This window comes from Kitasatospora sp. NPDC058218, assembly GCF_042882445.1.
In the GTDB taxonomy this organism is placed as follows: Bacteria; Actinomycetota; Actinomycetes; order Streptomycetales; family Streptomycetaceae; genus Kitasatospora.
Genome location: NZ_JBHVWC010000079.1, coordinates 1 through 48,177, shown reverse-complemented (window position 1 = coordinate 48,177; position 48,177 = coordinate 1). Strand labels below are relative to the sequence as shown.

10 protein-coding genes are annotated in these 48,177 nt (G+C 73.7%); 9 read left to right on the top strand and 1 reads right to left on the bottom strand.

The features are described from left to right. Window positions 1-307 precede the first annotated feature (307 nt). Window positions 308-4,405, bottom strand: coding sequence for a type VII secretion protein EccCa (eccCa, locus tag ACFVYI_RS36710; protein WP_387893679.1), 4,098 nt, complete (start codon window positions 4,403-4,405; stop codon window positions 308-310). Window positions 4,406-4,676: 271 nt separating this feature from the next. Here eccCa and eccD point away from each other — a divergent pair, with 271 nt between their 5' ends. The 9 genes from eccD (at window position 4,677) to ACFVYI_RS36665 (ending at window position 47,897) form a co-directional block, all read left to right on the top strand. Then, entirely contained in the window at window positions 4,677-6,050 is a 1,374-nt protein-coding gene (eccD, locus tag ACFVYI_RS36705; protein ID WP_387893677.1) for a type VII secretion integral membrane protein EccD, read from the top strand. Window positions 6,051-6,115: 65 nt separating this feature from the next. Further along, a complete protein-coding gene (gene eccB, locus ACFVYI_RS36700) occupies window positions 6,116-7,570 on the top strand; it encodes a type VII secretion protein EccB (protein WP_387893675.1) in 1,455 nt (484 codons plus the stop codon). A gap of 132 nt (window positions 7,571-7,702) precedes the next feature. After that, on the top strand, window positions 7,703-8,047 hold the full coding sequence (locus ACFVYI_RS36695; RefSeq protein ID WP_387893673.1) for a hypothetical protein: 345 nt from the start codon (window positions 7,703-7,705) through the stop codon (window positions 8,045-8,047). Window positions 8,048-8,138: 91 nt separating this feature from the next. Then, the gene (locus ACFVYI_RS36690) at window positions 8,139-8,432 is read left to right on the top strand and encodes a hypothetical protein (RefSeq protein ID WP_387893671.1); all 294 of its coding nucleotides are present in this window, start codon (window positions 8,139-8,141) and stop codon (window positions 8,430-8,432) included. A gap of 6 nt (window positions 8,433-8,438) precedes the next feature. Beyond that, window positions 8,439-8,813 carry a hypothetical protein gene (locus ACFVYI_RS36685; protein ID WP_387893669.1) on the top strand — a complete coding sequence of 125 codons (375 nt, stop codon included), beginning with the start codon at window positions 8,439-8,441 and terminating at the stop codon, window positions 8,811-8,813. A 240-nt stretch (window positions 8,814-9,053) separates the two neighbouring features. Next, entirely contained in the window at window positions 9,054-11,009 is a 1,956-nt protein-coding gene (locus ACFVYI_RS36680; protein WP_387893667.1) for a hypothetical protein, read from the top strand. Window positions 11,010-11,083: 74 nt separating this feature from the next. Beyond that, on the top strand, window positions 11,084-11,524 hold the full coding sequence (locus ACFVYI_RS36675; RefSeq protein WP_387893665.1) for a YbaB/EbfC family nucleoid-associated protein: 441 nt from the start codon (window positions 11,084-11,086) through the stop codon (window positions 11,522-11,524). Then, window positions 11,517-11,831: a hypothetical protein gene (locus ACFVYI_RS36670; protein WP_387893663.1), complete on the top strand. Its 315-nt coding sequence runs from the start codon at window positions 11,517-11,519 to the stop codon at window positions 11,829-11,831. Before ACFVYI_RS36675 ends, ACFVYI_RS36670 begins: the two co-directional genes overlap by 8 nt. Window positions 11,832-11,945: 114 nt before the next feature. Beyond that, window positions 11,946-47,897 carry an EndoU domain-containing protein gene (locus tag ACFVYI_RS36665; RefSeq protein ID WP_387893661.1) on the top strand — a complete coding sequence of 11,984 codons (35,952 nt, stop codon included), beginning with the start codon at window positions 11,946-11,948 and terminating at the stop codon, window positions 47,895-47,897. Window positions 47,898-48,177: the final 280 nt, after the last annotated feature.

The following is a 48,177-nucleotide window of genomic DNA, read 5'->3' as shown; positions in this document are numbered from 1 at the left end:
GGCGGGGCCCGGGGTGCCGGGGCCGGCGGGCAGCGCGGCGACCGCGCCGCGCCGGCGGCCGAACCGGCGGCGCGGCGCGGCCGGGTCGCTGGAGGGCAGGCCGAGGCGGGAGAGACTCATCGTCGGGGTATACGGGCGGGGCCCGGCCGCCGGTTCAGCGGCCGGGCCGGTTCGGCCGCCGGCCCGGTCGCCGCGCTCCTGCCGTCCTCCCCGCCGTCGTCCCTGTTCCCGCCCTGCCGCCCGGCCTTGCCCTGCAGCCCGGCCCCGCCGCTCCGGCTGTTCGCCGTACCCGCCCGGGTCCTGCCGCTCACGCCGCCGATCCGTCGTCCTCGCCGGCCGGGTCCGGCATCAGGCCGGTCTGCACCTGGACGGTCCGGCGCCGGGTGATGTGCAGGGCGCGCCCGGGCGGCAGCTGGCGCGGCTTGACGCTGCCGAACAGGGTGCCCTCGCTCGGCGGGCAGGAGAGCAGGGTGACCGGGGTGTTGACCTCCTGGAGCCGGCGCAGCAGCTGGTCGGAGTAGGCGCGCCCGATGCCGTTGGCGGAGCGGGCCACGATCAGGTGCAGGCCGAGTTCGGCGCCCTGGGCGAGGTGGTCGAGGACCGGACCGAACGGGCTGCTGCCGACCTGGCTCGGGATCAGGTCGTAGTCGTCCACGATGATGAACAGCTCCGGCCCCGTCCACCAGTCGCGCAGCCGCAGCCGGGCCGGGGTGATCTCCTCGCCGGGCAGCCGGGCCTCCATGGCGCGGGCCGCTCCGGTGACGACCTGCCGGAGCACGTCCACGGCGACGGCGTAGCCGAGCCGGTACTCCTCCGGGACGCTGTCGTAGAGCCCGCGCCGGAAGTCGACGAGCATGATCCGGGCCTCGGCGGGGGTGTACGCGGAGGTGATGGCGGAGACCATCAGGCGCAGCAGGTTGGTCTTGCCGCTCTCGCTGTCGCCGACCACCAGCAGGTGGGGGGACTCCTCGAAGTCGTGCCAGAGCGGGGAGATCGCGGTGTCCTCCAGGCCGATGGCGACCCGCAGCCGGCCCTCGGGCGCGGGCAGCGTGGCGGCGTCGAGCTGGAGCGGCAGCATCCGGACCTCGGGCGCGCGGGGGCCGGTCCAGTGCTCGTTGACGGCGTCGACCAGGTCCTCGACGCCGTCCGTGAGGCTCTCGCTGTCGCCGACGCCGTCGATCCGGGGCAGCGCGGTGAGGAAGTGCAGCCGGTCCTGGGTGAGGCCGCGGCCGGGGACGCGGGGGACGGTCTCGGCGGCCCGCATGTTGATCATGGAGTCGATCGGGTCGCCGAGCCGCAGCTCGAAGCGGGTGCCGAGCTGGTCGCGCAGCCCGCTGGAGATCTCGCCCCAGCGGGCGGCGGTGACCACCAGGTGCACGCCGTAGTTGAGGCCGCGTCCGGCGATCAGGGTGAGGGCGGGCAGGAAGTCCATGAACTCCTGGCGCAGCGTGTTCCAGCCGTCGACCACCAGGAACACGTCGCCGTGGCGGTCGTCGGCCAGCGCCGGGTCCCCGGCGGCCCGGCGGCGCCGGAAGGTGGCCATCGAGTCGACGCCCAGCTGGGCGAAGACCTGCTCGCGACGGGCGATGATGGCGTTGACCTCGGCCAGCGTGCGGCCGACCCGCTCCGGCTCGTGCCGCCCGGTGACACCGCCGACGTGCGGCAGCCCGCGCAGCGCGGAGAGGGTGCCGCCGCCGAAGTCCAGGCAGTAGAACTGCACCTCGTGCGGCGTGTGGGTGAGGGCCAGACCGGTGATCAGGGCGCGCAGCATGGTGCTCTTGCCGCTCTGCGGACCGCCCGCGATGCCGACGTGGCCGCCGGCGGCCGAGAGGTCGGCCGTGAGCAGGTCGCGCATCTGCTGGAAGGGGCGGTCCACCACGCCGACCGGAACGATCAGGGTGCCGACGGCCGGGCGGCCGTCGGGCGCCAGGCCGTGGTGCGGCGAGGGCGCGAGCGGCGGCAGCAACTCGTCCAGGGTGGGCGGCGTCTCCAGCGGCGGCAGCCAGACCGTGTGGGCGGGCGGGCCGACGTCGAGCATCCGCTCGGCCGCGAGGTCCAGCAGGGTGGCGGTGTTCTCCTCCTCCGCGGCCAGGCGGGCCGCCTCGGCCGCCACGGCCTCCGGGTCGGGCCGACGCGGCGCGGTGTACTCGGTGCCGTAGGGGACGATCTGGCCGGCCGCCGCGGCCTGCTGGGCCGCCCCGCGCCGGCGCCGGTACGGCCCGGAGACGTACGCCGCCTTGAACCGGGTGAGGGTGGCGATGTCGCTGCGCAGGATGCCGTTGCCGGGCTGGGAGGGCAGCTGGTAGGCGTCCGGTACGCCGAGCACGCCGCGGCTCTCCATCGCGGAGAAGGTGCGCAGGCCGATCCGGTACGACAGGTGGGACTCCAGGGCGTGCATCCGGCCCTCGTCGAGGCGCTGCGAGGCGAGCAGCAGGTGGACGCCGAGCGAGCGGCCGAGCCGGCCGATCATGATGAAGAGGTCCATGAAGTCGCGGTGGGCGGAGAGCAGTTCGCTGAACTCGTCGACCACGATGAAGAGCGTCGGCAGCGGGTCGAGCTGGACGCCGCCGGCCCGGGCGGTCTCGTAGTCCAGCAGCGAGCTGTAGTTGCCGGCCGAGCGGAGCAGCTCCTGGCGGCGGTTCAGCTCGCCGTGCAGGGCGTCGCGCATCCGGTCGACCAGGGCGGCCTCGTCCGCCAGGTTGGTGATCACCGCCGAGGTGTGCGGGAGTTCGTCCAGGCCGAGGAAGGTGGCACCGCCCTTGAAGTCCACCAGGACGAAGTTGAGCGTCTCGGAGGAGTGGGTGAGGGCGAGCGCCAGCACCAGGGTGCGCAGCAGCTCGGACTTGCCGGAGCCGGTGGCGCCGATCAGCATCCCGTGCGGGCCCATGCCGCCCTGGGCGGACTCCTTGAGGTCCAGCTCGACGGGGTTGCCGTCCGCGCCGACGCCGATCGGCACCCGCAGCCGTTGCCCGCGCGGGCGGTCCGCCCAGCTGCGGGCGACGTCGTGCTGGTACAGGTCGTTGACGCCCAGCAGCGAGGTGAGGTCGAAGTCGGTGCTGAGCGGCTCGGAGGCGTCGCGCGAGTCGCCCAGCCGGTACGGGGACAGCACGGTGGCGAAGCGGCGGGCGGCCGGGAGGAGCAGCGTGTCCGGGCGGCCGAGCGGGGTGGCCTCGTCGCGCCGGTTGCGGTCGGCGGCGACCAGGTCGAGTTGGTCGCCGGTGATCCGCAGCCGCAGCCGGAACTGCGCGTGCTGCCACTCGACGGCCCCGGAGAGGTCCAGCAGGACGGCGTTGCGGTAGCCCGCCAGCAGGGCCCGGCTGCTGCTGGGCAGCTTCACCCCGTCCAGGACGATCAGCGTGAACGGCTCGTCCCGGCCCGGCTGCGCGTCCGGCTCGTAGGGCGGGCGGTCGGTGAACTCCGGTCCCAGCAGCTGCTCCAGCTCCAGCATCGAGTCGGCGACCAGGCGCACCGGCCCGGCGCCGTCCGTCTCGGTGGGGTGCAGGGCGTGCGGCAGCCACTTCAGCCAGGCCCAGTGCTCGCGCAGCTCGGCGGGGACGGCGACGGCGACGCGCAGCTCGTCCGGGGCGTGGAAGAAGGCGAGCTGGGCGATCATCGCGCGGGCCAGGGCGCGGGCCGGCTCGGGATCGGCCGGCGCACCGGCCGCGTCCGGATCGGTGGCCGGGTCGGACGCGGGGGCGCCGATGGTGGCGCCGATCAGGCCGCCGGGGCCCGCCGTCTCCGGTTCGCCGGAGGAGGCCGCACCGGCCGGGGCACCCTCCTCCCCGGGGTGCTCGCAGCGCAGCAGGATGTGGGCGTAACCGCGCACGTGGACGGCGATCGGCTGGTCGGCGATCGAGCCGTACGCGTGGATGAACCGGCGCAGCGCGTGGGCGCACAGCGGTTCCAGGTCCTCCACCGGCTGGGTGGCCAGCGGCGCCAGCTTGACCGCCAGGCGCTGGGCGCCGGTGGCGATCCGCACGTCGCCGAAGTCCGGGTGGGCCGCGCGCCGCTCCCACAGCCGCGAGGTGCGCACCAGCGAGCCGAGCGCGGCCGGGTCGGGGTGGCGCCAGGCCAGCGCCTGCCGCTGGTCGACGACGTGGCGGCGGACCTGGCGGCGCATCTGGGAGAGGTAGCGCAGGTAGTCCCGGCGCTCGCCGCGCAGCTGGCGCTTGCGGTCGCTGGCGCCGCGGATCAGCTGGGTCACCAGCATGCCGACGGCGGACAGGCCCATCATGCCCATCGCCACGTACTGGAGCGGCCCGCCGCTGGACTGCGGGTTGAGGAAGATCATCACCATCGAGAGCGAGCTGAGCGCCATCGGCGCCATGGCGATCACGTTGGACATGCCGCTCTGCTGCTCCGGCAGGACCGGCGGCTCCTGCAGCTGGAGCTCGCCGTCCGGCATCGCCGGTCCGGGGCGCCGGGGCGGACGGTCGACCAGGACCACGCTCAACGGGGGTTCTCCTCTCGCGGCGCCGGTGACGCCGCTGGTGGCGGTGGGCCCGGCGGGCTCGGACCGCGCCGCACTCAGGCGTACGGCCCGCGGGGCCCCGGCGGTTCACCGGAGGTGCGCGCGGAACCGGATGGCACGGCCGGTGAACCGTCCGACCGCCGCCGGCCGTAGTTGTCCAACGGGAGACCCGGGCAGGCCGGGGCTCCACGGGAGGGCGCGACAGGTGAGCGGTACCACGGTGGCGGCAGGGCTGGTCCGGCTGAGGTTCCGCGCCCCCGAGGCCGCGTTCGAACTCGCCCTCCCCGGCGACGTCGTCCTCGCCGACCTGCTGCCCGCCGTCCTCGGCTACGCCGGCTCCGCCGTCGAGGAGGGCGGCATCGAGCACTCCGGCTGGGTGCTCCAGCGCGCCGGCGGCCCGCCGCTGGACGAGGAGCGCACCCTGGAGGCGCTCGGGCTGCACGACGGCGAGGAGCTCTTCCTCCGCCCCGGCCAGGAAGCCCTGCCCGAGGTGCACTTCGACGACCTGGTGGACGGCGTCCGGGCCGGCACCACCGCCCGCGGCGACTCCTGGCGGCCCGCCGCCACCCACCACCTGGCGCTCGCCCTCGCCCTGGTCGCGCTGGCCGGCGGCCTGCTGCTGCTCGCCCTGCCCGGACCGGACGGCCCCCGCTGCGCCGCCGCCGCCGTCACCGCCGTGCTGCTGCTCGCCGGCGGCGGCGCGGCGACCAGGCTGGTCGGCGACCCGCCGGCGGGTGCCGCGCTCGGTGCCGCCGGTGTCGCCTACGCCGCCGCGGCCGCCGCCCTGATCCCCGGGGTCACCGGCCCGGCCCGGCTCCTCGCGGGCGGCTCGGCGGCGGTCGGCGCCACCGTGCTGGCGCTCGCCCTGGTCGGGGCGGGGCCGTTCTTCGCCGGACTGGTGGTGGCGGCCGTGCTCGCCCTGGGCGCGGGCGCACTGGCCGCCTACGGCATCCCGACGACCCACTCCGCCGCCGTGATCGCCGCCGCCGCCGTGCTGTTCGGCGCGTTCGTGCCCGGGCTGGCGTTCAAGCTGTCCGGCCTGCGGCTGCCCGCGCTGCCCCGCAACGCCGACGAGCTCCAGGAGGAGATCGAGCCCTTCGAGGCCGAGGGCGTGCTCGCCCGCAGCCTCGTCGCCGACAGCTACCTGGCCGGCTTCTTCATCGCCGCCGGCACGGTGTGCGCGGCCGCCCTCGCCCTGCTCGCCACGGCCCGTGACGGCGGGTGGGGCGCGACGGCGATGTCCGCCGACCTGTCGGTGCTGCTCCTGCTGCACGCCCGGGACATCGGGGGCATCCGCCAGCGGCTCGCCCTGCTGCTGCCGGGCGCGCTGGGCGTCGCCCTGCTGGCCGTGCGGTACGGGCAGGGCGCCGACCAGTCCGGCCGGTTCGTGCTGTTCACCGTGCTGCTGATCGCCGCGGCCGCGCTCGCCATGACCGCCTGGACGGTGCCCGGCCGGCGGCTGCTGCCCTACTGGGGCCGGGCCGGGGACCTGCTGCACTCGCTCGCCGCGCTCGCGCTGCTGCCGCTCGCGCTCCAGGTGCTCGGCTTCTACCAGATGATGCGCGGCCTGGCGGGCTGATCCGGACGCGGCTGCCCGGCCGCCGACCCGCCGCCCCCGAACCCCGCACCGAGGAGGACCACCGCATGCAGTCCCGACGCGACCAGGTGCAGGCCCACCTGTTCGTGATGAGCCGGGTCGCCGCGGGCGTGCTCCGCGCCGAGCCGGACGCCCCCGACACCCCCGTCGGCCGCACCAACCGCGGCGCCGCGATCGGTCTGGCCGTCGCCCTGCTGATCGGCGCCGGCGCCGGCGTCTACGGCATGGTCAAGCCCGGCGGCGCGACCGGCTGGCAGAAGCCCGGCACCCTGGTGGTGGTCAAGGAGACCGGCGCCCGGTACGTCTTCGCCGGCGGCCTGCTCCACCCCGTGCTCAACGAGGCCAGCGCCAAGCTGCTCGCCGGCGACCAGCTGAAGGTCGACCAGGTCTCCGCCCGCTCGCTGGAGAAGGCCGAACGCGGCACCCCGATCGGCATCGTCGGCGCCCCCGACGGGCTGCCCGGCCCGGCCGCCGTCGCCGGCGCCGACTGGCTCGTCTGCACCGTCCAGACGGCCGGCCCGACGGCGCCCCGCCCCGCCCCGCAGCTGTCCGTCGCCATCGGCACCCGCCAGTCCGGGCGGAGCGCCGGCGACCGGGGCGTCCTGGTCGGCGCGCCCGACGGCAGCGTCCAACTGCTCTGGCACGGACGCCGGTTCACCCTCGACACCGCGGGCGGCGCCGTCCGCGCCCTCGGCTACACCGCCGCCGTGCCCGTCCCGGTCACCGCCGCGTTCCTCGCCGCCTTCCCGGCCGGACCGGACCTGCGCGCCCCGGACCTGCCCGGCCGGGGCAACGCCGGCCCCGCGCTGGGCGGGCGCGCCACCCGGATCGGCCAGCTGTTCACCGGGGCCGGCGAGGAGCGGTACGTGCTCGCCGAGCAGGGCCTCGTCCCCGTCACCGCCACCCAGCTCGCCCTGCTCCAGGGCGACCTGCGCACCCAGCGGGACGCCTACGGCAGCGGCCAGGTCACGCTCTCCCCGGTCGGTGCGGAGGACCTCGCCGCCCACTCCGCGCCACCCGCCGCCACCGCCGCGCTCAACCCGGCCGAGCTGCCCGCCCGGCCCCCGGCGCTGCTGTCACCGACCGGCGGCCAGGCCGTCTGCGGGGCCCTGAACCCGGCGGGCGACGGCGGGGACCTCACGCTGGCCGTCCCGGACGCCACCGCCGTGCTCGGCCTGCCGCCGGCCCTCCAGCCCGGCGTCATCCCCAGCTGCACGCCCGCCGACCGGATCGCGGTGCGCCCCGGCGGCGGCGCCCTGGTGCGGGCGCTGTCCGGCGGGGGCTTCGGCAACACCCTCTACCTGGTCACCGACACGGGCGTGAAGTACCCGCTGGCCTCCGCCGCGGTGGCCGAACGCCTCGGCTACGTCGGAGCCACCCCGACGGCGGTGCCCGGGCGCGTGCTCTCGCTGCTGCCGACCGGGCCGAGCCTCGACCCGGGGCCGCTCGCCGGCGGCATCGTGCAGCCCCCGGCCGCCGCCGAGGGCCGCTGCGCACGGTGAGCCGGGGCGCCGCCGCCGGCCGGTGAACCGTGCGGCGGCGCCGTCCCGTTCACCCTGGCGGGCCGGTCCTGCCGGCCCGTGGCACAGGTTGCCGGCCGGGTGCGGCCGGCACTCATGGAGGAGGTACTCGCGGTGGCTCAGCAGACGACGATCGACCAGAAGGTCCTGGCGGACATCAGGACCATGGTCGAGTCGCGGTACAACGAGATGTCGACGACCGCGACCTACATCGAGGACATCAACACGGCCGTCCGGGACAGCTTCTCCGGCGCGGCCAGCACCACGTTCCAGAACCAGATCAACGCCTGGCTGGAGCAGTACGCGCGGGTCAAGCGGGACTACGACGCCTTCCACATGAAGCTCGGCGACGGCGGTCAGATGTTCAACGCGGCCGACGAGCACACGGCGGGCATCGCCAACTTCAACGGCGGCGGCGGCGCCGGGCAGCACGTCGAGGACGTCCTGAACCCCCGCTAGCCGACGCCGTGCACGGCTGCCGCGGACCGCGGTGGCTGATGCCCGCTCCCCGTACCAGAACTCCGTTTGAAGGGATCGCACCATGGGCCACATGTCGCTCCACTACGCCGGCATCGACAGCGCCATCACCGACCTCGAAGCGCACGCGAAGACGATGCACGACGCGATGAGCAACCTGAAGGCGTACCTCGACAGCAAGATCAACGTCGAGCTGGTCGGTGACTTCTCGATGGCGGCCGGGAACCTCTCGGCCACCCTCCACGACGCCGACGAGAAGATGGGCCTGAAGATCGTCGCGGCCCACCAGGCCCTCACCGAGATCCGCAACGTCATCCAGGACGCGGACATGCGGGCCGGCAGCCACTTCGACCACGTCGGAGGCTGATCGACCGTGGCGGACGTCGAGATCACCGACGGCTTTCTGGACCAGTTCGTCAAGGACAAGATCGCCAAGTTCATCGAGGGCACCAACACCAACGAGGCGGTGCGCAAGATCAGGGCGTACGCCTCGGGCGACACGCCGATCCTGGTCGGCAGCAGTGCCGGCGCCTTCACCGCTCCCAAGACGCTGTCCACGGCGATCAAGGACTACACCGGTTCCATCGCCGCGATGCTGGGGACCGTCGTCGACCAGCTGGACACGCTGTCCATCGACCTCATGCTCGCCGACCGGTACCTGAACAACGCGAAGGACGAGGCCTTGGACTACGCGCAGTTCATGACGCTGGCCGAACGGACCCTGAATCCGGGGGCGGGGACCAAGTAACCCGTCGGTGAGTTCTCGTCAGTACTGCGGAGTCGGCCCGGTACCGGGCCGACCCCGCTTCACGTTCGGTCGCGCCACGCCGCGGAAAGGTCTGTCATGGGGCACGTTTGGGAAGACGCACTCAATTTTCTGGGCGCGACGAACGACAAACCGGTCACTCGGGACACGGTCTACAGCGACGAGAAGCCGTGGATCGACACGAACAGCACCCACGCGCAAGGCACCGCCGGTTGGCAGGGGGTGAAGGACGAGAAAGGCGCCTTCGACGGCACCCAAGTTTCGACCGACGCCTGGGTGGCCTGGTACTTCACGTACACCGACACGGACAAGAATGTGCAGCACGGCAGCTACGTCGTCGGGGCCAGGATCATCTACCCCAACCTCGACGGCCCGGGTGCCAAGCTCGCGGGGTTCACGGCCAGCAGGGCGCCGCTGGAACACTTCTACACCGGCGCGACCAAGGCCAACGACCTGTTCGACCTCGAAGCCTTCACCCATGCCGCGGACGCCGTCAGGGACGTGACCTACTTCCTGGACGGGTGGATCAAGGCGATCGAGGAGGACTGGGCGAAGTCCGTCGCCGATGAGGACAGCGACTGGCAGGGCAGCGCGGCGGGGGCCTTTCGCGCCGTACTGATCGCGTTCCGGAACGAGATCGACGCCGACAACCGCATGATCCGGCAGTCCACCGTGGAGAAGTACCTGCGCGACTGCCAGGACCCCACAGCCAAGGAGCCGGTCGTGACCAAGGCGATCCAGCGGCTCTGGAAGGGCTGGTCGGAGTGGTGGAACTCGGCCACCGCCTGGCCGACGAACGCCGTGTCCGCAGCCCTCGTGGACGCACTCAAGGGCGCGACACTGAAGGTGCTGACGACGGACAAGGATCCCAGCACGCCCGATTGGTACACGAAGCACGACGACAAGACCAAAGACGGCTCGATCAAGAACGATCGCGAAGTGTCGGGCATGGACTTCATCCTGTCGGGTGCGGCGTACGGCGACCCCACGAAGGCCGAATTCTGGAAGCAGGTGGAGGCGAGGGGGCGGGAGATCTGGCTGGCCAACGTCAAAAGCATCCTGGACACGGCGGCCAACGAGGCGCTCACGTCGATCGGCAACGCCTACCAGACCGCCGCGGGTGCCGCGAGGCCGCTGAAGCCCTTCCCGCTCATCATGCCCAAGCCGAAGAAGGACGAGACCGACCCCACCAAGGACGACAAGACCAACGACATCGGGAACCCGAAGATCGACGACCCCACCCTCAAGGGCGGTGGCGGCGGTGGCGGTGGTGGCTCCGAGCTGAACCTGGGTGGCGGTCCGGACCTCAAGAACCAGGGCGGCCCGGACCTCAAGCTGGAGGGGAACGGCAGCGGGAGCAGCGGGGGCGGGTCGGGCCTGCCGAACCTCGGGCTCGGTACGGGCAGCAACGGCACCGGTAACGGCACCAACAACTCGGGTCTCGACCTCATCGGCAACCCCAACCTCGGCAGCTCCAACGACCTCCTGCTGGGCGGCGGCGGGTCGAACAGGCCCGTCACCGTGCCGCCCGGTTCGGTGATCACCAAGGACGGGCGGATCGTCGACGAGAACGGCAACCCCGTGCTCGACTCCAACGGCAATCCGATGGTGGCCGGTCCGAACTACACCATCGGGCCGGACGGCACCCTGCTCGACGGCGACGGCAACACCGTCTCGCAGTACCGGCAGTTGCTCGCCGACCGGTACTCCGGCGGCGGTGGCGGCGGGGACGACCTGCTGACGCCCGGCAACTTCGGCCCCGGCGGCTTCTCCTACAACACGGGTGGCCTCGGCGGCCTGTCCGGCTCGGGGGGTCCGCTCACCTCCGGTGGCAGCCCGCTGATCACCGGAATGGGCGGCGGTCTGAGCTCCCGGGCGCTCGCCTCCGGCGGCGACCCGAACGCCATGAAGGCCTCGGTCGACCAGGCCAACGCCGAGCGGATGGCCGCGGAGAAGGCAGCCAAGGCCGCCGCCCAGGAGCAGGCCCTGCTGACCGGCCGGCAGACCCCCACCAGCTCCGGCGGCATGCCGCCGATGATGCCGCCCGGTGGCGGTATGGGCGGCGCCGGCCAGGGCGGTCCCAACGACAAGGACCGCCGGCGCACCACCTGGCTGGCGGAGGACGAGGAGACCTGGGGCACCGAGACCGGTGCCGTGCACGGCGTCATCGGACGCTGACGCAGCCGGGATGCCCCGTCCGCCCGAAGGCGGACGGGGTCTCCAGCTTTTGACGACACGAGAGGACGTAGCACATGAGCAACCCCTTCGCGGAACAGATCGCCCAGGCGATGGCGGAGATGCAGAGCGAGCTGGCCAGGGCCGAGGAGATGCAGAAGGAGATGAACGAGCTCACCGCCTCGGTCACCTCCAAGGACCGCATGGTCACCGTCAAGGTCGGTTCGCAGGGGCAGGTCGTCTCGATGACCTTCCACACCAACGACTACCGCGAGATGGCCCCCGCCGAGCTGGCCAAGGTCCTGACCGACTCGCTCAACGAGGCCCGCGCGGCCGTGGGCGAGCAGGTCGCCGAGCGGATCGGCCGGTTCGACGGCATGGGGGAGACGCTGCGGCTCTCCATGACCGGCGGCACCGAGCTGGACGAGATCCTCGAACCGCTCTGGGCCATGCGCCCGGGCCACCAGCCCGAGGACCAGAAGAAGAAGTCGGACCGTCAGGAGGAGTTCCATGGCTAGCCAGGGCACCACCGCGAAGACCGCCGAACTCAAGCGGAGCTTCACCGAGTTCTTCGAACTCAAGGACCTCACCGCGAAGATCCTCAAGGACGCGAAGTTCATCAATGACGCGAACCTCAAGGTCGGCGGCAACGACGAGATCGGCAAGCAGTACCACGAGCAGGTCGACGAGGGCACCAAGAACCTCTACGACCTGATCCTCAAGATCAGCAGCACGATGGGCTCGGTCGGCGAGAACGGGGAGGTGCTGGCGGACGCGTTGGACAAGGCCGACGAGCACTCCCACGAGATCGCCAACAAGTTCTGACCCCGGATCTCCGAGCCCCTCCCCGGACCGGTGGGCGATTCGGCCGTAGGACCCCCGACAAGCAGTGACGGCGCGCGGGCGCCCCCTGGAACGACCCGGAACGGCAGGCAGCACGTGCCCCACTCCTCGATCGAGGTCAACGCCTCGACTGCGCGCTTCTTCACCATCATCACCGGCATGCCCTGGCCGGAGGTGAAGGAGGGCGACCTGCGCGACATCCGGGACGCCTACGAGCGGTTGCACGAGGAGCTGCCCGAACTGCGCGACCTGATCGCCAAGGTGGCGAAGCACTGCAAGGACCAGTTCCAGGGCCAGGCCGCCACGTCGTTCGCCTACCAGATGAACTCGTTCATCGGCCAGGCCGACAAGGGCGGGGAGGACTACGTGTCGGCGGCGGCCAAGACCGCCAAGGCGCTGGCCGACTGCGCCGGCGACGTGGCCAACTCGGTCGAGTACACCAAGTGGATGGCGATCGCCCAGCTGGTGCAGCTGATGGTCGAGATCACACTGGCGATCTTCTGGGCGCCGTTCAGCTTCGGCGCCAGCCTGTCCGGGCTGGTGCTCAGGAAGCTGCTCACCAAGGTCGCGCTCACGGCGCTGATGAAGTACCTGCTCAAGACCATCGCGATGCACACGTTCTCGGGCATCGTGGGCGGCCTGCTGATGGACGGCATCATCCAGAACCTCCAGATCGGGCAGGGCAACCGCGACCACATCGACAAGGAGTACACCAAGCAGGCGGTCCTCTTCGGCCTCATCGGCGGTGTGCTCGGCGGCCCGCTGGAGCTCTTCGGGCTGGGGCTCGGCAAGCTGCTGGGGCGGCTGCTCGGCAAGAGCGGCGGCCGGCTGCTGGCGGACAAGCTGAGCAACTTCCTGGTCCACGGCAACATCGACGGGCTCAAGGGCCTGCTGGAAGCCGCGGTCAAGGCGGCCGAGAAGGAAGGGGTCGGGGCGCTCGGCAAGGTCAGCAAGGACGCGATCGCGGCTTCGGAGAAGGCCCTCGCGGCGAAGGCCATCTCCAAGGAGGCGAAGGCCGCTGCCAAGGCCTTCTCCCGGGACCTCGGCAGCCTGATGGAGGCGGCCACCGAGCAGCTGCAGCACGGGTTCGGCAAGACGGGGAAGGGCACCCTCGGCGAGATCTTCGTCAAGGAGATGGAGCAGATCTTCACCAAGCACTTCGGCAAGGAGGTCGGCAGTGCCGCGGCCGCCAAGGCGCTCGGCCGGGAGTTCGGTGAGGCCTTCGCGTCCAACTGGGTGGCCAAGGGTGCCGGCAACGCCGCAGAGCGGGCCGGACTCAAGGACGCGCTCGGATCGGCACTCTCCCACGGGGGAGTGAAGTTCGAGGGGCGCGAGTTCAGGATGCTGGCCGAGACCCTGCCCGACCTCGCCGAGCACATGTCGGCGGGGAACAAGATGTTCCACCTCGGTGTGGCCGTGGGCGGGTACGTCAAGTCGGGTGTGCAGAACGTCCTCACCGAGGGCTTCTACAACCTCATCTTCGGGGAGAACCACGAGTTCACCGTCACCGGGGGCAGCTTCGTCGGCGGCATGATGACCGGGATGATGGGCCACGTGATGCACCTGGGGGCCAGCCCCCTGATGCACAGGTACACCCAGTGGGTCCATGACACCCAGCACGCGGCGGTGACGGATGGTGCGTCCAAGAACTTCCCGCTCCACCACCCGATCAACTTCGCCGCCCTGGCCTGCCTCGCGTCCGGCAAGGTCGTCCCGTACCCGGTGCCCCGGATGGGCCACAGCGGGTCCTTCGACGCCGCCGTCCTGGCGCGTGACACCTCGCTGGAGAACGTGGCGAAGGGCATCTCGCACGCCTCGGGGGTGAAGATCGACTCGCCGAAGGCCGACCCCGAGGTCGCCAAGCTGATGCAGCAGCTCCTGCAGCACATGGACTTCCACTCGGACGCACCGATCGGTCTGCACGCCCTGGAGTTCCTCGGAACCCACGACGCCCCCGCCACGCCCCCGCCGGCGCGGCCGTCGAAGACGTCCAGCAGCGGGGACGCGCAGGTGGCGCCGAACGCCAAGCCGGCCACCTCGACCACCACCGGGACGGCCACCACGCCGCCCGTCCGGGTGCAGTCCCACGACGACCCGGCTACCGGCCCGAAGTCCGAGGCGCCGAAGTCCGAGGCGCCGAAGTCCGAGGCGCCGAAGTCCGAGGCGCCGAAGCAGGACGCCCCGAAGGCCGGCACGCCCGGCAGGCCGACGCCGCGGGCCACCCAGTCCGCCACCGACCTGCCGCCGGACCAGCACAACCGGACGGAGGCGTCGAACGAGCACACCCCGCCGCGGACGCAGGCGACGGCGACCGCCACGGCGACGACCACCACCGCGCACCAGGACGTCAGCCGCCCGGCGCCCGTTCCCACGACCTCGTCCGACCACACCCCCCCGGTCGCCCCGCCGCCGCACGCGCCCACCCCGCGCCCCCCGGGCGAGCCCGACGCCGACAGGCGCCACCCGGCGCAGGAGCCGCTGCCCACCGAGGGGCCGCGGCGCACCGGGCCCGCGCGGCAGACCGAGAGCATCGCGTCGGTCCTGCTGGGCCAGGAGCCCACCCGGGACCGCCGCACCCCGGGCGACGAGCCTCCGGTGCCGACGCCGCCCCCGCTGCTGACCGACGACCTCCGCCCGGCCCCGAAGTCCGCGAAGGCGCAGACGGACGCCGGGCAGGACTCGACCACCGAGCTGCCGCCGATGGCCCCGCGCGCGCCCAAACAGGCCCCCGAGTCCACCGAGTCCACCGACCTCGCCGACCAGCCGGCCGCGACGCCGCCGCTCACGCCGGTCGACCACCCCCTCGTCCCCGGGGACACCACCGACCCGTTGACCCCCACGGTGGTGCCGCACGGCGGCGAGGACCAGAACGTCGTGCCCGTGCCGCCCGTCTCGCACCTGGCGGCGGGCTTCACCACGGCCCACGTCCACCGTCCCGCCGGGCCCGAGGACGCCCCAGCACCGAGGCCGTTCGAGGCCCGGCGCGGCACCCTGCCCGACGGCACCCGGGCGACCGAGCTCGTCCTGCGGACGCACCTGGACACCGCGGGGCTTCCCGCACGGTCCGACCGTGCCGTGGACGCCCTGCGCACGAGGGCCGCGGCCGCCGTGGCGGACGCCTACAACACCGGCCACCGGCTGCCGGACGGCAGCGTGCTCCGGGTCCGGGTGGAGTTCGTCTCCACGCCCGACGCCGCCCACCACACCGTGAAGGTGCACGCCGGAACCGTCCGCCAGGACGGGGCCAACTGGGGCCTGCGGGTGAGCCGCGACGTGCTCGCCCACGAGCTCGGCCGGTCCCTCGGCCTGCGGGACGAGCACCGGGAGACGCACGGGGATAACGCCCCCGGCGGGCGCCGCGCCGTGCGGGGCCCGGTCGTGCGCGGCCTGCGCGAGGTGGGCACCGCCGTCGACGGCGCGTTCGCCCCGGTGGCCGGGGCGGAGGGCGCCGCGCCCGCACCGCGCCCCGCCATCGAGCCGCACGTCCGCGACGCCTCGCTGTACGGGCAGGACGACGGGATCGGCCATCTGCTGACGTCCGAGCTGCGGGAGGCCCACCCGGGTGGGGAGTACCACCGGAACCCCAACGGCACCCTGCGCCTGCAGACGGGCGACGGCATGACGGACGTGACGCTCTTCCCGGCGCACTGGACGGCGGAAGAGGCCGTGTACGCGGCCGAACAGGCGCACCTCGACGCGGTGGCCCGCGGCCTGCAGCCGACCGACCGCCGCTGGGCGGGCGTGTACGCGGGAGTGCGGATCCTGGGGAACCAGCAGGACGGCCTGATCACCTCCTTCCGCCCCTCGACCGACCAGCACGGGCTGACCGCCCCGGACTACGCGCCGAACCGGCCCGCGCCCGCCGACGCGGCCGAGCTGGGCCGGATCGCCGACTACGGCGACCGGCGGACCATGACCGGCGTCCACCACGAGGTCGACTTCGCGACGGCGCTCGCTCTCGGCGTCCACGCCGGCCCGGTCGATCCGCAGACCCTCCACGGCAACGGCACCGGCCGCGCGGAGGTCTGGTTCCTGGACCCGGCCCTGCCGGCGGACTCGCCGCTGGCCGCGTTCCCGAGCCGCTGGCACCGTCCGGCCGACGCGCCGGCGCCGATGCGCTACCCCGCAGGCTGGACGATCGGGCACACCACGACCGCGGCGTGGGAGGTGGCCGCCAACCCGATTCGGCAGGTGACGCTGGCCGACGGCCGGACGGTGCACTGGGTCGGCGAGGCCTACGGCATCCGGATCGAGGGGCTCAGCCGGGACGGCCAGATCCTCACCCACCGGCCGACCGAGACGCAGCCGGACCCGTTCGCCCCGCCGGCCGTGATCCCGGATCCGGTGCCCGGCAGCCTGCGCGAGCCCGGCACGGTCCGTCAGGACGAGCCGCTGCCCCGGTCCACGGACGCCATGGCGGCTCAGCTGCCCCGCCTGCGGGAGTCCTTCACCGAGGAGGCCTGGGACAAGCCGCACCGGGGGCTTCCGCCGGAGTGGACCACCGAGGAGGCCCGGTTCGCGGCCGACGTGGTCGCGCGCTCCGCGGAGGGCGGCGGAGCGGACCTCCTGGCCACCGGGGCGCAGGCCCCGCCGGTCCGCATCAGGACGGTCGCCGGCGTCGACGTCGCCGTGCGGGTCGAGAACGGCCGGATCACGGACTTCTGGGGCGTCCGCACCGGTGACGGAGCTCCGCAGCCCACGGTGGAGACCGGCCCGCGCCGCGTGCTCGCCAGCGCCGAGGTCCGTCCGCCCGAGGACGCCTTCCTGCGCACGCTGTCGGAGCGTCGCTGGCAGTCCTTCGAGGCCGAGCGCGTCGAGCTCCCCGGCGGGGACACCCGGACGGCGCTGACCCTGCGCATGCACCTGGACACCTCGCGGCTGGAGACCGCCCCGGGAGCGGGCCTGGACGCGGCCACCCGGACGGCGTTGACCGAGCTGCGGGACAGGGCGGGGCGCGGCGTCGGAGAGCAGTTCAACCGGGGCCAGCGGCTGCCCAACGGCGATCTGCTGCAGGTCCGGGTGGAGTTCGTGGACACCCCGGAGGAGGCCCACCACTCGGTCGTCGTCCACCGCACGCTCGCCCGGGAGAACGCCGGGGAGTGGAGCCTGGCCTCGACTGAGCGGACCCTCGCCCACGAACTCGGGCACACGCTGGGTCTTGACGACGAGTACCGGGAGGCCGTCTGGGGCTGGCGGCCCGTGTACGAGGACGGCGCGCTCATGACCGCCGACCACCTGGACCGGTTCGGCCTGTTCCAGGTGGACATGGACCACCTGGGCACCGCGAACGCCCGGCGTACCCCGCTGGGTCTGCCGCCGCGCTACCTGCGGGAGCTCGGCGCCGTCGTCGACGCGGCGCTGCAGGTGCCGATCCGTCCCGACGCCCCCGGCGCCGTGCCGCCCCGGGCCGGCTTCGACGAGCAGGCCCGCCGCACGGCGCTGTACGGCGGCGAGGACGGTACCGGCGGCCACCTGTACCCGGGACAGGGCTCGGACCGGCCCCGCCCGGTGCGGGCGGCCGAGCCGGTGAACCGCAACGGCACCTTCCGGGTCGAGGCCCCGGCCGTCGAGCCGCCGCGGGTGGTCACCGACGCGTCGGCCGGCGACATCGTGATGGCGCCCCGCCCGGCAGCCGCCGGGTCGCAGGGCCGGCGGACGATGTTCCCCGAGCACTGGACGGCGGACCACGCCGTGTACGCGGCCGAGCAGGCCTACCACACGGCCCGCCGCACCGGCCGGATCACCGAGAGCGGCGGCTCGCACCACTGGGTCGGCGAGTACGGCGGTGTGCGGATCGAGGGAGAGGTGACCAGGGGCCACTTCGGCGCCTTCCGGCCCTCCGAGGACCAGAGCGGCCTGGTCACGCCGACGCACGAGCCGGCGCGACCCGCGAACCGGCTGTTCGGTCTGGGGACGGACACGCACACCCGCTTCGGCGACCGGCAGACCCTCACCGGCGTCCACCACGCACCGACCCCGGCGGCCGCCAGGGTCCACGGCATCGAGGTGCAGCGCGTCGGGGAGGCCAACGAGAACGGCACCTACCAGGCCAGGGTCTGGTTCCTCGACCCCACCGTGTCTCCCGGCGCCCCACTGGCGAACTTCGAGTCGCGCTGGCACCGCCGCCCCGACGGCGAGGCCCACACGATGTACCCCGATGCCTGGGACCGGAACCGCGTCCTGGCCGCCGTCGACGCCGCGTACGCCGCGCACGCGGCACGGATCGGCCCCCGGCCCCGGCCCGGTTCGGCCGAGCACTGGGTGGGCGAGGCGGACGGCGTCCGGATCGAGGGGATCACCCGCAACGGGCTCCACCTGGTCCACCGGCCGACCGTCGAGCAGCCCGTCGCCCACTGGCGCGAGGAGAACGTGCTCGCGACGTCCGCGTCGGCCCGGGTGGAGACGGCGCCCGGCGGCCACGGGGTGACCGTCCGGCACGCCCGGCTCGACAACGGGCAGGAGGGCGTCGAGCTCACGGCCAAGGTGCACCTGACCTTCGAGGAGGGCACCGGGGACGCGCGCAGGCAGACCGTCGAGAGGGACCTCCAGAGGGCGGCCGACGCCTACGTCCGGGACCAGCACGGCGACGGCGGTGCGCCGGTGAGGCTGACGATCGAGTTCACCCGGAGCGCCGAGGACGCCCACAGCAGCACCCTGATCCGCAGCGAGGCCGACACGGACGTGCTCGACCTGCGGAGGTTCCTGCCCGAGCTGGTCGACGTACCGGACCGCCCGTTCCGGGAACTGGCCCGCACGCTCGCCGACGGCGCCCCGAGGACGGGCTGGACGGACCGGCCGGGTGCCGCGCAGCCGCGCCCGCGCCCGGTGGCCCCGCCGCTCACCGAGCCCGGCACGCCCGGCACGGGTGAACGCCCGGCGACCGTCAGCAAGATGACGGGCACGGAGACGATGCTCAGGTACGGCTTCGTGGACCCGCTTCCGGAGGGCGCGGGCCGTGGTCTGCCTCCGGCGTGGACGCAGATCGAGGCCATGTCCGCTGCGGCGGACGTGATGTCGAACGGGGTCGGGCGGCCGGATCCGGAGAAGCCGGGTCGGAAGCTCTACGAGGGTTCGTTCAACGGGGTCAGGATGGAGGTCCGGACCGAGGGCGGCCGGGTCGTGGACTACCACGGCGTGCCGGGACAGAAGCTCGCGCCCCAGCACACCCACCCGGTCCCGGAGCCGGTCGGCGCGCCCTCGGCTCCCCGCTTCACCGACGACACGGCGGGCGAGTCGTCCTCGTCTTCCTCGTCCTCGTCGCCCGGTGTTTCGTCGCTCATGAGCCATGAGTTCGCCACCGGGCTGGAGGCGGGGCACACCTCGGCCGAGGTCACCCTGGGCGGCGAAGGCGCCGCGCAGCGGCGGGTCCAGCTGCGGCGAGGGGTCCTGGCCGACGGCGAGGACGCCACCGTCCTCGTGCTGCGCACGCACCTGGACGGGTCCGGCCTGGCCACGCGGGACGCCCAGGGACGGCCGATCGACCCGGCCGTCCGGATCCGCGCCCTGGAGGACCGGATCAGGGCGGGCGCAGCGCAGTTCAACACCGGCCACCGGCTGCCCGACGGCAGCCTGCTGCGGGTGCGGGTGGAGTTCGTGGCGGGCGGGGACGACCCGCACCACACGGTGCGCCTGCACGACCGTAGCGCCCGTCTGGACGACCGGAACTGGCATCTGGGGAGCTCCCGGGAGGAACTGGTCCGCCAGCTGGGCCGAGCCGTCGACCTGCCCGTCGAGGAGCACCCGGAGGGCGGGTCGAGCCGTACCGCCCCGGTCCTGACACCGGACCGCCTTGGCAGGCTGGGCGAGTTCGCGGACGGTGCGCTGGGCGGGCCCCTGCGCAGCGACTCCGAAGCCCTGCCGGCCAGGGCGGTGTTCGACGGGGCCGTCCGTACGGCCGCGCAGGGGCACCTGCCGTCGGTCCTCCCCCCGGAGGCGGTCGGCCCGCACCAGCTGGTCCGGCGCCACGCCAACGGCACCGTGCAGGTCCGGGCGGAGGGCGGTGGGGAGCGCACCCTGTTCCCGGCGCGCTGGAGCGAGGCGGGGGCGGCGTACGCGGCCGAGCAGGCGTACCTCGACGCGCGCCGCAACGGCGGAGTCCGGCCGGCCGGGGCGGGCCACCGCTGGGAGGGCGAGTACGCGGGCGTCCGGATCGAGGGCGAGCTGGACGCCACGGGTACCTTCACCTCGTTCCGCCCGTCCGCCCGCCAGGCCGACCTGACGGCGCCCGGGTACACCCCGGACCGGGCCGTCCCCATCGACGGCCGGCGAGCTGCGGGGACCCGCGGCCTTCGGGGCTCCGACCCCGTGCTGGTGGACGAGTACGGCGACCGGCGAGCACCTCTGTGGGAGCTGCACCCCGACGTGGATCCGGGATCGATCCTGGCCCGGTTCCCGTCCCGCTGGCAGCCCTTGGCGGACCCGCGCGGGCACCTGCTCTACCCCGAGCACTGGACCGTGGAAGACGCCGCCCGCGCGGCCTCCTCGGTGGCGGCCGCCGCGGCCGCCGACGCCCCCGAGACCCTCGCCGTCAACCTGGGCGGCGGCCGGACACGCTGGATCGGTGCCCACGACGAGGTACCGATCACCGGTGTCTCGCAGAACGGCCGAGTCGTGGCGCACGCGCCGGCCGAGGGCCAGAACGACACCGACCCGCAATGGCGGCGGAGCCGCGAACTCTTCGTGTCGCGCGCGGTCGCAATACCCTCCGACGTCGCGATGACCGGACGCTGGGTCCTTCACGACAGCGGCCACGAAGTGCATCGGCTCACCCTCAGGATCCACCTGGCTCCGGCGGAAGGGATGACGCCCGAGCAGATCCAGCACGTGCGGGAGCGACTCGCCCACCGCGCCGACCGCCACTTCGACGGGTTCCGCGGCGGCGATGGCGGCTTGCAGCGCCTGTCGTTGTCCCTGGAGTTCACCGACGACCCACGCGCAGCCGACTGGCGGACCCGCATCCGGCCCGTGGCCGAGCCGAATCTCGCCGAGCACCTGCCGCCGGTGCTCCACCCCCGAAACGCCGGCGACCTGGTCGCGACCGTGTCCGACGTCACCCGTGCGGCGCGGATGGACCTGGAAGCCGACCACGCGGCGATGCTGCGCCTCCCCGACCCCGCGGTGGAGGCGACGCCCGGCGTCGTCCACGTGCCGGCGGCCGCGGCCACCCCCGCGCGGTTCAACCTTGAGCGGGGCGCCGCCGACGGCCTCGGCCTGCCCGCGGCCTGGAACGCGCAGGACCGCCGGCACGCCGCCCACCAGGTCTTCCTGGACACTCCGGCCGAGGAGCGGAACTCACGGGTCCCGCGGATGGTCGAAGGCGAGTACGCCGGCGCCCGGATCAGGCTGTTGGTCGAGCGCGGGACCATCAGGGACTTCTGGGCCGCGCCGGGCCAGCGCTTCGGCGACCAGGCGGCGTCCGAGCCGGGGCCCGTGCCGGTTCGGGTCCTGGACACGGCAGAGGTGCGTCCGCCCGCCGACCGGTTCCTGAGGTCGCTTCAGGCCCAGTTCGTGCAGTCCTTCGAGGCGCGCCGGGTGGAGGACACACCCGGCGGCGACACCCGGACGATCCTGACCGTCCGGGTGCATCTGAACCCCCTCGATCTGGAAGGCGGCCGCGTCGAGGTCGAGCGCAGCCTCGACCGCCTGCGCCTCAACGCGGAGGCGGGCGTCCGGGAGGTTTTCAACCAGGGTCGGCGGCTGCCCAACGGCGATGTGCTGGAGGTCGCGGTCCGGTTCGTCGATGATCCGCAGGACGCCCACCACACCGTCAACGTCCTCCTCGACCAGCCGCAGGAGAGCGCGGTGAACTGGGGCGTGCACTCCGCGCCGAGGACGGTCGGCCACGAGATCGGCCACCTGCTCGGCCTCGCCGACGAGTACCGCCGGGCCGAGGACGGTCCCCGCCCGGTCTACCCGGAGCTCGGGCTCATGACCGCGCCCGCGCTCGACCAGCACGGCCGGGTCTGGTACGACGCGGACCACCCCCGGCTGGAGGACGGGACCGACCGCCCCGCCGTCGGGCTCAGGCCGCACAACCTGGACCAGCTGGGCGCGGTGCTCGACCGGGTCTTCGAGACCGCACCCCGGTGGCAGGAACCCGGCGGGGACCCGCTGCGCGCGTCCTTCGACGAGGCCGCGCTGCGGTCCTCCCTCTACGACGGTCCGGACGGCAGGGGCGGACCCCTGACGCCGCCGCCGGCCTCCGAGCGGCGCCGGCTGCACCGGCTGCCCGGGTCCGAGAACCCCAACGGCACCTTCCTCGCCGACGCCGGCGACCCGCCGGGCGGGCGGCGGACGGCGGACGACCTGGCGGTGGGCAGGCCCGGCCGGATCCGGACGATGTTCCCCGAGCACTGGACGTCCGAGGACGCGGTGTACGCGGCGAAGCAGGCGTACCTGGACGCCCGCCGCAACGGCGGGGTCACCACGGACGAGTTCGGGTCGCAGCACTGGACCGGCGTGTACGACGGGGTGCGGATCGAGGGCGACATCCGGGGGAACGCGTTCACCTCCTTCCGGCCCTCCGACGACCAGCACGGGCTCGTGGCACCGTCCACCGCACCGCACCGGAACACATCGGGCTTCGGCCACCGGGTCGAGGACCTGACCCGCTTCGGGGACCGGCAGACCCTCACCGGTGTCCACCACCACCGGGGCATGACGCCGGCCGACCATGGCCTGCGCATCGACGAGCCCGTGCAGCGCAACCCCAACGGCACCTACCGGGCGGCCGTCTGGTTCCTGGACCCCACGATCGCGCCGCACGCACCGCTGAGCGAGTTCCCGACCCGCGAGTTCCGCCGCGCCGACGAGCCGAGCCGGACGTTCTACCCCAGGGACTGGGGGGCCGAGGAGCTCCTCCGCTACGTGGACCGGGCCTTCGAGTCGAGGCTTCACACCCGCCGGCTGCCGGACGGGAGCCTGCACTGGATCGGGACGGCCCGCGGTGTCCGGATCGAAGGCATCTTCCGGGACGGGCAGCACCTCGTCCACCGGCCTACCACCTGGCAGCCGTTCCGGAACCTCGGCGAGGCCACGGTGGTGGCGAGCTTCCAGGCCCACCCGGTGATGGACGGCGACCGCAACCGCTCCGTCACCTTCCACCGCGACCTGCTCGGTGACGGTTCGCTGCGCACCGAACTGCGCGTCCAGGTGGACAGGGCCGGGACGAACCCCAGCCGGGAGGCCGCGCTCCAGGCGATCGCGGACCACTACGTCGGGTCGTCGTTCCCCGGTCGACCGCCGGTCAGGGTGACGCTCGAATTCGTCGACGGGCCCTTCGACCTGACGGTGGCGGCGCGGCCGCTGCCGAACGGCGAGATGATGTTCGCGATCGATCTCCGGGCACGCCTCGGAAACCTCGGTGACCTGGTCGCCGAACTGACCCGCGAGCATCCGATCACCTGGGCCGACCGCCTCACCGGCGCCCCGCACGAGCCGGAGTCACCGCTCCGCGCCCCGCTGACCCCGGGCACCGGCGAGCGCCCGCCGACCGTGAGCCGGATGGACACGCTGGCAGGACCGGCCGTGGCCTTCCCGGCAGGCCCCGCCGCCGGCCGGGGCCTGCCCCCCGAGTGGACGGTGCGGGAGGGCCAGCACGCGGCGGCGCAGGTGGTGGAGCGGGCCCAGATCCCGCCCGGTGTCACGGCCTCGGTCGTCGGGCGCTTCGCCGGCGCCGAGCTCCGGGTCGAGCTGGAGAACGGTGAGATCACCGACTACTACGGGACGCCGAACCAGGTCTTCGAACCCCAGCACCACCTGCCGCGCCCGGTCGGCGGGTCGACCCTGCGGATGCTGGACCCGACCGTGCCGGCCGCGCACACCGCGGCCCACCAGGCGGCGGTGCCCGACCCGAGGTCGCAGTTGCAGCCCGGCCACGCGTCGGCCGAGGTCACGCCCGCCGCCGGCCCGCAGCGGCCGTTCGAGGTGCGGCGCGGCGTCCTGAGCGAGAGCGGGGAGGAGGCCACCGTCCTCGTCCTGCGCACGCACCTGGTCCTGCCGTCCGGGCCACAGCAGGACCCTGCCGTCCTGACCCGGATCGCGGAGCACCTCAAGAGCACGGCCAGGGAGGCCGCGGAGGCCTTCAACACCGGCCACCGGCTGCCCGACGGGACACTGCTCCGTGTCCGAACGGAGTTCACCGACGACCCGGAAGCCGCTCATCGCACGATTCACCTGACGCCCGGGACGGCGCGCCGGTCCATGGCGACCTGGGGGCTGACGACCTCCCCGGAGACGATGGTCCAACACCTCGGGCGGCAGCTCGGCCTGCCGGTCGAGCGCCTCCTCGTCGGTGGATCGGACCGGGTCGTCCCGGCCCCGTCGGTCGAACGGCTGAGGGAACTGGGCGGCATGGTCGACCAGGCGCTCGGCCACCCCGCCGGGGTCGACCACGGTGGCGACGTGCTGCCGGCCAGGGCGGAGTTCAGCGAGGAGGTCCGGACGACCGCAGTGCGCGCCGCGTCCCGGAACGCCGAGCAGGGCGAGGTGTTCCACCGCAACGCCAACGGCACCCTGCGGGTCAGGGCGGCCGGGGACGACGCCGCCCCGGGGCGGGAGCACACGCTCTTCCCCGAGCACTGGACCGGGGAACGTGCCGTGTACGCGGCCGAGCAGGCCTACCTCGACGCCCGCCGCAACGGCGCGGTGGACGCGACGCCGACCGGCTTCCGCTGGACCGGCGAGTACGCCGGTGTTCGGATCGAGGGCGAACTGGGCGAGGGCGGCGCGTTCGTCTCCTTCCGCCCCTCCGACGACCAGCGGGGCCTGACCCCGCCGCCCTACGAGGTGCTCCGCCCCACGCCCCGGACCGACGGCGCGCCGTCGGTCCGGCGGGGCTGGTGGAGCGCCGCGGAGATCCACACCGGCGCCACGCAGGAGGAACTGCGCGCCAGGGGTATGGACCTGTCCGCACTGCCGGTGACGGAGGCGGACCCCGCGTCCGAGCACGGCTTCCGCCGGGTGCGGGTCTGGACGCTCGACGAGGCCGTGGAGCCGGGGGCCCCGATGGCCTCCTTCACGTCCCGCTGGCACGCCTCGGCCGACGAGCGGGGGCACCTGCTCTACCCGACCTGGATGCGACCCGCGGACATGGCGGAGTTCGCCCAGGAGGCGTTCGCCAACCGCACCAGTGAGCTGTCCACGGACGGCGGCCGCACCGTCCGGTGGCTGGGGACGGCCGGCCTGACCCCGATCGCGGGCATCTCGCGGGACGGCGTGATCGTGGCCCACGGCCCGGCGGAGCTGCGGCCGCACGCCCCCTACACGCGCTGGGAGGCGCACGCCGTCGCGGACCGGTCCGAGGCGGTGGACGTGCCGGTCGGCGGCCTGACGCTGACCGGCCGGCGTCACCTGCTCGACAGCGGCCAGGAGGCCGTCCGGTTCACCGTCAAGGTCCACCTGCAGTCGGAGCCCGGGACGGGGCCCGCGCGGTCGGCCGACGCCAGGCAGCACCTGCAGCGGCTGGCCGAGGACCACGCCCTCACCCTGGGCGACGGCCGACTGGTCACCGTGCGCCTGGAGTTCACCGACGACCCGGCCACCGCCCACCTGACCCGCACCGTTCACGCCGACACCGACCCGGTGCTCGCCGACCACCTGCCCGCGGAACTCACCTCCGGCGGGCCCGGTCTGGACCGTGCGGTGCGCCTGCTCGCCGAGCGGGCACCGCTGCGGGCCACCCCGGAGGACCTCCCGCTGCTCCACGTGCGCGAGCCCGGGCTGCCGGCGACGGACGAGCCGGCGCCCGCCCTGATCGACCGGCTCGGGACCAGGCTGGCCCGTGCGCGCGGCCTGTTCACCGAGCAGGCCTGGGACTCCCGTCGCGGCCTGCCCGAGGAGTGGACGGCGGACGAGGTCCGACTGGCCGCCGCCGAGACCTTCCGGGTCCAGGGCCACCGGCTCAACAACGATCAGCACGCGTTGGCGGCCGACCGGGTCGGCGAACCGGGCCCCGACGGCCGGGCGCCGCTGGTGCTGCGCGGTGAGTTCGCCGGGGTCCGGATCAACGTGCGCCACGAGAACGGGCTCATCACGGACGTCTGGGGCGAGCCGGGTCAGCGGTTCGGGCACCGGCTGTTCGACACGGTGCCGGAGCCGGTGCGGCTGCTGGCCACCGCCGACGTCCTGGAGCCGAAGGGCACGCGCTTCGAGGCCCGAAGGGTCGAACTGCCGGACGGCGACACCCAGACCATCGTGTCGGTGAAGCTGTACCTCAGGGCGCCGGCGGGGGCGGACCGGAACGCTCCGCCGTTCACCGACTGGCTGCCGGAGCTGCGGCGCCGCGCGGAGGAAGGGGTGAGCCGGGTCTACGACCGGGGGCAGCGGCTGCCCAACGGGGACCTGCTGAAGGTGGAGCTCCGGTTCGTCGACCGGCCGTCGGACGGCGCCTATCCGATCACGGCATGGCCGCGCCTGGACCGCCCGAACGCGGGCAACTGGCGGTTGGACGGCCAGTGGTACACCCATGCCCATGAGGTCGGCCATCTGATCGGCCTGGCCGACGAGTACCGCGAGGCGGCGAAGGGACCCAGGCCGGCGTACGCCGACGGCGGGCTGATGGGAAGCCGGAACCTCGACGCCTTCGGCCGCTACTCCTTCGACCGGGAGTACCGGACGCAGGAGGGCGAGATCCTCGGCGGCACCAACCAGTTGATGCCGCGCAACCTGACCGAGCTGGGCGAGGTGCTCGACCGGGCATTCGGGACCACCCCCCGGAAGCCGAAGGGGTTCGAGCCGCCGGAGCGGGCGATCTTCCCCGAGGCCGTGCGCCGGGCCGCGCTCTTCGACGGCCCGGACGGGCGGGGCGGCCATCTGACCCCGCCGGCGGCCTCCGACCGGCGCCGCCTGCCGTTGGCGCCGGGTGACCGCGGCATGCTCCTCGCACACCCCGACGAGGCGCCGGTCGGCCCCAACCGCAACGGCACGTTCCTCGCCGACGCCGGTGAGGCGCCGGGTACCCGGTCCGTGGACGACCTGGCCCTGCTGCGGCCCAGGCCGGTCCGGATGATGTTCCCCGAGCACTGGACGGCCGACATCGCGGTGTACGCGGCGCAGCAGGCGTACCTGCACGCGCGCCGGACCGGCAACATCACCGTTCCCGAGCCCGGCTCCGTCGCGCGGCACTGGGTCGGCGAGTACGGCGGTGTGCGGATCGAGGGGGAGACCGAGGGGCGCCACTTCGTCTCGTTCCGTCCCTCGCTCGACCAGAGCGGGCTCGACACGCCCGCCCACATACCGTGGAACTCGACGCACGGTCTGTTCGGGACCCGCGTCTCGGACGTCGTCCGCTACGGGGACCGGCAGACCCTCGGCGGTGCGCACCACGAGCCCGACCCGACGGTCGCCGCCCGCCACGGCCTCTGGATCGATCCGCCTGTGCGGACGAACAGCAACGGCACCTATCACTCGAGGGTCTGGTTCCTGGACGCGGCGGTCCGCCCGTCCAGCCCGCTGTCCCAGGCGCTGACCCGCTGGCACAGCCGCGAGGGCGGCGAGCCGAACACCTTCTATCCGAAGGACTGGACGTCCACCGATCTCCTCCGCGCGGTGGAACGGGCGGGCCTCTCGCCGGAGCACAGCTTCACGCGGGCGGACGGGAGCACCTACTGGGTCGGCTCCGCCTACGGGGTCCGGATCGAGGGCATCACCAGGAACGGGCAGCACGTCGCCCACCGCCCGGCCACCGAGCAGCACGTGTACGAGGGCTGGGAGGGCGCTGCCGAGGTCGCGCGCTCGACGGGGCGCCGGGAGCGGATCGCCGGGGACCCCGACCTCGATGTGCTCGTCCGGTGGGTCCGCTTCGACAACGCCCAGCACGGGGTCGAGTTCGTCGTCCCCGTCCATCTGGAGTTCGACGGGCTCGACGCGGGTGCGCAGGCCGCGCACAGGCAGCGGGTACAGGACGCCGCCGACGCGTACGCCCTGCGCCACCGGGGACCGGACGACCTCCTGACCAGGATCACCGTCGAATTCGTCGACTCGCCGGAGGGTGCGCACTCCAGCACCCGGATCACGTCGGCGAACCGGGCGGACGCCATCGAGCTGCCGGCGTTGCTGCCGGACTTCACCGCCTTGACCGGTACCGATCTCGCCGGCTGGGCGGGCACCTACGGCGCGAGGGAGCGGAGCCCGCAGTGGCTTCCCCTGGACGGTGGGCGGGTGCCGGAACTCGCCGAGCCCGGTAGCTCCGGGACAGGCCGTCGCCCGGCGACCGTGGGCAAGCTGACGCAGAGCCAGGAGACTTCGATCACGGGCGAGTTCGCCCCCACCTTCCGTCGACGCGAGGAACCCCTGGCGGGAGGGTGGACGGCCCGCGACGCCATGTTCGCGGTGGCGGCGGGGACACGGGCGGAGGAGCGACCGCACCCGGCCACCCCGGACGACCGGACGATCGGCGAGGTGCTGTTCCAGGGCGCCGTCCTGGTGTACGAGCGCCGGACGAGCGACGGGCTGATCGACGACGTGCGCGTGGTCGGCGACGGCCGGGCAGCCGCACTGCCGAATGCCCAGCAGCACGACTTCGACGGTCCCTCGGACCTGGAGGGCGGCGCCCTCCAGCCGGCCGGGGAGCTCCCGCTGACGGGGGACGCCCCGGCGGACCTCCCGCAGCACTCCGCGGCGGGCGACACGGACAACGGCCTGCTGTACAGCGGGACCACCGGGCCCACGGGTCCGGGCGCCGGCTCCGTCGCGGCGCACGCCCGTACCCTCCCCCGCCCCGGCGGGGTGTGGCACATCGCGCTGCAGGCGAACGGGTCGCCGACGGAGCCGGTACGGCCCAGCGCCTGGCCGGCTGCCGGGCACGCCCCTGACCACAACGGGGTCGTGCGGGTGTACGACTGGACGCCGGTCGACGGGGTCGAGCCGGGATCGCCGGATGCGGCGCTCCCGCAGAACCTGCGCCGGCGGGCGTCGGCCGCGGGGACGGGGGCGTACTACCCGCAGGACTGGACGGCGGAGACCACGTCGCTGCACGTTGACGAGGCCTTCAACCGCAGGTTCGTCACGCGTGAGCTCCCGGCCGGCTCGCTGCTCTGGGTCCAGGGGGCGGACCGATACCTCCAGGGGGTCGGCCCCGGCCCCCTCCACCACTGGGTCGGCGAGTCCGGCGGTGTGAGGATCGAGGGCATCACCCTGAACGGCGGGATCGTGCTGCACAGCCCGACCCTGGAGCAGCCGCACGCGCCGCACACCGGCTGGCCCGGGGAGGAGCACGTGGTCTACGTCGGCGAGGCCCAGCCGGTCGGCGTGGCCGACGGACCTCCGCTGGCCGTTCAGCGGGTGCTGTTCGACAGCGGCCAGGAAGGCCTGGAGATCACCGCCGAGTTCGAGCTGCAGCACCCCGGAGGCCTCGAACACCCCGAGGCCCAGGCGATGATGGAGCACCTGCAGGCTCTCGCCGACAGCTACGTCCAGAGCACCGCGCCCCGGTCGCCCGACGCCCCGCCGGTCCGGATACGGCTGGAGTTCGACGACGCTTCGCAGGGCCGGCCGCGCATCGACATGCCCGCCGACACCGTGACCGGCTTCGACGAGCTGGCGCCCCGACTGGTAGCGGAGGTGGAGCGGGTCGGGCTGGACGGTCTGCTGGAGCAACTCGCGGACGGAATGCCGCCGCTGGAGCCGTGGACCCGGCAGTTGGCCGTGTCGGACCAGGCGCCCCACGACGGCGACGGGACCGGTCAGGGCGACGCCTGGGTCCGCGGCGAGGAGGTCGATGTCACCGGGTCGTTCGCACGCGACCTGCCTGCCGACGCGGGCCGTGGGCTGCCGCAGGGCTGGCCGCGGGAGGCGAGGCAGTACGCCGCGGACTCGGTCCGGAGGAACGATCCGGGCACGCCCACCGCGGACGCCGTCGCCGGGGAGTCGGCTCCGGTGATCCACCGCGGCTCCTTCGGCGGCCTCCGGATCAACGTGCTGACGGAGGGCGGCCTGATCACCGACTTCTGGGGTGAGGCACACCACCGCAACGTCTCCGCCACCGAGGACCTGGGGGATCCCCTCACCACCGTGGGGCCGCCGACGGACGCCTTCGTCCGAGGGCTGGACTCCCGGGGCGGCCAGCGGTTCGAGATCCACCGGCGCGACCTGCCCGGAGGGGACCGCGAGTCCGTGCTGACGGTGCGGCTCCACCTGGACACCCGCCGCCTCACCCTGGAGGACCAGGGAATCCGCAGCGCGCTGGACGAGCTGAAGGCCCGGATGGCCGAGGGCGTCGATCAGACCTACAACCTCGGCCAGCGGCTGCCCAACGGCGATCTGCTGAGGGTCCGGGTCGTGCTCGTCGAAGGCGCGGGGGCGCCCGCTCAGACCGTGGCGATCCATCCCGGACTGGTGCGCGAGCACCACCGGAGCTGGCACCTGGGCACCTCCGCGCGGACCCTCGCGCACGAACTCGGGCACCACCTCGGGCTGTCGGACGAGTACGCCGAGGCGTCGCCCGTCGGGCGCCGAGCGGCGTACCCGGACGGCGGTCTGATGGGATCCCTGCAGACGGAGGCCGACGGAAGGCACTCGATCGGAGCGGACCACACGTCCCAGGGGCCGGGCCGCCTCACGACCGACGGCGTTCTGCAGCCGCGCAACCTCCGCCAACTGGGCGCGGGCATCGACCGGGCGCTCCGCGTGCCGGTCCAGGACCCCGTCCCCGGCGAGCGCTTCACGGCCGACGGGCTGCCGAGGCGGGTCAGGATCGACGGCGATGTCATCCGCACCGCGCTGTACGGCGGGGACGAACCGGGGGCCCGGGGCGGGCACCTGCTCCCGCCGCCGACCGCCGGTCGGGAGCGACCGGCGGTGGTGTCCGGTTCGCTGAGGCGCAACGGCACCTTCGATGTGGTGGGGGAGGCCGTCGAGCGGACGGTCCGGACCCACCCGCTGGCCGGTGACATCGAGGTGCCCGCGTCCGGGCCGGTGAACCGGAAGATGTTCCCGAGCCACTGGACGACGGACCAGGCCGTGTACGCGGCCGAGCAGGCCCATCTCGCCGCCCGCCGGGCGGGTGAGCACCAGTCGGACGGCACCCTGCCGGGCGGCGGCAACCCGCTCACGGCCCGCAGGCTGGAGGGCTACCAGCGCAGTCGGGTGACCGACGCCGGTGCCGCCCACGAGCAGCGGGCGGACGCCGCCTACCACTTCCTGGGCGAGTACGGCGGCGTGCGGATCGAGGGCGAGGTCCGGGGCGACCGGATCGTCTCGTTCCGGCCGTCCGCGTGGCAGGACGGCCTGGACGCGGCCGGGTACCTGCCGTTCCGCTCCTCCGGCACGTTCACCACCGCCGCCCACGGGTTCCAGCACTACGGGGACCGGCAGGGGCTCACCGGTGTCCACCACGCCCCGAACGGCGTGGCCGGCCGGTTCCACGGTGTCCGGGTCGACGAACCGCGGCACACGAACGCCAACGGCACCTACCGGGCGGACGTCTGGTACCTCGATCCCGCGGTGCACCCGGACTCACCCGAGGCCCGGATCCCCGCCAACTGGAAGCGCCGGCGGACCGGGACGGAAGGCCACACGCTCTACCCGCGGGAGTGGACCCGGAGCCAGGTCGAGGGCGCGGTGGCGGCGGCCTACCAGCGGCGCCCGCGGCCGCAGGGCCCGCCGCGGACCCCGGCCGACGGGCCGGAGCGCTGGACCTCCATCGCCGACGGCGTGATCATCGAGGGCATCACCACCCAGGACGGCCGGCACCTCGTGCACCGGCCGGCGGCCGTGCAGCCGTATCACCGGTGGAGCGACTCCGGCGTGGTCGGGCATTCCGCCGACCGGGCCGTGGCCCTCGCGCCGGAGCGCGGCCTGCTCGTCCGCCACGTGCGCTTCGACAGCTCCCAGACCGGCGTCGAGGTCGATGTCCCGGTCCACCTGCCCGAGGGCGTCGACACCCCGGAGAACCGGGCCGGACTGCAGGAGCGGACCGACGCGTACCTCAGCGAGGGCGCGGGCCCGTCGATGACCCGGCTGCGGCTGGTCTTCGTCGACGACCCGGCGCAGGCCCGATCGGTGGCCGGGGTCGACCCCGTGCTGTTCGTCATCGGGTCGGAGCAGCAGGCCGCCGCCACCGCGGACGGGAACGAGGCCGCCCGGATCCTCACGGAGGGGCGGCGCACCGCCCTGACCGTCCTGATGCCCGACATCATGAACACGGCGGACGGCGCCGGCCTCACCCTGCCGCAGCTCGTCCGGGCACTGGGCGGGGAGAGGCCGACCGCCCTGACCCCGGCCCCGGGGTACGTCCCCCCGCGGGTGCAGCCGCTGCGTGCGCCGGGCGTGCCCGGGACGGCGGAGCGTCCTGCATCCGCCGACCTGGTGGACATGGCGGCATCCTTCGCCGCGCGGGTGGACGCGGCGATGCCCCATCTCGTGGTGGAGGCGGGCGACGGCATGCCCGCCCACTGGACGGAGGCGCACCGCAGGAGCATCGCCTACCGCATCCTGGAGGACACCCGGGAGCGGGCCGTTCTGCAGGGCCAGGCGCACCTCCCCCTGCCGCCGATCATCCGGTACGACTTCCCGACCCATCGGGTGATGATCCACCAGGTCGGCGGTCTGATCGACAACTTCTGGGCCGAGCCGCACCCGGCCGCCGCCCAGCGGCCGGCGGGCCCGGCGGGGCCGCTCCACGCACCGCCGCGCACCGTGGACGTGGACACGTCGCCGGTGACCGAACCACGCACGGATCCCGACCTGCGGCCGACCGGCGGCGAGGACGCCTTCCCGGACAACCGGCTGCTCCTGGACGGCGACGCCGGGCCGGGGCCGTTCCACACCATGGCGACGCCTGCCCCCGGCGAGCCCGCCCCGGTCGCGAAGCCGCTCGGCCGCGAGGCCGGCGGGGTCTGGCAGCGGTTCCTGGCCGACGGCACGCCTTTCGAACCGGCGCGGCCCGGCGCGTGGCCGGCGACCGAGCACGCGGTGGACCACAACGGCGTGGTCCGCCTCCACGAGTGGACGCCGGTCGACGGGGTCGAACCGGGGTCACCGGAGGCGGCGTTCCCGTGGAACCTGCGCCGGCCGGCGGACGCTCCGGGCATCGGCGCGTACTACCCCCGGGACTGGACGCCGGAGATCACCGCGCAGCACGTCCGGGAGGCCTTCGCCAACCCCGTCCACCGCGAACAGGTGTCGGAGTCCGCGCTGTTCTGGGTCGACACGCCGAAGGGCCGGACGCTCATGCCGATGCCCGACGGCGCCGTCGCCCACTACTGGGTGGGCGAGGCGGGCGGGGTGCGGATCGAGGGCATCGCCCTGGACGGCGTGGTCCTGTTGCACAGCCCGACCCTGCGCCAGCCGTACCCGTCCTGGCCCGAGGGCCGCCACGTGGCCCACCTCGGCGAGCAGGCGCTGCTGTTCGACGACCCGTTCGGTACGCCGATGCGGCTCAGGCGGGTGCTGTTCGACAGCGGTCAGGTGGGCATCGAGGTCGCCGCCGAGATCCGGCTGGAGCGTCCTGCGGGTGCGGGCGACGAGCAGGTCGCCGCGACGCAGCGGCACCTGCAGGATCTGGCCGACCGCTTCATCGCGGAGAACACGACGCCCGAGGCCGGTCTGGTCAGGCTGCGCCTGGAGTTCGTCCCGGTGCCTGAGGAAGGCCTGTTCCGGGTCGGCGACCAGGAGCCGCAGTCGCTCCGGGAGCTGCTGCCGGACTTCGTGGACGAGGTGCACGGGTCGGGTCTCGCGGACCTGCGCCAGGGCTTCGAGCTCGACGCACCGGCACTGGACCGGGCCGACGTGACGGCGTTCCTGTCCCACGGCGCCACCACGCCGGATCACCTCGGGGCGGGCGACGCGCCGGGGCCCGCCGGCTGGGTGCACGGGCAGGCGGGGGACATCGGGGCCGAGTTCCACCCGTCCGTTCCCGGGACGGCGGGGCGCGGTCTGCCCGACAGCTGGACCGTCGAGGCCAAGCGGTACGCCGCGCACTGGGTCAGGGCGAACAGCGAGGGGGGCAGGGCCGCGCACGAGGCCGCCATCGTCACGACGCCCGGCACCGACGGGACGACGAGCACCGGCTACGGGGAGCCGGCTCCGACCCTCCACCGCGGCACGTTCGGCGGCCTGCGGGTCAACGTGCTGGTCGAGGGCGGGCTGATCACCGACTTCTGGGGTGAGCCGCAGGCGCGGAGCCAGCGGACCCTGCCCGACCTGGGGGAGCCGCTCGCCACGGTGGGGCCGCCCGCGGACGCCCGCAGGCGGGGGATCGGGGCGCAGGCGGTCCAGCGGTTCGAGGTCCACCGGGTCGAGCTGCCCGGCGGGGACCGCGAGACCGTCCTGACGGTACGGCTCCACCTGGACACCCGGGACCTGGACCTGCAGCAGCCGGTGACGCGGCGCGCGCTGGACGCGCTGAAGGAACGGATGGTGCAGGGCGTCGACCAGGCCTACAACCTCGGCCAGCGGCTGCCCAACGGCGATCTGCTGAGGGTCCGGACGGAACTCCTCGAAACCCCGGGGCCGCGCGCCCAGACCGTCATGATCGACGCCGCTCGCGGGCGCGAGAGCCACCGGCGCTGGAGCCTCGGCATCGAGGCGCACGTCCTCGCCCACGAACTCGGCCACCACCTCGGGCTCCCCGACGAGTACCGGGAAGCACGGCGCGACACGGGGCGGCGCGCGCTGTACCCCGACGGCGGGCTGATGGGATCCGACGGCATCGACGCCCGCGGCCGGTTCCAGCTGGACCAGGACCACTACGCGGGCGGGGAGTTCAAGGTCGCCGAGCGGCCCCTGCAGCCGCGCAACCTGCGCCAGCTGGGTTCGGCCATCGGCCACGTCCTCGGCGAGCCCTCGCCCGGCTTCCGGGCCGGCGGCCGGCAGGATCGCGTCGAGTTCACGGCCGAGGGCCTTCCGACCAGCGTCGAGCTCCGGGGCGACGTCATCCACCGCGCGCTGTTCGGCGATTCGGACGGGCAGGGCGGTCATCTGTTCCCGCGGGTCGGTTCGGACCGGCCCGGACCGGAGCGCGTGCCCGGGCCGGTGAACCGCAACGGCACGTTCGAGGTCCTGGAGCCGACCCCCCGGCGGGTGACGCACAGCGACCCCTCGGCCGGCGACGTCGAGTCCGGCCGCGGCCGGGCCAGGCGGATGATGTTCCCGAAGAACTGGACGTCGGAGCAGGCCGTGTACGCGGCCGAGCAGGCCCATCTGCACGCCCGGCGCGCCGGGACGATCGAGTGGAGCCGGGCGACGGCGCCGAGCAGTACGAACGAGCAGCCGCCGGACGTGACCTACCGCTGGGTCGGCGAGTACGCGGGGGTGCGGATCGAGGGCGAGGTGCGGGGCGGCCAGATCGTCTCGTTCCGTCCGTCGGACCGGCAGGAGGGGCTGGAGACGCCCGGGTACCTGCCGTGGCGTCCCGTGGACGCGGCGTTCACCCAGGCCACCGAGGACCTGGTGCGCTACGGCAACCGCCAGACCCTCGAAGGGGTCCACCACGAGGGCGACGTCCTCGCCGCGAGGTTCCACGGCGTGAACGTCGAGCAGCCGTCGAAGGTGAACCACAACGACACCTACCGGGCCGTCGTGTGGTACCTGGACCCCAAGGTGCACCCGGACTCCCCGGAGTCCTGGTTCACGTCCACCTGGCACGCGCGGCAGGACGGGCCCGCCCAGACGTTCTACCCCAAGCGCTGGACGCCCGCCCAGGTCGAGAACGTGGTGGAACTCGCCTACCGGAACCGGCGGCCGGACCAGGTGCAGATGCTGGACGCCCGGACGGAGTACTGGGTGGGCCAGGCCCACGACGTCTGGATCGAGGGGATCGTCCGGGACGGTCAGCACCTCGCGCACCGGCCGAGCACCGTTCAGCCGCACGAGCGCTGGAGCGCCGACGACGTGGCCCTGCGGTCCGGCGAGCAGGAGGTCCAGCTCGCACCGGGTCACCACCTCACGGCGGGCGTCCGCCACGTGGTCTTCGACAGCGGCCAGCCGGGCGTCGAGCTCACGGTCCCGGTCCACCCGGACATCGCCCTCGAACGGGGCGTGGACGTGGAGGAGTTCCGGGCCCGGTTGCAGGACGAGCTGGACGAGTACCTCCGTCAGGACTTCGAGGCCCCGCTGGTCCGGCTGCGGCTGGAGTTCACCGACGACCCGGCGCAGGCGCACCCCCGTTACGCGGACGACATCGTGGAGCTGCACCGGCAGGCGGAGGTCCGGGCCCGGTACGCCGACGACGCCGGCGACGCCGACGGGGCCCGTCAGGCCCGCGAGGACGGCCTGCGGGACATTCTGGACACCGTGGTGCCCGATGCCACGGCACTGGCGGGCCACGACCTCGCGGGGTACATCCACCGGCTGGGAGAGGCACACCCGGACGAACCCACGCAGTGGGTGCCCCCGCAGGCCTCGCCGCCCCCGCTGCGCCCGCCGGGTGAGCCCGGAACGGGCCCGCGACCGCGGACCGACGGGATGACGTCGCACTACGAGGTGCAGGTCGCGGCACACCTGGCCGGCGTCGACCCCACAGCGGGCCGGGGCATGCCCACCGCCTGGGCGGACGTCGACCGCAGGCACCTCGCGTACAGCGTCCTGGAGAGCGCTCAGGCGTCGCACCGGGCGGCGAACCAGGAGCTGCCCGAGGTCGTCCGGCAGCGCTTCACGTCGCTGGTGGTGAACGTCCGTCAGCAGGACGGGCTGATCACCGACTACTGGGCCGAGCCGACTCCCGCGGTCGGGCGGCAGGCGGGACCGGCAGCGCCGCTCCACACCCGGTCGCACACCCCGTCGCACACCGGGGACGAGCCCACGCCGGTGACCGAGGCACGCCCCGACCCCGACCTGGGGCCGACCTCCGAGCGACCGGTCGACCAGCCGGTCGGCCGGTCGCTCGGGGGCGAGGACGCCCACCCGGACACCCAGGTGCTCCTGGAGCCCGACGCCGAACCGAGGCTCCTTCACACCGCCTCGGCCGCGGGGGCGGGGTCCGCGGACGCGGCCGCCCTGCCACCCGCAGCGATCGGGCAGCCCGCCGGTGGGCTCTGGCACCAGCGCACCCCGGGCGGCGCGCCGCCCGAGCCGGTGCGGCCCAGTGCCTGGCCGGCCGCGAACCACACGGTGGACCACAACGGCGTCGTGCGCGTCCACGACTGGTCGCCGGTCGCGGGGGTCACACCCGGATCGGTGGAGGCGATCCTGCCCTGGAACCTGCGCCGCGCGGCCGACGCGCCGGGCAAGGAGGTGTACTACCCGCTGCACTGGACGGCGCAGATGACCGACCAGCGGGTCCAGGAGGCCTTCGCCAACAGGATCTACGCCGACCGCGAGACCCCCGGCACCCTGCACTGGGTCGAGACACCGCTGGGCCGCCACCTCCAACCACTGGGGACCGGCGAGATCCTGCGCTGGGTGGGCGAGGCGGGCGGTGTGCGGATCGAGGGCATCGCCGTGAACGGCCGGGTGCTCTTCCACAGCCCGACCCTGGACCAGCCGCACGCTCCCCACCCCGCCTGGTCGGAGAACCACGTCGCCCTCCGCGGCGAGGTCCACCGGGATCAGGGCGAGGACTACGGCATGCGGGTCGACGTCCAACGGGTGCTGTTCGACAGCGGCCAGGAGGGTGTGGAGCTCGTCATCGACATCCAGCTGATGCCCGGAGAGGCGAACGCCCAGCAGGTCACGCGGATGCAGGAGCACCTGCAGCAGCTCGTCGACGCCCACCTCCGCGACGCCCCGCGAGTGCCGGGCGCCTCCGGTCTGGTGCGGATGCGGCTGAACTTCGTCGCCGAATCCGTGGACGCGCCGCAGGTCGACGCCCACGAGACCATCAACTCCTTCGACGAGCTCTTCCCGGAACTCGGGGACGCGGTGCGCGTCTCCGGGCTGGACGTTCTGGTGCGCGAATTCACCGATGGCGTGGCGCCGTTGCCACCGGGAGCGCGACTGATGGCCGTGGCGCAGCGGTCGTCGGCCGGCGGCCCGGGTGACGCCACACCGGCCGGCGGCTGGGTGCACGGGGAGGCCGGGGACATCGCGCAGCGGTTCGCCCCGGTCCTCGCCGAGGGCGCCGGCCGCCGCCTGCCCGCGACGTGGCCGGACGACGTGAAGCGGTACGCCGCCCACTGGATCGTGACGCACCGCGACGGCGCGCCGGCCCACGAGGCCCCGGCCGGTGGACCCCCGGCTCCCGTGGTGCACCGCGGCAGCTTCGGCGACGTCCGGATGAACGTGCGCACCGAGAACGGCCGGATCACCGACTTCTGGGGCGAGCCGCTCGCCCGACGGGTCCTTGCCGACGAGCAGTTGGGGGAACCGCTGGCAACGGTGCGGCCGCCGACGGACGCCTTCGTCCGAGGGATGGAGGAACGCCGCGGCCAGCGCTTCGAGGTCCACCGGCGCGACCTGCCCGGAGGGGACCGCGAGACGGTCCTGACGGTCCGGCTCCACCTGAACACCAGCAAGCTGGACCTTCGGATCCCGGAGATCCAGGCGGCACTGGACGCGATGAAGGCGCGGATGACGGAAGGCGTCGACCAGGCGTACAACCTCGGTCAGCGGCTGCCCAACGGCGATCTGCTGCGGATCCGCGCCGTCCTCGTCGACAGCCCCGGGCCGCGTGCCCAGACCGTCGTGATCCACCCCGAGGCGATTCGCGAGCACCACCAGGGCTGGCACCTGGGCACTCCGGCGTTCGTCCTCGCGCACGAACTCGGCCACCACCTCGGGCTCCCCGACGAGTACCGCGAGGCGAAGCCCGGCGGGCGCCGCGCCCAGTACACGGACGGCGGCATGATGACCTCCCAGATCCTGATGCCCGACGGCCGCCTCGACCTCGACAACGACAACCGCTACTGGGGGCCGCCGGCCCTCGCGACCGACCAGGTCCTGCAGCCGCGCAACCTGCGGCAGCTGGGCACCGGGATCGACCGGGTGCTCGGCAGGCCCGAGGCGGGTTTCACGCCCGACGGGCTGCCGAAGCGGGTCACCCTGCGCGGCGAGGTCATCGAGACCGCGCTGCGCGGCAACCGGGAGGGCGAGGGCGGCCACCTGTACCCGTCGGTGCGTTCGGGCCGGCCCCGGCCGACCGAGGTGATGGGGTCGTTGAAGCCCAACGGCACCTTCGAGGTGGGGGCCGAGACCAGTCAGCGGGTGACGCACAGCGGCGCGGTCGCCGGCGACATCCACGAGCTCCGGCCCGGCCGGACGACCCGGACGATGTTCCCGAAGCACTGGACGACGGAGCAGGCCGTGTACGCGGCCGAGCAGGCGCACCTCGCCGCCCGGCGGGCGGGCGATGTCGCGCCGGTCGTCCCCGCGGCGGGCGCCGGGCTGCTCGACGGTCCGCGGGCCGGTGAGCACCCGCTGAGTGTTCGCCGGACGGTGGGCATCGAGCGGTCGGGCGAGGTGAGCTACCACTTCCTGGGCGAGTACGCCGGAGTGCGGATCGAGGGCGAGGTGCGGGGCGGGGAGATCGTCTCGTTCCGTCCCTCGACCTGGCAGGACGGGCTGGAGATGCCCGCGCACCTGCCGTGGCGCCGCACCGAGAGCGCGTTCGGCCAGTCGACCGAGGACCACGTCCGCTACGGCGACCGTCAGCAGCTCGACGGCGTGCACCACCAGCGGAACCCGGTGGCCGCCCGGTTCCACGGCGTGCGCGTCGACGAACCGTGGAAGGTGAACGACAACGGCACCTACCGGTCCTCGGTCTGGTTCCTCGACCCCAAGGTCCACCCGGACTCCCCGGAGGCCAGGTTCCCGGAGTCCTGGCACCGGCGCGCCGACTGGCAGGCACACACGCTGTACCCCGCGACCTGGACGCCCGCCAGGGTCGAGCAGGCCGTGGCGCACGCGTACGCGAACGCGTCCCTGAGGACCCCGCCCGGTGTCCGGCCCGAGCGCTGGTTCGGCATGGCCGACGGTGTCCAGATCGAGGGGATCACCCTGGACGGCCACCACCTCACGCACCGCCCGACCACCGTCCAACCGCACCAGCGGTGGAGCGTCGGCGACGTGGTCGCCGAGTCCCGGCCCCGGGCGGGGCAGCTCGCCCCGGGGGTGCCCGCGGCGGTCCGTCAGGTGCGCTTCGACAGCAACCAGGTCGGCGTCGAACTCGCGCTCAACGTCCACCTCGGCGCCGGGGACTCGGCCCCCGCCCGGGCCGACCTGCAGCGCCGGGTGGACGAGTACCTCGGCCGCAGCGCCGGGCCGTCGCTGGTCCGGCTGAGGCTGAACTTCACCACCGACCCGGCGCAGGCCCTGCGCACCACCGGCCACGACGCCGTCGGCATGCTCGCGGCGGGGGACCACCAGGCCCGTCAGGCGGACCCTCGGCAGGCGGGCGCGATCCGCGACATCGCCCTCGGGAGGGCGCTCGACATCCTGCTGCCCGACGTCCGGGCGATGGCCAACGGCGACCTCCCCGGATTCATCCGCCGGCTGGCGGACCCGAACCCCGGCCAGGAGCACCCGGTGCCTCCCACGACCCCGCCGACGCCTCCGCTGCGGGCGCCGGGAGAGCCCGGGACGGGCGACCGGCCGCGAGCCCTCACCGACATGACGGCGCACTACACGCCGAAGGTGGACGCGGCCATGCCCCACCTCGCCGCCGACGCGGGCCGGGGAATGCCCGACACCTGGTCGGCGCCGCACCGTCGGAGCATCGCCTTCCACCTGCTGGAGAACGCGCAGAACCAGCTCGCCCGGACGAGGCTCCAGACACCCGGCGCGGAGCTGCGGACGGTCATCGGACACGAGTTCCCGACCCACCGGGTGTTCATCCGCCAGCAGAACGGGCTGATCACCGACTTCTGGGCCAGGCCCGTGACGCAGGAGGGCGCCGCGACCACGCACCCCGTCCTGCAGCACACCATGGGCCTGGAGGGGGCGGACGGCGCCCCGTCGTCGAGCCATCGGCCCGACGCCGTCGAGGAGTTCGAACCGGTCGGCCCCCGGGTGGAGGTGGCGGGCGACGGTCTCTGCCTGCTGCGCGCGGTCGCCGTGAGCGCGCCCGACCTGGTCGCGCAGTGGTCCACCGACCCGATCGGGAGCATGCGGCGTCATGTCGAGGACCACTACCGGCGGATGGACCCGGCGCAGCTCCCGCGAGAGGTCGTGCGGGCTCTTCGCTGGCAGCAGCTCGGCAGGCTGCACGAGTTGAGCGTGGACCAACTGCTCGCCTACGTCCCGGCCGAGGACCGGAGCGCGTTCAGGGGGATGACCCGCCGGGAGTTGGAGCCCATCGTCGCGCAGTTCATCACCGATTCCTCCGCGCCGGGGTTGCCCCACGAGCGAGAGGCGCTGCTCCAAACCATCCAGAACTGGCGAGCCCGATGGTCGTCGGCGGCGGGAGAGATGCTCGCGCCGGCGCTCGCCCATGCGCTGGGCCTCAGCCTCCGGGTGATGAACCACGACGGCGTCCGCAACTTCGACGGGTACGGGCCGGCGGACGGGCGACGGGTCGCGGTCTACTACGACGGCCGCAGGTGGCACTACGACGGCAGCGAGCCGATCGAGCCGCCCGTGGTCGTGGAGCGGACCTCGGGAGGGGAGTCGTCGCAGCCGAAGCCCGACTCGTCGGCGGCTCGCAGGCTCGCCGAGGAGCAGGAGGCTGCACGGAAGCTGGCCGAGGAGGAGGCGGCTGCGCTCAAGCTCGCTGAGGAGCAGGAGGCCGCGCGGAAGCTGGCTGAGGAGGAGGCGGCTGCGCGGAAGCTGGCTGAGGAGGAGGCGGCTGCGCGGAAGCTGGCTGAGGAGGAGGCGGCTGCGCTCAAGCTCGCTGAGGAGCAGGAGGCCGCGCGGAAGCTGGCTGAGGAGCGGGAGGCTGCCCGCAAGCTCGCCGAGGAGCAGGAGGCCGCGCGGAAGCTGGCTGAGGAGCGGGAGGCTGCCCGCAAGCTCGCCGAGGAGCAGGAGGCCGCGCGTAGGCTTGTGGAGGAGCAGGAGGCCTCCCGCAGGCTCGCGGAGGAGCAGGACGCGGCGCGCAAGCTCGCCGAGGAGCAGGAGCGGCTCCCGTCAGAGGTCCTGGCGCCGGTGCCGGTCACTGGCGAGGACAGTCTCAGCCTTCTGGAATCGGTCGCGGGCACCGCGCCGCAGATGGTTCGGCGCATCCTCGGCTACGCGCCGGCACAGCTGCTTCCGGACCGGTTGGCGACGCTCGTGCGGGAGGCCGTCGCGGAGTACGTGCACACCGAGGACCGGGAGCTGCCGCGTCAGATCAGGGACCTGGTCGACATCGGCCGCTGGTCGGATCTGAGCCCCGGACTGCAGCAGAGGGTCGCCCTGAACCGGCTGAGGGACATGGTCGACGACTGGGCGGTCACGGCGGCCGGCCCGGACGCGGCCGTGCTGCCGGCCGTGCTGGCGCACGCGCTCAGGATCCGGCTCCAGGTGATGCGGGACGGCGCCGGTGGACCGGAGCTGGTCGCGGAGCTCGGGCCGAGGGACGGCGAGGTCGTGTCGGTCTACCAGCGCGACGGCAGCCGCTACGACGCCAGTACGTCCGTCCCCCGGGAGCCCCGGGTGCCCGAGTCGGAGGGGTCGAAGCAGTCGGAGGTGCCTAGGCGCAACGCGTCGGAGCACTCCGAGGAGTCGGAGGGATCGAAGCGGGACGACCAGTCCGAGGCCCACGACTCGAACGAGGAGTGGTCGAACTGGGACGGCTCGCGGTCCGAGCGGTCCGAGCGGTCCGACCTGGACGAGAGCGACTCCCGCCAGGGTGACATGTCGTCGGAGAACCGGCCGACGGACCAGAACCACGAGGAGTCGGCCGACAACCACCAGGAGTCGGCCGAGAACCGCAACGAGTCGGCCGAGAACCAAGCTGACCTGCCGAAGGAGATCGTCGAGGAGCCGTTGCCGCTCCAGGAGCCGGCGGAGCCCCCGGTGCCGGTGGGCCCCGCCAAGGGCGGGCACATCGCGGGCGGGGACCTCCTGATCGGTCTGACCGACAACGAGGCGGGGGTGCGGACCAAGGTCATCGCCGTGATCAAGCGGATCATGAAGGGTGACGAGGCGGCCGCCCGGACCTTCGCCGACGCCTACTTCGGTCCGGCGACGCTGCGCCCGATGCTCGCCGCGCTCTCCCGGGGTGAGGTCTGGGTGGCTCCCTTCGAGGGCAACGGCTGGAGCGGGAGCATCGCGCTGCGCGCCGCGGTCGAGAAGTCGACGTTCCTGCGCACGGAGAAGATCGAGGTCGAGAACGGTTCCGACCGGTCGGTCATGACCGGGACGCGTGGTGACGTGCGCTGGCAGTACAACGTCGGTCTCCAGGCGAAGCATTCGAACAGCACCGGCGACCTGGCCGAGCTCGCCGGCTACTACCACGACCGCGGCCACGGCGAGGTCAGTCTGGACAGCGGGGGGATGGTGGCGCGTTCGAAGACCTCCGCACCCGCCGACGTGTTCGACACGAAGATCAGCCTGGAGGTCGACTACGGCAAGCTCCGGCACGAGGGTGCCACGGTGCGCAGCGAGGAGGGCCACACCAGGGAGAACGTGGAGGTCGGTGTGACCGTGGCCGTCCCGGTGCGCACTCCGATGGCGCCGGGCACGCCGGAGCAGATACCTCCGCAGCGTCTCCGGGACGGTCGCGTCGGCGGCCAGGACATCGTGCTCGACCTCTCGCCCCGGGGTGAGCGCAAGGGCAGGCGGCCGGTGGCGGTGCTGCTGGACCAGGTGGAGCAGTCGCTGCTGAAGCCGCTGGAGGAGTCCCGGCAGGAGCCCGCGGAGGGGGCGCAGCCGGAGTCGGCGGAGGTCGCGGCCAGGAGGCTGGAACAGGAGGAGGCGGCTCGGAAGGAGGCCGCCGCCCACTGGCCCGAGCTGCGGCGGAAGATCCTGGCCGAGGTCGACTTCGCCCGTCTCCAGCGGGACTTGAAGAGCATGACGGCGGGCGAACCGGTCACGGTCGTGCTGACCGACCGCAAGGGCCGGACGATCGCCGCGGCCGAGATCACCGCCAGGGTCGGCGGCCTGCATCAGATCGGCGCCACCAAGGACACCGAGTTCAACATCGGTACCACCGTCCAGCAGGTGCGCAGCAGTCTGAAGAACCGTGGCCACGCGGGCCAGCTGCCGATCGTGCCCACCTTCGGCCCGAAGCTCGACGGTCCCGTGGCCGGCGCCGGTGCCACCGGGCGGCTGGGATCGGAGTCCGTCGAGGTCTCGGGACAGAGTCGGGTGTCCCAGCTCACCAGCAAGTCCAAGGTGGACGGCGTGATCTACGACGGCAGCGTCGAGTTCCAGCTGACCTTCAAGGACATGACCACGCGGTATGCGGCGGGCGACGCCAACGTCCGGATCCTCGTCGAGAAGGCGGACACCAAGACGCCGGAGCCGGTGCCGGATTCGGCCGACGGGTCCCAGCAGGTCGAAGCGCCGCCGACGTTCAAGGTCGTCAGGCCGCCGGACAGCGTCTGGCCCCCCAAGACCGAAAAGGACGGGGCGAGCAGGACCGGGACGGACACCGACCAGCCCGTCCAGTACGGACTGGGCGAGTCCGTCGTCCTGCGTGACCTGGAGAGCACCACCGAGCTGCGTCAGGCGGTGGACAAGGCGGGTGCGGCGAAGTTCTCGGACGGGTGGAAGGCGGCCAGGGAGGAGGTCATGCACCTGCTCAGCCAGCCGAAGCTGGCGTCCAGGCTCACCGCGATGACCCGGGGCGAGCCGCTGGAGCTGAAGCTGCACGGCAAGGACGGCATCGTGGTCACCGCCTTCGCGAGGGTCGAGAGGATGACCCTGGTGCGGGAGGACGGCGGCGCCGAGCTCAACCCGGTGAACGAGACGAGCACGTTCGCCGCCGAGCGCCGGCTGCGCGCGCGCACCTTCGCGGCCCAGGGGCAGCTCGGTGGCAGCGGCGCGAGGGAGGCGCTGGGCGGCGAGGGCGTCCTCACCGGCAGCAGCCAGCAGCGGGACCGCTTCGCCTGGCGCGGCCGTGAGGCCGACCGGGTGTACGCCAACGGCAAGTACCCGGCGGGGCAGACCATCTACCGTGCCGAGCTGAGGGTGGACATCCACCTGGGCAAGGTCGGCGACGAGCCCGACGTCTCGGCACCCGTGCACGTCGAGGTGGGCCTGGAGTCCCGGGATACGCTCGACGAGGGGACGTCCGCCACGCAGACCGTCTTCGACGGGCCCAAGCCGATCGACATCGATGCCGGCGACGGCGGGACGATCAGCAGTGCGAGCGGCAGCAGCCGGGGGAGCAACGGCCACGTCGCGGAGAACTCGACCAGCTCGCACCGGAGCGAGGACCAGAGCGACCGGTACCGGGCGCCGCGCCGGATGCGGGAGGACCACCAGCTGAACGCCTCCTACGTCGTCCACGGTCTGACTGACGCGGGCAAGGTGCGCACCACCATCGAGGAGGCCGTGCGGTCCAAGTACGGGGAGCCGTCCGACGAGGTGAAGCAGCGGATCGGCGAGACCTTCGACCGGGTCGCGCTCCGGACCCAGCTCTCCCAGCTCACCCGGGGCGGGAAGATCACCGAGACCGTCGCCGGCCGGCTGTGGAGCGCCGAGATCACCGTCACGGCCAAGCTGGGAGACGCCACGTACCAGTCCACGGCGGGCAAGTACGAGTTCGAGTCCGGCACCCAGACGTCGAGCGGCCAGGGCTACGCGCGCGACCGCCTCAACCGCCACCAGGGCGGGATCCTGGGCAAGTTCAAGTCCAAGTTCATCGATGTCACCGGCGGTTACACCTACCGGCTGGACCGTACCTACGGCGATGCCACGGACACCGTCGGATCGGTCTCGAACCGGGGCAAGCACACCGAGGCGGCCGCGATCTTCGACGTCAAGGCGAACTACGACGTCGAGGTCAGGTACAAGTGGCTGAACGTGCACGACGGCTCGTACTCCGACCAGGTGACGGCGACCGCGCGGGTGGCCGTACCGCTGCGTGACGCGGAACCCATGCACGCGGCGACGGAGCGGACCACCGAGAAGCAGCCCTCGGGCTTCCTGGACGGCCGCCGGCTGGACTCCTCGGCGATCGTCGCCGATGTCTTCGCCGCCCGCGAGCCCGCCCGGGCGCCCGGCGCAGAAGCGGTCGAGCAGCCGGCCGGGAAGCAGCCCAAGCCCAAGCACGCGCTGGGCGAGTCGATCCTGGACCAGCTGGAGTCGAAGCCCTGGCCGCGTCCGGACCGGAAGCCGGCGACGACGCAGGGGCCGGAGCAGTCGGGGAACAATCCCTTCAAGAGCGACTGGGACGGCCTCCGGCGCAAGCTGGTGGAGGAGCTCACCCCGGACAAGCTGCAGGCCAGGCTCAAGGCCATGACGGCCGGTGACGAGATCGTCGTGCGGCACGGGCGGACCACCGTGCGCGTCAGCGCCGTGCTCGGCGACCGGATGGTCCACCTGGGCGAGTCCGGGGTCACCGAGTTCAACGCCGGTACCCAGGTGCAGCGCACCTTCGCCAGCTCCGACGGCGTCACCAACTTCGGCGCCGGCCAGGGCCACAACGTCACCGCCGGGGTGGTGGGCACCGTCCCGGTGGCGGGGTTCGTCCCGGTGACGGTCGGGCTGGCGGGCAACTTCGGCTGGGGCAAGGACCACATGGACCTCCTGAGCCGGAGCAACGCGGCCGGTTCCGCCACCAAGGCCAAGGTGGCGGGAAGCGCCTTCGAGGGCGAGGCGGAGCTGCAGTTCGAGATCACCCGGCGGCCGCTGTTCGGGGCCTCCGTGAGCATGATGCGCACCGCGCGGATCGGCTTCGAGACCATCGTCGAGTCGAGTGAGACCCGGCCGGTGCCCCCGCCGAGGGAGGGCGCCGCGCCCAACACGGGGATCAAGCCGACCCGGACCCTGCCGGCCGAGCCTCCGGCGTCGGTCACCGTCCCGGTCCCGCCGGAGCGGGTCTGGACGACCGGGCTGCGCGACACCGATGTGCTGCGCTGGCTCGGCGATGTCGGAGGCGTTCAGGACCTGGTGCGGCTGCGCGGGCGGAAGTACTTCGGCGCGGGGACGTGGCGCCGGATCGGCCACCTGGTCGGCAACATCACCTCGCACAGCCATCTCTCGGCGCTGTTCGGTACCGCGAGCCAGGGCATGGAGATCGCCACGGCGACCCCGGGGCGGTGGCTGCTGGGCCAGGACAAGGGCGTGGAGGTCCGGGTGAAGCTCGTCGAGCTGCGGCACCGGGAGAACGACAAGGCCGTCGAGCTCAGCCCGTCGAACGGGACCTCCTTCGGCTCCGTGCTGACCGAGCTGTCCGCGAAGCAGGCGGGCATCCAGGGCCAGGCCGGCGTCAAGATCCCCGGCGACACCACCAACTCCCCGGGCATCACCGGCGGAGCCCAGCGGGTGTGGCGCGACGGCGGCATGCTGGGCGACACGGGCCAGGTGATCTCGAACGGCAAGTTCCCGACCCCGATGGCCCGCTACGCCGGGGCCGCCGAGATCGAGGTGACGTTCTTCGACGGGAAGCGCGAACGCGTCACCGAGAAGGGGGTCGTCCCGTTCACGGTCGACATTCCGCTGGCGCAGACGGTCGAGCGGAACGCGCCGGGCGACACCTACCCCACCTTCAGCAGGGACCAGCAGGGTGGCGAGCTGCGCTTCGCCGAGAGTCCGACGGCGCTGCGCGAGATCCACCTGGCCCTGGAGACTCCGGGGGCGAGGCGGGAGGACGGAAATCCGAGCCGCCAGGGCGACTTGACGCAGCCCCAGATGGACCAGCTCCTGGGGACCTTCCGGGTCGGGCGGACGGCCTACGACGGGGCGTTCACGAGCACGACCGAGGAGGGGCTCCAGCACATCCGTGCGACCCACCGGTTGGTCGAGCTGGCCGGCGGCTCCTCGACCGCCGCGGCCCGCCTGGTGCGGGAACTGCTCCAGTGGCCGCCCCAGGCGCCGCTGCGGGCCGAGGTGCTGCGGAAGGTGATCGGATTCATCGAGGAGCGGACCGAGCACGGGGGCACCGTCACGCTCGCCGACCTCAGGGCCTGGGCCGCACAGGAGCAGGAGCCGGTTCCCCCGGTCGTGCCGGTTCCGCCGGTGGAACCGGGGCCGGTGCAGGCACCGGTGGAACCGGCACCGGTCAGGCCGGGCCCGGACGTGGCACCGAATCTGGTGGACGAGATGGGGCCGTCGCTGGCGGACGACATCTTCCGGGCGTTGAACGGGTAGGCCGGGCCGGCCGGATCCGGAGGTCCACCGACGACCGGTGAACCATCGGACCCGGCCGGGCCGTAGGTACGGAGTGGAAGCGTCCGTGGCCCTGTCGGCCGGGCGGTTCCGCCGACAGGGACTGCATGCGGAGCCGAGGAGCTGCGGTGGGCACGAGCACGAGTGGAAACGGGGCTCAGGGCGGGGCGGCGAGCATTCAGCTGCCCTCGGTGGCCTGGGAGATGGAGGAGGAGGCCGCCGGAGCGGGCGCGCCCGCTCCGGCGGCCGCGGTGGTGCCGCC

Coding starts and splice junctions, on each gene's coding strand:
- eccCa (WP_387893679.1), bottom strand. CDS start 4,405: ATGCCGGACGGCGAGCTCCAGCTGCAGGAGCCGCCGGTCCTGCCGGAG.
- eccB (WP_387893675.1), top strand. CDS start 6,116: ATGCAGTCCCGACGCGACCAGGTGCAGGCCCACCTGTTCGTGATGAGC.
- ACFVYI_RS36690 (WP_387893671.1), top strand. CDS start 8,139: ATGTCGCTCCACTACGCCGGCATCGACAGCGCCATCACCGACCTCGAA.
- ACFVYI_RS36675 (WP_387893665.1), top strand. CDS start 11,084: ATGAGCAACCCCTTCGCGGAACAGATCGCCCAGGCGATGGCGGAGATG.
- ACFVYI_RS36670 (WP_387893663.1), top strand. CDS start 11,517: ATGGCTAGCCAGGGCACCACCGCGAAGACCGCCGAACTCAAGCGGAGC.